This is a genomic window from Polaromonas potterensis (genome assembly GCF_033446725.1).
GTDB lineage: Bacteria > Pseudomonadota > Gammaproteobacteria > Burkholderiales > Burkholderiaceae_C > Polaromonas.
The window spans coordinates 282,321-339,991 of record NZ_JAWQLX010000003.1; the positions used below are offsets into that span (position 1 = coordinate 282,321).

52 protein-coding genes and 2 pseudogenes (2 of these 54 cut by a window edge) are annotated in these 57,671 nt (G+C 61.2%); 26 read left to right on the top strand and 28 right to left on the bottom strand.

Features of this window, described 5'->3' with window-relative positions:
• Positions 1-1,043, bottom strand: the 5' portion of a protein-coding gene (locus R6254_RS07360; RefSeq protein ID WP_318405612.1) for an ABC transporter substrate-binding protein. The gene continues 541 nt to the left of window position 1, outside the view; 1,043 of the gene's 1,584 nt are visible here — the first part of the coding sequence; its start codon is at positions 1,041-1,043; its stop codon lies off the left edge, out of view.
• Between the two features lie 152 nt (positions 1,044-1,195).
• Positions 1,196-1,864: a helix-turn-helix transcriptional regulator gene (locus tag R6254_RS07365; protein ID WP_318405614.1), complete on the bottom strand. Its 669-nt coding sequence runs from the start codon at positions 1,862-1,864 to the stop codon at positions 1,196-1,198.
• A 174-nt stretch (positions 1,865-2,038) separates the two neighbouring features.
• Between R6254_RS07365 and R6254_RS07370 the strand changes: the two genes are divergently transcribed.
• Both R6254_RS07370 and R6254_RS07375 read left to right on the top strand, forming a co-directional pair.
• On the top strand, positions 2,039-3,256 hold the full coding sequence (locus R6254_RS07370) for a sensor histidine kinase (protein WP_318405615.1): 1,218 nt from the start codon (positions 2,039-2,041) through the stop codon (positions 3,254-3,256).
• Positions 3,257-3,277: 21 nt separating this feature from the next.
• Entirely contained in the window at positions 3,278-4,255 is a 978-nt protein-coding gene (locus R6254_RS07375) for a DNA-binding transcriptional response regulator (RefSeq protein ID WP_318405616.1), read from the top strand.
• Between the two features lie 19 nt (positions 4,256-4,274).
• Here the strand turns inward: R6254_RS07375 and cqsA are convergent, their stop codons facing one another.
• The 4 genes and pseudogenes from cqsA to R6254_RS07395 form a co-directional block, all read right to left on the bottom strand.
• The gene (cqsA, locus tag R6254_RS07380) at positions 4,275-5,540 is read right to left on the bottom strand and encodes an alpha-hydroxyketone-type quorum-sensing autoinducer synthase (protein WP_318405618.1); all 1,266 of its coding nucleotides are present in this window, start codon (positions 5,538-5,540) and stop codon (positions 4,275-4,277) included.
• 150 nt (positions 5,541-5,690) lie between these two features.
• Positions 5,691-7,001 carry an acetylornithine deacetylase/succinyl-diaminopimelate desuccinylase family protein gene (locus R6254_RS07385; protein WP_318405619.1) on the bottom strand — a complete coding sequence of 437 codons (1,311 nt, stop codon included), beginning with the start codon at positions 6,999-7,001 and terminating at the stop codon, positions 5,691-5,693.
• 221 nt (positions 7,002-7,222) lie between these two features.
• On the bottom strand, positions 7,223-7,663 hold the full coding sequence (locus tag R6254_RS07390) for a rhodanese-like domain-containing protein (protein ID WP_318406079.1): 441 nt from the start codon (positions 7,661-7,663) through the stop codon (positions 7,223-7,225).
• Positions 7,664-7,837: 174 nt separating this feature from the next.
• Positions 7,838-8,338, bottom strand: a pseudogene (locus R6254_RS07395) (MBL fold metallo-hydrolase); the annotation flags it as partial.
• A gap of 74 nt (positions 8,339-8,412) precedes the next feature.
• On the opposite strand from R6254_RS07395, the gene R6254_RS07400 reads away from it, so the two are divergent.
• The 7 genes from R6254_RS07400 (at position 8,413) to icmF (ending at position 17,535) form a co-directional block, all read left to right on the top strand.
• Positions 8,413-8,823, top strand: coding sequence for a YeeE/YedE family protein (locus tag R6254_RS07400; RefSeq protein ID WP_318405621.1), 411 nt, complete (start codon positions 8,413-8,415; stop codon positions 8,821-8,823).
• 16 nt (positions 8,824-8,839) lie between these two features.
• Positions 8,840-9,304: a DUF6691 family protein gene (locus R6254_RS07405; protein WP_318405623.1), complete on the top strand. Its 465-nt coding sequence runs from the start codon at positions 8,840-8,842 to the stop codon at positions 9,302-9,304.
• 165 nt (positions 9,305-9,469) lie between these two features.
• Complete coding sequence (locus R6254_RS07410; protein ID WP_318405624.1) at positions 9,470-10,588, top strand: TRAP transporter substrate-binding protein; 1,119 nt, start codon at positions 9,470-9,472, stop codon at positions 10,586-10,588.
• A 93-nt stretch (positions 10,589-10,681) separates the two neighbouring features.
• On the top strand, positions 10,682-11,308 hold the full coding sequence (locus R6254_RS07415; RefSeq protein ID WP_318405625.1) for a TRAP transporter small permease subunit: 627 nt from the start codon (positions 10,682-10,684) through the stop codon (positions 11,306-11,308).
• Positions 11,309-11,311: 3 nt separating this feature from the next.
• Entirely contained in the window at positions 11,312-13,249 is a 1,938-nt protein-coding gene (locus R6254_RS07420) for a TRAP transporter large permease subunit (protein WP_318405627.1), read from the top strand.
• Positions 13,250-13,377: 128 nt separating this feature from the next.
• Positions 13,378-14,217 (top strand): PPK2 family polyphosphate kinase, encoded by an 840-nt coding sequence (locus R6254_RS07425; RefSeq protein ID WP_318405628.1) that lies wholly within the window; start codon positions 13,378-13,380, stop codon positions 14,215-14,217.
• Positions 14,218-14,241: 24 nt separating this feature from the next.
• The gene (gene icmF, locus R6254_RS07430; RefSeq protein WP_318405630.1) at positions 14,242-17,535 is read left to right on the top strand and encodes a fused isobutyryl-CoA mutase/GTPase IcmF; all 3,294 of its coding nucleotides are present in this window, start codon (positions 14,242-14,244) and stop codon (positions 17,533-17,535) included.
• A gap of 172 nt (positions 17,536-17,707) precedes the next feature.
• On the opposite strand, the gene R6254_RS07435 is transcribed toward icmF, so the two are convergent.
• The 4 genes and pseudogenes from R6254_RS07435 to R6254_RS07450 all read right to left on the bottom strand — a co-directional run bounded on the left by R6254_RS07435 (position 17,708) and on the right by R6254_RS07450 (position 20,963).
• A complete protein-coding gene (locus tag R6254_RS07435) occupies positions 17,708-18,130 on the bottom strand; it encodes a hypothetical protein (RefSeq protein ID WP_318406098.1) in 423 nt (140 codons plus the stop codon).
• Positions 18,131-18,134: 4 nt separating this feature from the next.
• Positions 18,135-18,347: pseudogene (locus tag R6254_RS07440) on the bottom strand (IS3 family transposase); the annotation flags it as partial.
• Positions 18,348-18,632: 285 nt separating this feature from the next.
• Positions 18,633-19,859, bottom strand: a complete 1,227-nt coding sequence (locus R6254_RS07445) for an alpha/beta hydrolase (protein WP_318405632.1) — start codon at positions 19,857-19,859, stop codon at positions 18,633-18,635.
• A 141-nt stretch (positions 19,860-20,000) separates the two neighbouring features.
• Complete coding sequence (locus tag R6254_RS07450) at positions 20,001-20,963, bottom strand: Bug family tripartite tricarboxylate transporter substrate binding protein (protein WP_318405634.1); 963 nt, start codon at positions 20,961-20,963, stop codon at positions 20,001-20,003.
• 142 nt (positions 20,964-21,105) lie between these two features.
• Between R6254_RS07450 and R6254_RS07455 the strand changes: the two genes are divergently transcribed.
• From R6254_RS07455 to R6254_RS07480, 6 genes are all read left to right on the top strand, one after another.
• The gene (locus R6254_RS07455) at positions 21,106-21,786 is read left to right on the top strand and encodes a GntR family transcriptional regulator (protein WP_318405635.1); all 681 of its coding nucleotides are present in this window, start codon (positions 21,106-21,108) and stop codon (positions 21,784-21,786) included.
• 109 nt (positions 21,787-21,895) lie between these two features.
• The gene (locus R6254_RS07460; RefSeq protein WP_318405637.1) at positions 21,896-22,984 is read left to right on the top strand and encodes a TauD/TfdA family dioxygenase; all 1,089 of its coding nucleotides are present in this window, start codon (positions 21,896-21,898) and stop codon (positions 22,982-22,984) included.
• 5 nt (positions 22,985-22,989) lie between these two features.
• Complete coding sequence (locus R6254_RS07465) at positions 22,990-24,381, top strand: MmgE/PrpD family protein (protein ID WP_318405639.1); 1,392 nt, start codon at positions 22,990-22,992, stop codon at positions 24,379-24,381.
• On the top strand, positions 24,378-25,769 hold the full coding sequence (locus R6254_RS07470; RefSeq protein ID WP_318405641.1) for an acyclic terpene utilization AtuA family protein: 1,392 nt from the start codon (positions 24,378-24,380) through the stop codon (positions 25,767-25,769). The genes R6254_RS07465 and R6254_RS07470 overlap by 4 nt, the downstream gene beginning before the upstream one ends.
• A complete protein-coding gene (locus R6254_RS07475) occupies positions 25,762-26,070 on the top strand; it encodes a DUF4387 domain-containing protein (protein WP_318405642.1) in 309 nt (102 codons plus the stop codon). Before R6254_RS07470 ends, R6254_RS07475 begins: the two co-directional genes overlap by 8 nt.
• A 39-nt stretch (positions 26,071-26,109) precedes the next feature.
• The gene (locus R6254_RS07480) at positions 26,110-27,105 is read left to right on the top strand and encodes a Bug family tripartite tricarboxylate transporter substrate binding protein (protein ID WP_318405644.1); all 996 of its coding nucleotides are present in this window, start codon (positions 26,110-26,112) and stop codon (positions 27,103-27,105) included.
• A gap of 614 nt (positions 27,106-27,719) precedes the next feature.
• Here the strand turns inward: R6254_RS07480 and R6254_RS07485 are convergent.
• Positions 27,720-27,884 carry a hypothetical protein gene (locus tag R6254_RS07485; RefSeq protein ID WP_318405646.1) on the bottom strand — a complete coding sequence of 55 codons (165 nt, stop codon included), beginning with the start codon at positions 27,882-27,884 and terminating at the stop codon, positions 27,720-27,722.
• 182 nt (positions 27,885-28,066) lie between these two features.
• On the opposite strand from R6254_RS07485, the gene R6254_RS07490 reads away from it, so the two are divergent.
• Positions 28,067-29,263 (top strand): serine hydrolase domain-containing protein, encoded by a 1,197-nt coding sequence (locus R6254_RS07490; RefSeq protein ID WP_318405648.1) that lies wholly within the window; start codon positions 28,067-28,069, stop codon positions 29,261-29,263.
• A gap of 34 nt (positions 29,264-29,297) precedes the next feature.
• Here the strand turns inward: R6254_RS07490 and R6254_RS07495 are convergent, their stop codons facing one another.
• Both R6254_RS07495 and R6254_RS07500 read right to left on the bottom strand, forming a co-directional pair.
• Entirely contained in the window at positions 29,298-30,266 is a 969-nt protein-coding gene (locus R6254_RS07495) for a Bug family tripartite tricarboxylate transporter substrate binding protein (RefSeq protein WP_318405650.1), read from the bottom strand.
• Between the two features lie 104 nt (positions 30,267-30,370).
• Entirely contained in the window at positions 30,371-31,435 is a 1,065-nt protein-coding gene (locus R6254_RS07500) for a DUF6352 family protein (RefSeq protein WP_318405651.1), read from the bottom strand.
• Positions 31,436-31,640: 205 nt separating this feature from the next.
• Here R6254_RS07500 and R6254_RS07505 point away from each other — a divergent pair, with 205 nt between their 5' ends.
• Complete coding sequence (locus tag R6254_RS07505) at positions 31,641-32,237, top strand: hypothetical protein (RefSeq protein ID WP_318405652.1); 597 nt, start codon at positions 31,641-31,643, stop codon at positions 32,235-32,237.
• Here the strand turns inward: R6254_RS07505 and R6254_RS07510 are convergent.
• Positions 32,234-33,166 (bottom strand): LysR substrate-binding domain-containing protein, encoded by a 933-nt coding sequence (locus R6254_RS07510; protein ID WP_318405653.1) that lies wholly within the window; start codon positions 33,164-33,166, stop codon positions 32,234-32,236. The two genes, R6254_RS07505 and R6254_RS07510, sit on opposite strands and share 4 nt — an antisense overlap.
• 172 nt (positions 33,167-33,338) lie before the next feature.
• Between R6254_RS07510 and R6254_RS07515 the strand changes: the two genes are divergently transcribed.
• From R6254_RS07515 to R6254_RS07525, 3 genes are read left to right on the top strand one after another with little or no spacing between them, the layout of a single operon-like run.
• A complete protein-coding gene (locus R6254_RS07515) occupies positions 33,339-34,529 on the top strand; it encodes an acyl-CoA dehydrogenase (RefSeq protein WP_318405654.1) in 1,191 nt (396 codons plus the stop codon).
• A gap of 5 nt (positions 34,530-34,534) precedes the next feature.
• On the top strand, positions 34,535-35,746 hold the full coding sequence (locus R6254_RS07520) for a CaiB/BaiF CoA transferase family protein (RefSeq protein WP_318405655.1): 1,212 nt from the start codon (positions 34,535-34,537) through the stop codon (positions 35,744-35,746).
• Positions 35,747-35,793: 47 nt separating this feature from the next.
• Entirely contained in the window at positions 35,794-37,224 is a 1,431-nt protein-coding gene (locus tag R6254_RS07525; RefSeq protein ID WP_318405657.1) for an aldehyde dehydrogenase family protein, read from the top strand.
• A gap of 18 nt (positions 37,225-37,242) precedes the next feature.
• Here R6254_RS07525 and R6254_RS07530 read toward each other — a convergent pair whose 3' ends face one another.
• The 12 genes from R6254_RS07530 to R6254_RS07585 form a co-directional block, all read right to left on the bottom strand.
• A complete protein-coding gene (locus R6254_RS07530; protein ID WP_318405658.1) occupies positions 37,243-40,887 on the bottom strand; it encodes a molybdopterin cofactor-binding domain-containing protein in 3,645 nt (1,214 codons plus the stop codon).
• Positions 40,884-41,381 (bottom strand): (2Fe-2S)-binding protein, encoded by a 498-nt coding sequence (locus R6254_RS07535; RefSeq protein WP_318405660.1) that lies wholly within the window; start codon positions 41,379-41,381, stop codon positions 40,884-40,886. The genes R6254_RS07530 and R6254_RS07535 overlap by 4 nt, the downstream gene beginning before the upstream one ends.
• Positions 41,378-42,529, bottom strand: coding sequence for an ABC transporter substrate-binding protein (locus tag R6254_RS07540; RefSeq protein ID WP_318405662.1), 1,152 nt, complete (start codon positions 42,527-42,529; stop codon positions 41,378-41,380). The genes R6254_RS07535 and R6254_RS07540 overlap by 4 nt, the downstream gene beginning before the upstream one ends.
• A gap of 95 nt (positions 42,530-42,624) precedes the next feature.
• Positions 42,625-43,353: a bifunctional nicotinamidase/pyrazinamidase gene (gene pncA / locus R6254_RS07545; protein WP_318405664.1), complete on the bottom strand. Its 729-nt coding sequence runs from the start codon at positions 43,351-43,353 to the stop codon at positions 42,625-42,627.
• A gap of 48 nt (positions 43,354-43,401) precedes the next feature.
• The gene (locus tag R6254_RS07550) at positions 43,402-44,133 is read right to left on the bottom strand and encodes an ABC transporter ATP-binding protein (protein WP_318405666.1); all 732 of its coding nucleotides are present in this window, start codon (positions 44,131-44,133) and stop codon (positions 43,402-43,404) included.
• Positions 44,130-44,966 carry an ABC transporter ATP-binding protein gene (locus tag R6254_RS07555; protein ID WP_318405667.1) on the bottom strand — a complete coding sequence of 279 codons (837 nt, stop codon included), beginning with the start codon at positions 44,964-44,966 and terminating at the stop codon, positions 44,130-44,132. The genes R6254_RS07550 and R6254_RS07555 overlap by 4 nt, the downstream gene beginning before the upstream one ends.
• Before the next feature lie 62 nt (positions 44,967-45,028).
• On the bottom strand, positions 45,029-46,945 hold the full coding sequence (locus R6254_RS07560) for an ABC transporter permease (RefSeq protein WP_318405669.1): 1,917 nt from the start codon (positions 46,943-46,945) through the stop codon (positions 45,029-45,031).
• A gap of 71 nt (positions 46,946-47,016) precedes the next feature.
• The gene (locus tag R6254_RS07565) at positions 47,017-48,216 is read right to left on the bottom strand and encodes an ABC transporter substrate-binding protein (protein WP_412103136.1); all 1,200 of its coding nucleotides are present in this window, start codon (positions 48,214-48,216) and stop codon (positions 47,017-47,019) included.
• 51 nt (positions 48,217-48,267) lie between these two features.
• Entirely contained in the window at positions 48,268-48,852 is a 585-nt protein-coding gene (locus R6254_RS07570) for an amino acid synthesis family protein (protein WP_318405670.1), read from the bottom strand.
• A 40-nt stretch (positions 48,853-48,892) separates the two neighbouring features.
• A complete protein-coding gene (locus R6254_RS07575; protein ID WP_318405672.1) occupies positions 48,893-49,534 on the bottom strand; it encodes an amino acid synthesis family protein in 642 nt (213 codons plus the stop codon).
• Between the two features lie 22 nt (positions 49,535-49,556).
• A complete protein-coding gene (locus R6254_RS07580) occupies positions 49,557-50,465 on the bottom strand; it encodes a UPF0280 family protein (RefSeq protein ID WP_318405674.1) in 909 nt (302 codons plus the stop codon).
• Positions 50,466-50,476: 11 nt separating this feature from the next.
• Positions 50,477-52,120, bottom strand: coding sequence for a 6-hydroxynicotinate reductase (locus R6254_RS07585; protein ID WP_318405676.1), 1,644 nt, complete (start codon positions 52,118-52,120; stop codon positions 50,477-50,479).
• Positions 52,121-52,384: 264 nt separating this feature from the next.
• On the opposite strand from R6254_RS07585, the gene fdxA reads away from it, so the two are divergent.
• From fdxA to R6254_RS07610, 5 genes are all read left to right on the top strand, one after another.
• Positions 52,385-52,714 (top strand): ferredoxin FdxA, encoded by a 330-nt coding sequence (gene fdxA, locus R6254_RS07590; RefSeq protein WP_318405677.1) that lies wholly within the window; start codon positions 52,385-52,387, stop codon positions 52,712-52,714.
• A gap of 35 nt (positions 52,715-52,749) precedes the next feature.
• Complete coding sequence (locus R6254_RS07595) at positions 52,750-53,523, top strand: ferredoxin--NADP reductase (RefSeq protein WP_318405679.1); 774 nt, start codon at positions 52,750-52,752, stop codon at positions 53,521-53,523.
• Positions 53,524-53,828: 305 nt separating this feature from the next.
• Complete coding sequence (locus R6254_RS07600) at positions 53,829-54,518, top strand: TetR/AcrR family transcriptional regulator (RefSeq protein ID WP_318405681.1); 690 nt, start codon at positions 53,829-53,831, stop codon at positions 54,516-54,518.
• A 72-nt stretch (positions 54,519-54,590) separates the two neighbouring features.
• A complete protein-coding gene (locus tag R6254_RS07605) occupies positions 54,591-55,787 on the top strand; it encodes an amidohydrolase family protein (RefSeq protein WP_318405683.1) in 1,197 nt (398 codons plus the stop codon).
• 49 nt (positions 55,788-55,836) lie between these two features.
• The gene (locus tag R6254_RS07610; RefSeq protein WP_318405685.1) at positions 55,837-56,442 is read left to right on the top strand and encodes a 3'-5' exonuclease; all 606 of its coding nucleotides are present in this window, start codon (positions 55,837-55,839) and stop codon (positions 56,440-56,442) included.
• A gap of 4 nt (positions 56,443-56,446) precedes the next feature.
• On the opposite strand, the gene R6254_RS07615 is transcribed toward R6254_RS07610, so the two are convergent.
• Complete coding sequence (locus tag R6254_RS07615) at positions 56,447-56,692, bottom strand: hypothetical protein (protein ID WP_318405687.1); 246 nt, start codon at positions 56,690-56,692, stop codon at positions 56,447-56,449.
• A 56-nt stretch (positions 56,693-56,748) separates the two neighbouring features.
• Entirely contained in the window at positions 56,749-57,099 is a 351-nt protein-coding gene (locus R6254_RS07620; protein ID WP_318405688.1) for a DUF6172 family protein, read from the bottom strand.
• Positions 57,100-57,264: 165 nt separating this feature from the next.
• Here R6254_RS07620 and R6254_RS07625 point away from each other — a divergent pair, with 165 nt between their 5' ends.
• On the top strand, positions 57,265-57,671 hold the 5' end (the start) of the coding sequence (locus R6254_RS07625) for a DEAD/DEAH box helicase (RefSeq protein ID WP_318405689.1). 832 nt of this gene lie beyond the right edge of the window; the window shows 407 of its 1,239 coding nt (coding positions 1-407); its start codon is at positions 57,265-57,267; the stop codon falls past the right edge of the window.

The window sequence follows — 57,671 nt, forward strand, 5'->3', positions numbered from 1 at the left end:
CCGGTGAAAATGCCGGCGTTGTCGCTGGCATACGGTGTGCCACAAGGAAAAATGCTCTTGCAGAACTTGTACATGCCGGGCGCACCCACCTGCGTTTTCAAAAACGCCTCCTGGCCCATGGCGACCATCGCCGCTTGCCGGATTTTCACATTGTCAAACGGCACATGCAGGTGGTTGAAACGGAAAATGAATTGCAGGCCGTCCGGCTGGGCGTCCACAATCTTGATATCCTTGGCGGCCTTGAGCGAGGCATATTGCTCAAAAGCCGGCTGCTCGATGATGTCGACCTCCCCGGCAATCAGCGCATTGAACTGGGTCTGCGGATCACGGATGATGATCCACTCGACCCGGTCCAGATACACGTTTTTGCCGCCTGTCGTGCCATTCGGTGCCTCGGCGCGTGGTTTGTATTTGTCGTTCTTGACATAGACCAGCTTCTCGCCCGGCTTGTAGTCGGCGGTGACAAACTTGTAGGGGCCGGAGCCGATGTTTTCCTTGATCTGCTCGCTGCCCGGTGTGGCCGCAATGCGGGCGGGCATGATGAAAGGCACGTTCGACGAGGGCTTGCCAAGCGCTTCCAGCATCACGCCAAAAGGCTGCTTGAACTTGATGACAAACGTCTTGGCATTGGGCGTTTCATAACTGTCCAGGCTCTTGGCCATGACGCCGCCAAAACTGTCGCGGCTGGCCCAGCGTTTGAGCGATGCCACCACGTCTTCGCTGGTCACAGGTTTGCCGTCGTGAAACTCCAGGCCGTCGCGCAAGGTGAAGGTCCAGACCTTGTTGTCCTTGGACGCGCTGTAGCTGTCCACCATCTGCGGCTTGACCTTGCCTTCGAGGTCGGTGCCGAACAGCGTGTCGTAAATCATATAGCCGTGGTTGCGTGTCACAAACGCCGTGGTCCAGATCGGGTCCAGGATCGTGATGTTCGAGTGCGGCACGATCTTCAGCGTTTTTGTCTGCGCCTGGGCCGCCAGAGGCAGCAGCAGACCTGTGATCAGGGCCGCCGAGCTGGCCAGGGCAAAAAGGGAACGACGTTTCATGACAAATTTCCTTCAAGACAGAAGTTGGAAAATTCGGACAGGACGCACAGACTAGCCTCGTAATGTAACCATATGCAAGGCGCAACTTTCAAGCCATCTCATTAAACACCATGCACGCCCACCGCCCTGTCAGGGGCTGCACGGGCAAGCCTTCAGATCACACCCAGCCAGCAGGCACGCTGGATCGCCGACATCTTGTTGTCCACCTTGAGCTTGGCCATGGCGTTGGCCATGTGGTAATTCACCGTGCGTTCGGTGCACAACAGACGCTCGGCGGTCTGGCGTGCCGTCAGGCCCTCAAAAGCCAGGATCAGACATTCCCCCTCACGCGGACTCAAGGGGCTACTGGCTGCGGCCATGGTGCGTTTGAACAGCGGCCAGATATTAAGGGCCGACCAGACCAGAGCGGCGGCTTCGGCGCGGTCGTGAAACTGGCGCGGGCTGAACATGAAACACTCGAACGCACGGCCCGACGGCAAGGGGAACTCGACCCGCACGACGCTCTGAAAGCCGTGCGCCAGCCACAACAGGCGCCAGCGGCCGCCGCTGGCACCGTCTGAATTGGCAATATGCTGCCAGGCCACCAGCGGCGCGTCCGACTCCCGCCAGGGCGCCCCAAAGTCCAGGCTGTCGGCCAGCGCCGAAGCGGCGTCCAGAAAGCGCGGTGGGTGCACGGCCGCCACCATGCGGTCTTGCCGCTGGCCAAACGGATCGGGGCCCAGCACCACCACGGCTTCCACCGAAAAGTCGCGCAGCGCGGATATCCAGTCGCCCAACATGCCGTCGAGTGCAACACTGTCAAAGTTGACAGGTAGGCGCACCGTCAGTTTCCCCCCAGAACGGTGACAATGTGCGGAGATATGTTCCAAGATTTATTCATGACGTCCGGGTGGCCTGCGAGGATCAAACGATGGATTCATGCGCTGTGGCGTCTTCCCGGGACGTGGAGCCGGCTGCTGGCGCGAATCAGGGTGGAACTGTTTCAGGAACAGCTGGTGCCTATTTTGCACCCCTCGCCCTGGCGTTTGCGCTGCCTGGGCCTGTTCACCCTGGTCGGCCACCCGCTCTTTGGCTGGATCTGGGGCCAATGGTTGCCGCAGCCTTATGAAAACCCCGGGCTGCGCGCCGTGCTGGGCGCGCTGGGCTTGCTGCTGATCTCCAACAGCATCACCCGCGACCCGTCGAGCAAACTGTCCGCCCGTATTTTCAGCCTGGTGTTCTGGATCCAGCTGCCGCTGTTTTTTAGCTGGATGTATTTCTGCAACAACGGCAACACGGTCTGGCTGACCAGCTTTTGCGCCATGGTGCTGATTTATTACCACGTGACCGATTGGCGTGTCGCCACCCTGGGCACGGTCAGCGGCGTGATGCTGGCCGGCGCGCTGTTCCAGTGGGTCGGACCCGCCGTGCCCCCCATGAGCGAGCAGCAGCTCGCCATCAACGCCGTGGTGATTGCCTTCAGTTGGGCCAGCGCCCTGCTGCTGGGGCTGTCGTCGGCCAACCTGCGGCGCGACCACCTCCAGCACACGCTGACCACCATTGGCATCATGGCCCACGAATTGCGCACGCCGCTGGCCACCATGTCGCTGATTGGTGATGCCGTGCGCAACGAAACCCGCCAGCCCCGGGAGGCGGTCGATGCGCAGCGGCTGGAGCAACTGGTGGTGCGCTTGCATGCCCTGGTGCGCAACATGAACCAGCAAATTGACACCCAGATTGCCAATGCGCGCCTGCAGCGCCTGCCTATCCACAAGGAAGCCGTCATGGCCTCCGAATTGCTGCGCGGCGTGATCAAGGACTACCCCTACCGCAACTCGCGCGAGCGGGAAAGTGTGGTGCTGGTGTTGCGCAAGGATTTTTCTTTCGAGTCGTCCTACAGGCTGTTCGCGCAAGTCATCAACAACCTGTTGAAAAATGCCTTTCATTCGCTGGCAGCCGGCAGTACGGCCCCCAAAACAGGCGACTTGCGCATTGAAATCGGCGTGCTCAACGGTTCCGGGCGTATAGTCATCACGGACCAGGGCAGCGGGATTGCCGCGGAACTGCAGGCGCGTATTTTCGAGCCGTTTTTCTCGACCGACCGGGGGACCGGTCATGGCCTGGGACTGGCTTTTTGCCGGCAAGTGGTGCAAAGCGCCCGCGGCACCATTCGCGTCAAGTCTGAGCCTGGCCGCGGCGCTATATTTATCATTGAACTTCCGGTTCTCAGGTAACTCAACCCACATCCGCAACCCATGAGTTTCCCCCTGTTCCATCGCCCCGGCGCGATAGTTTTTCTTGACGATGATCCTGGCTACCTTGAAATGTTGGCCATGGTCTTGCCACGTCAGTGGCACGTCAAGCTTTACCTGCGGCCGCAGGCCTGCATCAACGAACTGCAGCAGGAGCCCCCGCTGTGGGAGGCTGATGCCTGGGCCCAGCAGGAGATGATCGACAACTGGCGGGCCGGCAGCCCGCTGATCCCGCAAATCCTGCAGTACTGGGCCACCCATACCGAACGTTATGCCTTGACCCAGGTCTGCGTCTTCGATTACGCCATGCCCGGCATGGACGGCCTGCAGGCGCTGACCGAACTGACAGACTGGCCAGGCGGCCGGATATTGCTGACCGGGCAAGCCGACGAACATGTGGCCGTCAGCGCCTTCAACCGGGGGCTGATCGACCAGTTCATCGCCAAACAGACGCCGGATATCTCGCAACACCTGATTGCCGTCGTGCAGCGCATGCTGGACCGGCCGCAGCTGCGCCACACGCAGACCTGGCGTGCCGCGCTGACGCAGCCGCAGCATGCCCTGCTGCAAGTGCCTTCGGTGGCCCGGCAACTTACCGGCCTGGCCGGCAGCCACTGGGTCGAACATGTGGTGATCGGGCAGCCCTTCGGCATCCTGGGCATGGATGCGGAAGGCCGCGTCAGCTGGCTGCAACTGGAATCCGCCGCGGGCCTGGCGGAACTGGCGGAGCTGGCTGAATCCCAGGGCCTGAGTGCCACCGCGGCCGCCGACATCCGCCACGGCCGTCATCTCGTGGACCTGGAGCTTCAGCAAGCCCTGGGGCAATCCGGTCCGCCCCGGCTCACGCCCGCGTTTTCCATTGGCCACGAAGGCACGCTGCTGGCGGCGTTGTTTCCGGTCGAACTGGCGAGCCGCCCGCGCGGATGGACGGGTTACAGCCAGTGGCTTAAGAAGCACAGCCATCGCACGGTGCAGGACTAGCCATCGCCGGACTTCCCCCTTAATGAGCAGCCGCTTCCGCCGCACGTGCACGTTTGGCAATCGGCCAGTCCCAGGGTTTGACCAGCGGTGCCACCTCGCGCGCCACCGCCTCCACGTGGCAAAGTTCCGCATCCGTCAGGGCCGCATGTAACGTCAGGCGCACCATGGCGCGGTTGCGGCTGGTGGCCGGTGCGCAAAAGACCGCGCCAAAAACCCCGCGGCCTTCCAGATGGTCGCGTAACACCATGGTGTCGGGTTCGGTGCCAGCCTCCAGCGAGATGATCTGCTCCGTGCCCTGGTGAATCGGGTAACCCATGTCGGACAGACTCGTGCGCAGGCGCAGAGTGTGGGCACGCAGACGCTGCCGCTGCTCGTCGCGGTTGCGGATCACGCTCAGGGTGGCATCCAGGCCGGCGATTTCATGCGTCAGCAGGCAGGAACTGAAAATGTTCGGATAGCTGGAACTCAGGATGTAATAACGCAGGTCCGCCGGGGCGGTGAAAAAACCGCCGCGCCCGGCAAAAGCCTTGGCCAGGCTGGCCGTGATGAAGTGCACCCGATCGGTCAGGCCAAGCTCCGCACAGAGGCCGGCGCCGCCCGGCCCATGGGTACCCAGGGAATGCGACTCGTCCACCAGAATCATGCAGCCGTGGCGCTCGGCCACCTCCACGATTTCGCGCAGCGGACACAGGGCGCCCGTGGTGCTGTAGACCGAGTCAACCACCACCACGCCGGGGCCATGGCGCGACAACACCCGGTCCAGGTGGGCCGGGTCGTTGTGGCGAAACGGGTGGGCCGGGGCGCGGGCCGCGTGTGCCCCCTCCCACAAAGACGTGTGCGCCAGCGTGTCCAGGTACACCGGGGTTTGTGCATCGGCAATTGCCTGCAGCAGACCGACATTGGCGGAATAGCCGGACTGGCAGACAAAGCCGTCCTCCTTGCCAACCCACTGCGCCAGGTTTTTTTCCAGCGAACGGGCCGGGTGTTCGCCATGGACAAACACGCCGGACTGGATCACGAATTCGTTGTCATTGCGCAGGGCCGCCACCTGGGCGCCAACGATGTCCGGGTGGCCGGTCACGCTGAGGTAGTCGTTGCCGTCCAGGCGCACCGCGTTCGAGCCGGCGGTTTTACCGTGCAGGACAAATTTTCCGCCCCACTGGTCCTGCCAGCGCGGGGTGAAGTCGCGGGCAATACGCTGCTTCAAATGGGCGGAGAGCCCGGGGTTGATGGCGGATTTGGTGACCGCAGAAAGGGGGGAACGCTCAAGAATTTCAGTATGCATGGTGGTTACCTTGTGAAAAAGTAACACCATTGAAAATGAAATTAACAAATTTGAGTTGGCACCCCCTGTCAACATTAACAGGGGTTAAACGCCAAAAAATGCGATTAAGTGGTAGCGATTGATAAAACCAATACCTTTGTATTAATCAACTCATGGGGTGTGTTGCCCTTTTGTCAGGCTCAGCGCCGCCAGCGCCATGATTTTGGCGCTGTCCACCAGTTCCTGGATGCCCACGTATTCGTCGGGCTGATGAGCCAGATCCAGAATGCCGGGGCCGTAGGCAATACAGGCATCCAGCTTGCCGGTGCGCACGATGTGTTTCTGGTCGTAAGTGCCGGGGCTGGAGATATAACTGGCTTCGCGGCCCAAGACGCGGGCAATCGCGCGGGCGGTGGCCAGCACCACGGGCGCATCCCTGGGCGTGGCCGTGGGCACAAAACTCATGATGTCCTTGATGCCGTAATTGAAGCCGGGCCGGCTGCGTTTGAGTTCTTCAAGCATGGCCACGATTTCAGCCTTCACCGCTTCCAGGTTTTCTTCAGCGATAAAACGGCGATCCAGTACGGCGCGGCAGGAATGCGCAACAACGGGCGAGGGCAGATCACCGGTTGGCCGCCCCAGTGCGTCCAGCGAAAACAATTGTTCGACCTGGCCGCCATGCAAGCTGTTGATGTTGAGCGTGCTGACACGCGCGCCTGGCGGCTCCACCGGCTCAGCCGTGTGGCGCTGCGACAGGCGCGGCTGCAGCTGGGTTTCCAGCAAGTGAATAAAAGCGCTCATGTGGTTGATGGCGCTGTCGCCCAAAAAAGGCATGGAGCCGTGGGCGATCCGGCCCAGGGTTTCGACCTCGCCCCACCAGACGCCGCGGTGGCCCAGGCAGATGCGGTCCACACCCAGCGGCTCGGGAATGATCACGTGGTGTACCCGCGGTTTCGTGAAATAACCGCGTTCTGCCAGGTAACCGACACCGGCGAACCCACCCGATTCTTCATCCACCGTGCCCGAGATTTCCAGCGCACCGGGAAAGGGCAGGCCTTCTTCCAGAATGGCTTCGCAGGCAATCACGCTGGCGGCCAGCCCGCCTTTCATGTCGCAGGTACCGCGGCCATAGACTTTGCCGTCTTTGACCTCGGCGCCAAAGGGATCGGTGGTCCAGCCGGAGCCGGCTTCCACCACATCGATGTGGCTGTTGAAGTGAACACACTCGCCGGCCGAGGCGCCTTCGTAACGCGCCACCACATTGACCCGCGGATGGGAGTTGCGGTCCCCCGGCGCACCTTCGGCACGAATGTATTCGACGGCAAAACCGCGTTTTCGAAGCCGCTCACCCAGCAGACGGGCACAGGCCTCGTAAGCATCACCAGGCGGGTTGACGGTAGGGATGCGCACCAGGGCTTGGGTGAGCGCCACGACCTCGTCGCGCTTCGATTCAATGCGTTTGAGCAGGCTGTCATTGTTCATGCCGGCCAGTTTATGTGAACCGTGTCGCGCTGTCTCGTTGTCTGTTTCCATCGCTGGACCGCTTCAAGATGAACAGCCCCTCGGAGGTTTGCGAAACATACGCAGTTGCAAGCGCGGGAATTCCCCACCAAACGGGGCCACGGATCCGGCTTAGCCGGGCCGCCGGCGCAGCGGCCCCCTAGGGGGGCAGAGAGCTACACGAAGTGAGCGAATGTGGGGGCCTAATTCTGGCGCCAGGGCAGGCCGCGATACCGCCAGCCGCCGCGTGCGCCGCGATGCGCCTCTGCGTCCGGGTCACCTTCAAAACCTTCAAGAATGTTGTAGGCCTCCAGCCCCAACTCGGTGGCGCGTTTGGCTGCCGCGATCGAACGCACGCCGCTGCGGCACAAGAGCACGGCCTTTTTGCCGGTCGGCACGGCGGCCTGCAGGCCGGCGTCGAATACCGGGTTCAGGGCCATGCCTGGCCATTGCTTCCAGGCCAGTGCCACGGCACCGGGCACAAAGCCGACCCATTCGCGTTCGGCGTCAGTGCGTACATCAATCAAGACCGCTTCGCCAGCTTGCCACCACTGACAGGCCAGTTGGGCCGAGACATTGCCGGCGTAACCCGCTGCGGGCTGCGGCCCATCCCCGCCGCCGGCATCGTGGCGCCTGGCCACCATGCCCGAGCGCTGATTGGCGGGCAGCGCTTCGTCCATGCGCGCAGGCCGGGGCAGGTTGAGCTGGGCCATCGTGGCCACAAACTCGGCCAGGCTTTTGCCGGCGATGCGTGCATTGCCGGCTTTCTCGGCCGCGATCGTTGACTGGGTCCGGCCCTGGTAATCGTGTCCAGGCCAGACCACGGTGTCGCCCGGCAAGGTGAACAGGCGCTGCGTGATGCTTTTGTACAAAGCCTCAGCGCTGCCCGATTGAAAATCGGTGCGACCACAACCATTGATCAGCAAGGTATCACCGGTGAACAGATGGTGGCGCCAGAGATAACACACACTGCCGGCCGTATGCCCTGGCGTGTGTATCACCGTGATGTGCTCGCCGCCGAACTGCAAGACGTCGCCGTCCTTGAGCTGGCTGGCGGCCGTCGCAATGCCGCAGCCTTCCGGTGCCGCGGTCTGGGCGCCGGTGTGTTCGGCCAGTTGCCCGGCGCTGGTGATGTGGTCGGCGTGGGCATGGGTTTCCACGGTCCACAAGAGCGTCAAACCGTGCTCGCGCAAAACCGCGAGATCACGCTCGACCTGCTGGTCCACCGGGTCAATGATGAGAGCCTCACGTGTGGCGCTATCAAACAACACATAGGTGTAGGTGCTGGAGGCGGGATCAAAAAGCTGAATCGGGTTCATGGGGGTCTCCGGACGGGGGCAGACGTTATGCGGACAGGGATCAATAACAAGTTTAGAACGTTAAGGAGTCGTTCATGCATCCCTACCTGCAATCCCTCGTGGGCGGCCTGCTGATTGGGCTGGCCAGTTGGCTGTTGCTTGCGTCCTTGGGCCGCATCGCCGGCATCAGCGGCATTGTGTCCAGCCTGCTCAGCCGCGACCGCACGGATGTCGCCTGGCGCTGGGCCTTTCTCGCCGGTCTGGTGCTGGCCGGTGCGGCAACGGCCGCCTGGCTGCAGCCGCCGGCCACACCGCTGCGGCCTCTGCCGCTGCTGCTGGTCGCCGGCCTGCTCGTGGGTTTTGGCACCGTGCTGGGTTCCGGCTGCACCAGCGGCCATGGCGTTTGCGGCCTGGGCCGCCGTTCGCTGCGCTCGCTGGTGGCGACCCTGACCTTCATGGGCGCCGGAGTCGCTACGGTTTTTATAGCTGCTTACGCATACAGATAAAGGGCTGGAGGCCAAAATGATCAAAAGAATGTTGCTGGCCCTGGCGTCGGGTGCATTGTTTGCCGCGGGGCTGGTGGTTTCCGGCATGACGCAGCCGGCCAAGGTGATGGGGTTTCTGAATGTGGCGGGTATCTTTGACCCCGTTCGTTTCGGTCCCTGGGACCCCAGCCTCGCGTTTGTGATGGGCGGCGCGCTGCTGATCATGCTGCTGGCCTTTGCCCTCACGCCGCCCACCCGTCAACACCCTGGCCGCAAGCCCTGGTTGGCCGATAAATTTGAACTGCCCACACGCCGCGACATCGACAGCAAGCTGTTGTTGGGGGCGGCGCTGTTCGGTGTCGGCTGGGGGCTGGTGGGTTATTGCCCGGGACCGGCGCTCGCCTCGCTGCTGATCGGCGGTCTGGACGCCGGGCTATTTGTTCTGGCGATGCTCGCCGGCATGGCCTTGGCGCGGCGCTGGACACAACGCCCAGTGGCTTGAAGCTTGACAGGAAACTGACAACAGAACGCTGGCCCAGGCCGGATGAACCGTTTCACCGCAATTAAGTGCAATTGCCTCTGCCCGGTTGGTAAAAACCCTCTTACATGCAAGACGTCAATGACAAAAGATAGCTTGCTAACGTTTTTTAACAACAGGAGACAAGCCATGACCGATATCAAAACCCCGCGCCGTCGCAGCCTGCTCAAGGGGGCCGCCATGGCCGCCGGTGCCGGCGCCATGTCGGCGCCCATGCTGGCCACGGCGCAGACCACCACCTCGCTGCGCTTCCAGAGCACCTGGCCCGCCAAGGACATCTTCCACGAATACGCCAACGACTTTGCCAAGAAGGTCAACGACATGGCCGGCGGCAAGCTCAAGATTGAAGTGCTGCCTGCAGGCGCCGTGGTGCCGGCCTTCCAGTTGCTGGAAGCCGTCAACAAGGGCACGCTGGATGGCGGTCACGGCGTGGTGGCCTATCACTACGGCAAAAACTCGGCGTTGGCCCTGTGGGGTTCCGGCCCCGGCTACGGCATGGACGCCAACATGGTGCTGGCCTGGCACAACTACGGCGGCGGCAAGGCCTTGCTGGACGAAATCTACAAAACCATCAACATGGACGTGGTGTCCTACCTGTACGGCCCCATGACCACCCAGCCCCTGGGCTGGTTCAAGAAACCGATCGCCAAAGTCGAAGACATGAAAGGCCTGAAGTTCCGCACCGTTGGCCTGGCGGTGGACATGTTCACTGTGATGGGCACCGCCGTGAACCCGCTGCCGGGCGGCGAGATTGTGCCGGCGCTGGACCGGGGCCTGATCGACGCCGCCGAGTTCAACAACGCCTCGAGCGATCGTGTCTTGGGCTTCCCCGATGTGGTGAAAAACTGCATGTTGCAAAGCTTCCACCAAAGCGGCGAGCAGTTCGAAATCCTGTTCAACAAGGGCAAATACAACGCCTTGCCGCAAGAGCTGCGCTCCATCATCGACTACGCCGTGCAGGCCGCCAGCGCCGACATGAGCTGGAAGGCCATCGACCGCAATTCGCAGGACTACGAAGCCATGAAGAAACAGGGCATCAAGTTCTACAAAACGCCGGATGCGGTGCTGCGCGCCCAGCTGGCGGCGTGGGACACCACGATTGCCAAAAAGGCGGCGGAAAATCCAGTGTTCAAGAAAGTGCTCGACTCCCAGAAGGCCTTTGCGCAGCGCGCCGGCCAGTGGCACAACGACTACACCGTGGATTTCAAGATGGCCTACAACCACTATTTCAGCAAGAAAAAAGCCTGATCCCGGTATTCCCTTGAAGACGCCAGCCATCCGGTCTCTCTGGATGGCTGGTTTTGTTTTGTGCCGCTCCACCCTGGGCCAACGAGTATTTTCATGAACGTTCAACAAATTATTCACACGGCTGACCACATCAGCACCTGGGTTGGCAAGGCTGCGGCCTGGCTGATTGTGGTGTTGATGCTTCTGGTTTGCGCCGAGGTTTTCAAACGCTACGCGCTCAACGCACCAACAGCCTGGATTTATGACGCCAACAACATGTTGTACGGCACCTTGTTCATGCTGGGCGGGGCCTACACCCTGGCGCATGACGGCCATGTGCGCGGCGACTTCTTTTACGGCACCATGAAACCGCGCACGCAGGCGACATTGGACTTTGTGCTTTACCTGGTGTTTTTCATCCCCGGCATCGCGGCGCTCACCTGGGCCGGATGGACCTACTTCCAGGACTCCGTGGCCATCCACGAACAAACCTTCAACGCCGACCCGATTCCGGTCTACCCCTTCAAGTTCATCATCCCGCTGGCGGGCGGTATCGTGTTGATGCAGGGCCTTGCAGAAATGCTGCGTTGCCTCGTGTGTATTCGGACCGGCGTCTGGACGCCGCGCCTGAAGGACGCTCAAGAATCCGACGTGGTCGCGCAGCAGCTCGCCGGCAGTGAATACGTCGATGAAGAGGCGAAAAAATTGGCCATTGAAAAATCCCAAGGGATGAAGGGATAAATCATGAGCAATGCAGCACTTGGCATGACCATGCTTTGCCTCATCGTGGTGGTCATCATGATGGGTTTTCCGACGGCCTTCACCCTCATGGGGCTGGGCATGTTGTTCGGCTATGTCGCGTTTTACGATCCCGCCGCACCGTGGTTGGACAACCGGATTTTCGATCTGATGGTGCAACGCGCTTTTGGCGCCATGACCAACGAAACACTTTTATCGATACCGCTTTTTGTGTTGATGGGTTATGTGATGGAACGCGGTGCGCTGGTGGACAAGATGTTCCACAGCGTTCAACTCGCATTTCGCAGCGTGCCCGGCTCGCTGGCCGTCACCACGCTGATCATCTGCACCTTCTGGGGTATTGCCAGCGGCCTGGTGGGCGCCGTGGTGGTGTTGATGGGGGTGATCGCGATGCGGCCCATGCTCAACGCCGGTTACGACACGCGGCTGGCCGCCGGCGTGATCACGGCTGGTGGCACGCTGGGCATCCTGATCCCGCCGTCGGTGATGATCATTGTCTACGCCGCGGTCGCCGGCCAGTCGGTGGTCAAGCTGTATGCCGCGGCCATGTTCCCCGGCTTCTTCCTGGCACTGCTGTACCTGATCTACATCATCGGCTGGGTGCTGATCAATCCGAAAATCGCGCCCAAACTGCCGCCCGAGCAACAACAGGTGCCGGTGCCGCCCTGGGTGGCCCATGTGTCCAACGTGTATTCGCGTCGCATGTTGCCCGCCCTGGCGGCGGCCGCCGCAGCGCCGGGCAAGGCGCTGCGCGGCGCTGCAGAAGGTGTGACCATCACGCGTGGCCTGCTGGTCAAAAGCCTGGGGCTGTCGTTGGTGCCACTGGCGCTGACCGCTGCCTTGCTGGGTGCCGCCTGGTGGTATGTGGTCATCCATTCCCAGGAAGACAACAACGCCAATACCGCCCAGGTGACACAAACCGCCAAAACCGGCGTGGAGACCCCCGCATCGCCTGGGGCCGGCGGCGTGCAGGAAGCCCCAGCCGCCGGTACTTTGCAAGAGCCGCCGGCCGAAGGCAGTCTCAGTGAGCCCCCGACCGAGGACGGCCTGCAAGCCCCGCCAGGCTCCAGCGATGTGAAAGAGCCAGCCTCAGGCAGCCAGGGCGAGCCGGCGATGGAACAGTTTGGCGACCCGTCGGCCCAAGGGCCACAAACAGCGGCCGTGCCGCCCGCGTTTTACACCGGCTTCTGGATCGCCTGCGCCATCAGCCTGCTGCTGCTGGGCTGGTACTACTGGCGTTTTGATGCCGAGCAGTTCGAGATCCTGCGCATGTTGGTGTCCTCGGTGATGCCGCTGGCGCTGCTGACCCTGATCGTGCTGGCCGTCATCCTGTTTGGCATCACCACGGCCACCGAGTCGGCGGCGGTGGGTGCGGCCGGCGCCTTTTTGATGGCATGGCACGCACGCACGCTGAACTTCCAGCGTATCAAGGAAGCCGTGTTCCTGACCGCCAAAACCACCTCCATGGTGTGTTGGCTGTTTGTCGGCTCGGCGCTGTTCTCGGCCGTGTTCGCCCTGTTGGGCGGCCAGCGTGTGGTGGAAGAATGGGTGTTGTCCATGGATTTGTCGCCGCTGCAGTTTCTGCTGCTGTCGCAAGCCATCATCTTCATCCTTGGCTGGCCGCTGGAGTGGACCGAAATCATCGTTATTTTTGTGCCCATCTTTTTGCCGTTGCTGCAGCATTTTCAGATCGACCCCATCTTGTGGGGTGTGCTGGTCTTCGTCAACTTGCAGGCGGCCTTCCTGTCACCGCCGGTGGCCATGTCGGCCTTCTATCTGAAAGGGGTGTCGCCGGCACATGTCACGATCAACCAGATCTTCGCGGGCATGATGCCTTACATGCTGATCGTGATCCTCTGCATGGTGTTCATGTACATCTGGCCAGGCATGACGCTGTGGCTGCCGCAGTACCTTTACGGTTGACCGGCCGGACAAGGAATGCTGTTTTGACGGTTACAGGGGCGCGCAAGCGCCCCTTTTTTGTTGGGAACGCGGTAATATTGACGTTTACGTAAACGTCAACTCAACTTCATCACCCCGCTGAGGTCTTCATGGCAAAAAAGAACCCTCCCAGCCCGGCACTGACCGACTGGCAGCCCGCAGGAAAACGCGCGGCGGCTTTTTCTTTGTCCAAGCTGGACCCGGGCGCCAAACCCTGGTCGTCCGGCGACAAGGAAAAGGACAAGGCCGCGGTGGAGGCTTTGGCGCTGGAGCTCGATACGCTGCAAGACCTGTTTTATGCCGACCGGCGCTTCAAGCTGCTGGTGGTGCTGCAAGGCACGGACACCTCGGGCAAAGACGGCACGATACGCGGCGTCTTCAGCCGCACCAGCCCACTGGGTGTCCACACCGTTGGCTGGAAAGCACCCACGGAAGAAGAACGTGCGCACGACTACCTGTGGCGCATTCATCGGACCATGCCCGGCGCCGGCGAGATCATGGTTTTTAACCGCAGCCACTACGAAGACGTGCTGGTGCCCGTGGTCAACCAATGGATCACGCCCGAGGAGACCGCGCAGCGTTATCAGCACATCAACGACTTTGAACGCCTGCTCAGTGAGACTGGCACCGTCATTCTCAAATTCATGCTGCACATCAGCTTTGAAGAACAACGTGAGCGCCTGCAAGAGCGGGTCAATGACCCGACCAAACACTGGAAATTCAGCCTGGACGACCTGACAGTGCGCAAGCAATGGGCCGACTACCAGAAGGCTTATGACGCCTTGCTGCGCGCCACCAGCACAGCACAGGCGCCCTGGATCATCGTGCCCGCCAATTCCAAAACGCACCGCAACCTGATGATTGCCAGCGTCGTGCAGGACACCCTGAAAAAGCTCAAACTGCGTTATCCGCCCAGCGATCCCGGGCTCCAGAACCTGACGATCCCTTAAAGCCTTCCCGAGAAAGACCACGCCATGACCGACCTGTCCGCCGAATACAAGGCCCTTGCCAGCTACCGCCCCACGCACAAGGTGCGTTTTGTCACCGCCGCCAGCTTGTTTGACGGGCACGACGCCGCCATCAACATCATGCGGCGCATCCTGCAAGGCATGGGCGCCGAGGTGATTCACCTGGGCCACAACCGCAGTGTCGATGAAGTCGTCTCGGCCGCGCTACAGGAAGATGTGCAAGGCATTGCCATCAGCTCCTACCAAGGCGGCCATGTCGAATATTTCAAATACATGGTGGACTTGCTCAAAAGCCGTGGCGGCGAACACATCCAGGTATTTGGCGGCGGCGGCGGCGTGATCGTTCCGCCGGAAATCCGCGAGCTGCAAGCTTATGGCGTGACGCGTATCTACAGCCCCGAAGATGGCCAGAAAATGGGCCTGGCCGGCATGATAGGCGAGATGGTCATGCGTTGCGACCAGGACATGACAGGTTTTGCGCCCAAAGACCTCCAGGCCATCACGGGCCATGGCGAACTGGCCTGGCGGGCGTTGGCTCAACTCATCACCGCGCTTGAAAACGACAAAGCCAAGCCGGCCCTGGTCGAGGCTCTGCGGACGCAGGCGGCCAGCAAAAAAATACCGGTGCTGGGTATCACTGGCACCGGCGGCGCCGGCAAGTCGTCGCTCACCGACGAGTTGATCCGTCGCCTGCGGCTGGACCAGAACGACCAGTTGCGTGTCGCCATCATCAGCATCGACCCGTCGCGCCGCAAGAGCGGTGGCGCCTTGCTCGGCGACCGTATCCGCATGAATGCGATCAACCCGTGGAGCCAGGGCCAACGCGTCTTCATGCGCTCGCTCGCGACGCGCGAGTTCGGCAGCGAAATCAGCAAGGCCTTGCCCGAGGTGATTGCGGCCTGCAAAGTGGCCGGCTTCGATCTGATCGTGGTCGAGACCTCCGGTATCGGCCAGGGTGACGCCGCCATCGTGCCGCATGTGGATGTGCCCATGTATGTGATGACGCCCGAGTTCGGCGCCGCCAGCCAGCTGGAAAAAATCGACATGCTGGACTTTGCCGAGTTTGTCGCCATCAACAAGTTTGACCGCAAGGGCTCGCTGGACGCCTTGCGTGATGTTTCCAAACAGGTGCAACGCAACAAGGAAGCCTGGACCACCCCGGCCGACAACATGCCGGTGTTCGGCACCATGGCCGCGCGTTTTAACGACGATGGTGTCACCGCGCTGTACCAGGCGCTCAAACCGCGTCTGGCGGTGCTAGGCCTCACGCTGGGTGACGGCGCCTTGCCGCTGGTGGATGTGCGCCACAGCACCAACCAGACCCCCGTGGTGCCCGCAGCGCGCACGCGTTACCTGGCGGAGATCAGCGACACCGTCCGTGGCTACAAAAAACGCGCTAAAGCCCAAGCGCAACTGGCGCGTGAAGTGCAGCAACTCAAGGCCGCCGCCGCCATGCTCAAGATCGACAAACCAGACCGAGCGCCTGCTGCCGAAGCCGCACTCGACCTGGCCGGCCACCGCAAGGCGCGCATGGACGGTGACGCCCGGGCGCTGCTGGCCCAATGGCCGGACATGCAGGCCGCTTATGCCGGCGACGAATACGTGGTGAAAATCCGCGACAAGGAAATCCGCACCGCGCTGATCACCAAGTCCCTGTCAGGCACACCCATCCGCAAGGTGGCCTTGCCGCAATACGAAGACCACGGCGAAATCCTCAAGTGGCTGATGCTGGACAACGTGCCCGGCAGCTACCCCTACACCGCCGGCACCTTCGCCTTCAAGCGCGAAGGCGAAGACCCGACTCGCATGTTTGCCGGCGAAGGTGACCCCTTCCGCACCAACACCCGCTTCAAGCTGCTCAGCGAAGGCATGGCCGCCAAACGCCTGTCCACCGCCTTCGACTCGGTCACGCTGTATGGCAACGACCCCGATCTGCGACCAGACATTTACGGCAAGGTCGGCAACTCCGGCGTGTCGATTGCCACGCTGGACGACATGAAGGTCTTGTACGACGGTTTTGACTTGTGCAACCCGTCCACCTCGGTGTCCATGACCATCAACGGCCCGGCGCCGTCCATCCTGGCCATGTTCATGAACACGGCCATCGACCAGAACCTGGACAAGTTCAAAAAAGACAACGGGCGTGAGCCGACAGCGACAGAAGCCGCGAAAATCCGCGAATGGGTGCAGGAAAACGTGCGCGGCACGGTCCAGGCCGACATCTTGAAGGAAGACCAGGGCCAGAACACCTGCATCTTCTCGACCGAGTTCAGCCTCAAGGTCATGGGCGACATCGCGCAGTATTTTGTGCACAACCGGGTTCGCAACTTCTACAGCGTCTCCATCAGCGGTTACCACATCGCCGAAGCCGGCGCCAACCCGATCAGCCAGCTGGCCTTCACGCTGTCCAACGGTTTCACCTTTGTCGAAGCCTACCTGGCGCGCGGCATGCACATCGACGACTTCGCGCCCAACCTGAGCTTTTTCTTCAGCAACGGCATGGACCCGGAATACACGGTGATGGGCCGCGTGGCGCGCCGCATCTGGGCCGTGGCCATGAAGGAAAAATACGGCGCCAATGAACGCAGCCAGAAGCTGAAATACCACATCCAGACTTCAGGCCGCAGCCTGCATGCGCAAGAAATTCAGTTCAACGACATCCGCACCACCTTGCAGGCCTTGATTGCGATTTACGACAACTGCAACAGCCTACATACCAATGCGTTTGACGAAGCCATCACCACGCCGACCGAGGAATCGGTGCGCCGCGCCATGGCGATCCAGCTCATCATCAACCGTGAGTGGGGCCTGGCCAAAAACGAAAACCCGTCACAAGGCGCTTTCATCATCGAGGAACTGACCGAACTGCTGGAAGAAGCCGTGCTGGCCGAGTTTGAACGTATCGCCGAGCGCGGCGGCGTGCTGGGCGCGATGGAAACCGGCTACCAGCGCGGCCGCATCCAGGACGAGTCCATGCATTACGAAATGCTCAAACACACCGGCGAGCTGCCCATCATCGGCGTCAACACCTTCCGCAACCCGCACGGTGACGCCGTGCAGGACAAGCTGGAGCTGGCGCGCTCCACCGACGAAGAAAAACAAAACCAGCTCAAGCGCCTGCACGACTTCCAGCAACGCCACGCCAACGAATCACCGGCCATGCTCAAACGCCTGCAGCAAGCCGTGATCGCCAATGCCAATGTGTTTGAAGTGCTGATGGATGCGGTGCGCGTCTGCTCGCTCGGGCAAATCACCAACGCGCTGTTCGAGGTCGGCGGGCAGTACCGGCGCAATATGTAGGTTCGGCCGCTTTCTTGCTACTTAACCCATAGTTTGGCCAAAAGACTGCCGTTAACCTCATTTAATTCTCGGCCAATCTATGCCTCATTTCGTTCTTGAACGAATGGGACCAAAAAGATCAGCGTAAAAAAAGCCCAACTGGCGATCAGTTGGGCTTTTTGTTTTTCAGAGGCTAGCGGTGAGGGCTCTTCACCAAGAGGGGTTTGAGGTCATCGTAGGCTTTATGAAACGTCTGGTTGTTAATCCCAATGCCTAAACTCTTGGACATGGCAGCCCTCGAAGTAAGTTGCCGGTTTTGTTTTGCGAACTTGATTTTTTCTGCCAACCGCACTTTGATATCCGAATACTCTCGGTCACGTTCCATCAATTTTCTGCTCGCCGCGGCTAGACGAAGTCGGTATATCGTTTTTCCGAGTTTGAGACAAAACTGCTTTTCACAAAGTCCCATTTCTCGCGCTAGCGTGTGAGGTGGCTTGGCGTCCCCAGACTCGATGGCAGCAATAACCTGTTTCTCGATGTCATCCCAATCGTAGAACTTGCGCCTGACGCCGGCAGGAAGACTTACCGTTCCAGCTTGGATCTTGCTGCCCGACACGCCGGTGCTGGACGGCCACTTTCTTCTGTTCGGCCGAGTACTTCGATCTCGAACGCACATAGCCCACCGGAAAATCGCGACCTTGTTCGTATTCTCGATGCCAGCTCTTGAGCGCATTCTTTGTTGGGTAACCCAATTGCCGAATGGTCGCGCCAGTGCGTTTCCCGAGTTTTATGTAGAGCCTAACCGCTCGAATGCGATCTTCGTACGAGTACATGAACTACCTCCAAGTAGTCCAAGTTTTTGCCCGCACCCCCGGGGTGCCGATATTGATTGACCATGCGCCATCGGCCTGTAGCCCGCGAGCAGCCTTGATCTTCTTGGATTGATGGGTGATCAATGATTTTTAGCACCCCTGTGCGCAAGAATGTTAACGCCAATCACGCAAGAGGCGCGGGCAGATGGGGTGCCGCGCTTCAGCGCCGACTCCGAGGATTCGCAGTGAGGCCGACGGGGACTCCGTGCCAATCAAGCCCAAGTCTTGAGCCCACGCCAACATCGCTTAACGCGCGGTTCGCAGAAGCCACCTTTCATAGAAGTCTGCAATCTCAAAGCTGTTCAACTCGATCATCTGCATATGTCCATTCCCTTTGATTCCCACCGATGCGAGATTAATCCAGGTGTTCTGAACTCCAGCCTGCTTCAAGAAGGCAGAAGTGCAATGATCGTACTGAGCGTGATAGGACGCCTCGCCGGTCGAAATAAGAATGGGAATACCGAGGTTGGGCAACATACGTGCTGGCTCTTTTTGGAGCCAGCAACTTTGTAGTCCCGGAATTGGTGACGCTACCTTGGTTAAACCCAAGTTCACTGCTCCCTGAACCGCAGGCAAGAAAGTCAGGCACTCGTCGGTTAGTCCACATGGGCTGCCAGGAGCTGAATCACCCCGCAAACTGGAGTTACCTGTTGGTTCGACGGCTATGACTGCCTTAATCTTCCCTGGATTGGCTTGCGGAACCATCCAGCTAATGGGCCCCGTCATTGAATGCGTTATCAAGATGGCCGGCCCGATTTTCTTAAGTAATTGGCCAATTGCTTCAGTGGTCAACGAGAGCGCTTGCTTGTACTCAGGCATATTCGCAACCTGTGAAGCCATGAATTGGTCGAAGGCTTCGTTACCCGGCTTGCCACTTCCCCTCCCTCCTGGCCATTGCGTGTGCAAGGAAGCTTCTGGCCAAGTGAGTGGCTGCGTCAACTCGGGACCTGCAAACAACGATTGAACTCGAGCAGACTGCGGTGACTTGGCCTGAGCGCCATAAGCTTCGGGGAAGTAACCGGACTTGCCGCGACCGGGTTGGTCAATCACATACACCGGCCAACCCTTGCTGGCGAAGTACCAAGCCCAACCTGGCCGACCATCAGGCGTGCCGAGGTAGTTCGCACCCGTCTGTTCGCTGCCGTGGACCATGATGATGGGCCACTTGCCGTCGCGTCCTGGCTGATAGCCTTGGGGAATCTGATAAAAGACGTACGCTTGATCCGTCATGCCCTGGGCCGGGCCATTCTTGTATTTGCCACCGACAAACAAGACGCCTTGCTTTGCGATGGATGCAACGCCAGCAACAGCTTCCCCGCGGGGCGCGTTTATGGTGCCGCACCCGGCGACACCAATTGCGAAGGCGGCACTGACCGTTACTCGCATAGCTCGCGGTACGAACCCAGTTGTCGCGAATGCGTTATGGCACGGGACGAGGGCACGCTTCAGCGAACCGAATAATGTATGGGTCATGTCTGGAATTAAGTAATTTGGGTGCCAGCGCGCTGCGTTTGAATGTGCGTTGCCAGCTTGATTTTTGACTCGGGCCGTCCTCTTCTTTCAACCCTTCCGTACTCGCTGATCCGCGCTGCAGCGCGGATCATGCGAAGCGCGTCACTGAGGCTTGACTTTGGCGGCCTTAACGATGAGCTTAAGTCGATCGAGTTCACTGACAATGACATCCCTGAATTGCTTCGGCGTCCCACCCACGGGTGTGAGCATTGCCGCGCTGAATTTTGACTCTACCTCTGGATCCTGGAGTACAACGTTCAGATCCGCGTTCAATTTTTGGATGACGGCAGGCGGCACATTCTTTGACGCCACCAACCCATGCCACAGCGAGGACGAGAAGGGGACGCCGCTTTCTAAAAGAGTGGGCACGTCAGGAAGGCCCGGCAAACGTTTCGGCGACGTGACAGCAAGCATTCGGATCTTGCTTCCCTTTGCCAATGCACTTGCGCCAGTCACGCCCGCAAACATCATGTCGATCTGCCCGCCCGCCAAATCTGCCACCGCACCACTAGTGCCTTTGTAGGGAATGTGATTGAGAGATATTCCCGTCACCAGAGCAAAGTTCTCGTTTGAGAGATGGCCCAGACTTCCAATGCCCGCGGATCCGAAATTCACGTTTCCTGGCGACTTGCGCGCTTGGTCCAACAGCTCTGCGACTGAGTTGTACTTAAGGTTTGCGACGAGAACGCTTGGCTGGCTGCTGAACTGAATCACCGGTTGGATGGCGGCAACAGGATCAGAATTTGGCTTTGTGACAGCCGCGTTCGCAGCGTAGGCACCAGAAATGACGAGCAAGGTATAGCCATCTGCTGGCTCTTTCAGCGCTTTTTCAGCACCCAGATTTCCACCAGCTCCCGGATAGTTATCCACGATGACCGTGTAACCGCGTAGCGCGGCGAGCTTAGTAGCGATCTGGCGCGCGACGATGTCCGATTCGCCTCCGGCTGCGAAAGGCACTACAAAGTGAATCGGTCTTGAGGGGTAGGCACCCTGCGCGAAGGCGACTGAGGATAAGAACGATGTGGCTGCTGCGAACATGGCCAAGCTGCGGCGGAAGTGATTCAAGGGTTGTCTCCGGTTGTTCTACGCTATTCAGCAACACGCGCGGGACGCGGTGCAAGGAATCCGGAGTATCGGCGATGTACTTTCGTTACGCAAGTGGTATACCAACTGGACACTATGGGAATTTTGTCCTATACTGCAAAACATGAATGCAAAAACGACAGTTGAGCTGCCCACAAATGACGCTGAGCCGGTAGCGGCGCTTTCCGAGTTAGCCCATAAAGCAATGATGGGAATGCTTATGAGCGGTGAACTGGCGCCGAACGAGGTGGTGACTGAAAGACAGATTGCCCTTCAGCTTGGTATTTCGCGAACGCCGCTGCGGGAGGCCGTCAGGCGCCTTGAAGGCGAAAGGTTCCTTGAGCGTCAGCGCAGTGGTGCATTGGTGGTTCGCGCGATGCCGGTCGAGGAATACATGCACATTCTCAACGTTCGGCGCATGCTTGAAGGTGAAGCTGCGCGCCTCGCGGCCGGCCGGGTACCGGTGGCGCAACTCAAACATCTTAAGACCCGCATCGGACAGGCATTGAAGCTGCCCGAGGATGTTGTCACGCCGGAATTCGCGGCCAGCGACCGGGATCTTCATGCGTTGATCGCACAGGCTTCAGGCAATCCGGTGCTGCAACAAATGATCGACGACCTCAAGACGCGCACGTCGATGTTCAAGTTTGGCCGCCTTCCCTCCCGCCGAAAGAGTGTTTGTGCGGAGCATCTGGAGATCATCGAGGCACTGATAGCGTGCGATGGACAACGCGCGCAGAAGGCCATGCAGGATCACGTAGATCAGGTTCGACTCACGATCCTGGCGCGTTTAGGTGGTCAGTAGACAGGCCGCATAACCCTTTCACTTCGCGCGACGCGGTGCCCAGCAGGGGCGGTGTCGGCTTGGCCCTGCGCCACGCACTATTTGTTTAACGATTCCAGGAGAGATGATCATGACAGTTGCCCCCCCCGTAACCAAGCCTCAGGCAGCCGCGGACGCATACCACGGCAAGTCCAACTGGCTCGCAGCCGACATGGCCGACACGCGCGAATGGATCATCCAGCTCTCGCCCGAAAAAATCGCCGACCTTGATCACGCTCTACAGGAGGCGAAGAACGCGGGCATCTCCATCGATAAGCTCACGAAACAAAACTTTCCGCTCACGGTGTTCGACAAGATCGTTCCCGAAATCCAGGACCGACTCGAAAACGGGCGCGGCATTGTCGTTTTGCGGGGACTGCCTGCTCAGAAGTACTCCCGCGATGACCTTCGCCTTCTGTACTGGGGCATGGGGCTGTATCTCGGCACGGCCGTATCGCAAAGCAGCAAGGGTGACTTGCTTGGCGACGTGCGCAATTTCGGCCAAGACGTCAACAGCGCAACTGGCCGCGGCTATATGTCCAAGCAGGGCCTGGGCTTTCATACCGACACAGCCGACGTGGTGGCGCTGATCGTGATGCGCACCGCCAAGAGCGGCGGACGATCCATGATCTGCAGTTCGGTGGCAATCCGCAATGAGATCGCAGCCACACGTCCGGATCTGCTTGATGTCCTCTATCAGCCCTTCTATTGGAGCTGGAAGGGCCAGGAGGCGCCGGGCGAAATGTCCTACTACCAGCAACCCATTTACTCCGAGCACGACGGCAAGTTTGCGTGCCGACACATCGCCACCCACATCCTGGCAGCTCACGAGAACTTCAAGGAGCTTGGACCTCTGCCTGAAAAGCAGTTGGAAGCCATCAAATTAGTGAACAAGCTGGCCAACGACGAGCGCTTCCACTTCGGCATGATGTTCGAGCCCGGCGACATCCAGCTGCTGAACAACCACGTGACCTACCATGCGCGTACGGAATTCGAGGACTACCCCGAAGACGACCGCAAGCGCCACCTCCTGCGCATGTGGCTCTCGATGCCGAACACTCGTGGGCTCAGCCCTCAGATGGCGCCTATCTACCAAGACCAACGCCCCGGCGTTGTGCGCGGTGGATTCCCGTCTCGTACAGGCAAATACAGCTTCGAAACCGTGCAAGCCCAGGATTGAAGATGATGGACGCTACTCAAACTATTGCGTTCAGACTGGCCGACCATCTTCAGTCGATCACCATTGACAGCATCTCTTCTCAAGCAAAGCGCATCGCCATCAGCGGCATCATCGACACGATCGGAGTGACTTTGCTGGGTGCGACAGAACCGGTGGTCAGCGTGTTGCAGCGGGCACTCGCCGGCGACGTCACCTCTGGCAATGCGCTTGTTTTTGGCGGGACTCGCCGCGCGGGCGTGCTCGAAGCAGCGTTCATCAACGGCACGGCATCTCATGCGGCGGACTACGACGACATGGCCCACGCCATGGGAGGTCATCCGTCTGTCACTCTGGTGCCCGTCATCTTCGCTTTGGGCGAAGCGCTAGGGTCTAAAGGCGATCAAGTGCTCGAGGCGTATATCGTCGGTTTTGAGGCTGAATGCCGCATCGGCCGTGTCGTCAATCCCGACCACTACGAGCGCGGATGGCATCCCACCTCAACATTGGGCGTGTTCGGTGCCGCAGCCGCCGGCGCCAGGCTGCTTCGACTTGATGTAAACGGTACCGCGACCGCACTGGCAATTGCCGCTTCCCTCGCGGGAGGCATCAAGGCAAATTTTGGAACAATGACCAAGCCACTGCACGTAGGCCAATGCGTCCGCAACGGTCTGATGGCCGCCCAACTGGCCGCAAGCGGCTTTACCGGCAACCCAGCAGCGCTGGAGCACAAGCAGGGATATTTCGCGACATACGACGGATTGGCGAATGTGAACATCAACAGGCTCCTGCCGCAAACGGGCGACGGGCTTGAGGTTGAACAGGAATCTGTTGGCGTCAAGCAATTCCCCTGCTGTGGCAGCACGCACCCTGCTATCCGCGCCATGCTGTCCCTGCGGAGCCAAGGGTTGATACCAGCGGATGTCGAGAGTATCGAGATCATGACAAACCGCCGGCGCTTGCCTCACACGAACAACCCGTTCCCCCAATCGGCGCTGGGGGCCAAGTTCAGCATTCAATACGCCGCGGCGCGCGCTTTGGTAGATGGCCCCCCCCGCCTTCGCCACTTCGAGGGCGACACCTTTCTGGAGTCTGGAGTGCGCGAATTGCTAGATCGGACCTCAGTTTCCGCATACCCACCCACGACACAGTCGGCCGCTCATGAGGAAAACAACGAAATGGCGGCGGACATTACGGTCAAGAAGCGCGATGGCACCACGTTGACTGTTCACGCTCCGCATCAGCTCGGCAGGGGTGGGAAGGATCCGATGTCCGACGAGGAAATCCATGAGAAATACAGCGATTGCGCTGGTCGGCTGCTGCCGCAATCGCAGGTCGAAGATTCTTACGCTGCGCTGCAGCTTCTCGAAACATGCGGCAATGTGGCCAGAATCGCCAAACTTCTTGAGGTGCAGAAGTGACTGAACGACTTAAAGATACGATCAACGTACTGGTTCCGACAGGCGCGCTCGGCGCAGGTGTGCGCGAGTCTGACGTTGAAGCGGGCCTTGCTTCCGGAGCGCACGTCATTGCCTGCGACGCCGGTTCGACCGATAGCGGACCAGCGTACCTTGCTACAGGTACGCCCAAGTACTCCCGCAGCGCGGTGAAGACGGACCTGGCGATCTTGATGCGAGCACAGGCACGCTCGGGCTTGCCATTGCTGATCGGGTCGTGCGGTACGTCCGGTTGCGACGATGCTCTGAACTGGACCCGCGACATTGCTTTGGAAATCTGTCGCGAGCACAAGCTCCGCCCTCGCATCGCGCTGCTTTACTCCGAGCAACAACCGTCCTTGTTGCGAAACAAGGCAGCTGCTGGCCACGTCACGCCTCTGGCTCCGATGCACGGAAATGGCATTGAACTCTTCGGCCTGTGCGACCGCATAGTTGCCTTGATGGGCCCTGAGCCCTACATCGCGGCGCTGGAAGCTGGCGCAGACATTGTTCTCGGTGGGCGCACGACCGATACGGCCGTCCTTGCCGCGCTGCCGCTGGCACGCGGCGCCGGCGCAGGAGCGGCCTGGCATGCCGGGAAAATCGCCGAGTGCGGTGGGCTGTGCACGGTGAATTCCCGTGATGGCGGCGTGATGATCCGGGTCGGGAAGGACGCTTTTGAAGTCGAGCCCTTGAGCGCTGCCAACGCATGCACTCCGCGCACAGTATCTGCGCACATGCTCTACGAGAACAGTGACCCGTTCGAGCTGCATGAACCGGGCGGCGTCCTTGACGTCGCCGAAGCCCACTATGCAGAAGTGAACGAGAGAGTGGTGGTCGTGCGCGGGTCTCGCTTTATCAAGAAACCCTACACGATGAAACTTGAAGGAGCTTCTACCGGAGCGTATCAAACGATCATGTTGATCGGCATTCAGGATCGCGCCGTACTGGCCGAATTGGAGCGATTCCTGGCGCAAATGCATCAGCACCTAGTCAAGCGCGTTGTTGACACCATGGGAGAAGCTGCGGGTAGCTTCGACATCTCGTTGAGGCCGTATGGATGGAATGCCGTCTCCGGCCTGCCTATGCCGTCCAACAGTACTGTGCCCGTGGAGATAGGTCTTTTATTTGTTGCTACCGCACACACGCAGGCGCTGGCAACTCAGATCGCCAAGACGTGCAACCCGCTCTTCTTCCACATGCCGCTGAATCGGGACACTCCGCTGCCAAGCTACGCATTCCCCTTCTCGCCGGCCGATATCGAACGGGGCGCAGTTTACGAATTCATGCTCAATCACATTGTCCGTGTGGACGACCCGCTGGAATTGGTTCGAAGCGAGTTCGTCGAAATGGGGGAACTGCAACATGCCTAAAGTCAGCGAAATTTGCCGTCATGTTCGATCCAAGAACGCGGGACCGTTTTGGATAACTCTGGACCTTTCCTTTCCCGACCGCCCGGCTTTTGATCGCTATGCCAATGCGAATGAACTGCAAGCCGCGGCAATAGGAGCGCTTTTTCATGTCGAGGCGAGCCAGGTCAAGCGGTTTCTTGTTCCGGACTTGTCTGTCTTGAAGATTTCCTATCCACGACAGCGCCCGCAAGGCGGGCCGCACGAGCGTGACATGCACGGCGGCCAACAGTACATCCGGCTGCTGGATGTCGAATTGAGCTAAATACAACAAATGCCCATCGGGGCCGACAGGAGACAAATAATGAACACCATACTGGCCGCCCGGCAGCTTTCCTTTTGCGCGTTGACGCTTCTCGCCACGTGTGCCACGGCGACCCTCCAGGAGACTTCCAAACGCATGGCAGAGTCCTGGGCTCCCGACCGACCCGTGACCTTGGTCGTGCCGTACTCTGCGGGTGGCGGAACGGATGCCACGGCCCGGGCGATTTCCCGCCAACTGGCCATCTATTGGAAGCAGTCAGTCATCGTCGAAAATGTAGCGGGAGCCGATGGCTTAATCGGAACCCGCAAAGTAATCGACGCCAAGCCCGATGGCCTGACGCTGCTGCTCCAGGTGCCCACCATCCTGGTCACAAAGTATCAGCCCGGGTTCAAGCAGATCGACCCCGTCGCACGATTGGTACCGGTGACATCGGTGGCGGAAGCCCCATCGGTGATGGTCATTTCCCCAAGAACGGGCGCGAGCAACCTGTCTGAGTTGGTCAAGTATTGCAAAGCCCGATCAGAGCCGTGTTCGATCGGTGGGTCAGACACCCTTTCTCGCGTTGCGGCCAAACGCTTTATCGCGGCCACGGGTCTCACGGACATGATTTATGTCAACTATCGAGGCGCCAGCGCAGCGGTGACGGATGTGATCGCGCGCAACCTGACTTTGGCCTTTTCTGGACTGGCCTCCGCATCCGCGCACCAGAAGACCGGCACGCTGAAGATCCTGATGGTCAACGGCCCGAAGCGGGTCAAGGCGTTTCCCGAGATCCCTACGGCTACGGAATCTGGCGTTTCAGAACTGGAAGTCTTGACGTGGTACGGGATTTTTGCCCCAGAGGGAACGCCGTCGAAGGTGATCAACGGCGTGTCCAACGCAGTCAACGCCGTGGCTCGAGAGATTCCCGTTCAGCAGGCGATTTCCATGTCCGGCTCAGAGCCCGTCTTGGCAGGGCCTACAGCGTTTGCCGATCAGATCAAGAAGCAGCAGACCCTGTTCGACGATCTGGTGCGCCGCTATCCGGTTGATTGAGGGAGGGGCTTTACGCAGTCGCTGACGCTCAAAGGAGTAGCACCATACTTGGTCACTCATCCACGCAGAAATCTCCGTTGCCCTTTGGGTGAATCCCGCAGGCAGCGCGATGATTCCGCGTACAACATCAGAGGGTTGCCACTTCCAGTAATCGTGATTGAGAGGTAGGTATTGATTAAAGTCACCTTCCCGCTTTTGGGTCAAGTCACATGTGCATTGGCGGCTCTAGCTCGCTATATTTTCAATAGCTGCTTGCGCCAACCCCATATGGGCTAGAGGCCAATTTCTCTTATAAATTGGGCCTCCATCTTTTCAGCGCTCGCCATGCAGCGCCGTCCAGAACACGACCAGCCCCGAACAGAGTAGAAGTCCGTCGCGAAGATGCAGGAAGGTGGTGGTGGCGTCTGCCACAGCGAGTTGCCACAAGCGAATCCGGAAAGCAACCCGGGCGGACCGGGATCATGCAGAGGAAAAACAGACCTCGCGTGATGTCAATGACGCGTGGCGTCTGGCCCAACCGTCGCGCGGACAGCAAAAAGCCCCGGAGATCGGGGCCTTGTGCAAAGACACCCCCATCAGCTTGACGCGATGGGCGGGTGAACCGTCGAGAGGGCTTAGCCGCCCTTGTGCGGGCGCTTGCCCGGGTTTTTCTTGCTGCGCGTCCAGGTGCCACGCTCCAGGCTGATTTTCTGGCCACGGCCGGCGGTGCGGGTCATGCCTGCGGCAGGGATGGGTTTAGGGGCGCAAATGTCGGCTTCGACTCTGATTTTTTTCGGCATGAAGGACTCCGGTTCGGGTTAGTGAAACCCCTAATTAGGCCACAATCCGGCGCAGCCTTGCCGCGGGGGCCATGGACTGGAGCAAAAAACAGGGAAATTGGCAGATTGGAAGACCGAATGGCGCGGGGTTTTCGCTACTTTTTCGTCGATAGTCAGCCATAACCAGTTTTTTGAGCTCCGCCATGAAAAGACGCGCCCTCCTGCTGTCCGCCGCCGCCCTGCCCCTCTTGCCTGCCGCCGCGCAGGCCAGTGAAGCTTGGGGCCAAGCCCAGGATTACCCCGGCGGCTGGGGCAGCCCGCCCAACTGGGCCGGCCACAAAAGCTTGCGTGTGGGCAATTATTCGGGCGGCTACGAAAAAATGTTCCCGTGGCACAACATCGCCGCGCCGCTGCACGACAGCCCGCTCAGCGTCGACCTGCGCGACGATCTCAGCTACCGCTGGGGGCTTTTCAGTAAAACGGTGCCGGAGTACGTCAAGGGCTTGCCCGTCACCGGCCTGCTGATCGCGCGCCAGGGCGTGATCCTGGCCGAGCATCACCCATTTGATCGCCAGCCCCAGATGCGCCTGACCAGCTGGTCCATGGCCAAAAGCATCACCTCCCTGCTGCTGGGCATTTGCCTGGACCGCGGCCTGATCCGTTCGCTGGACGACACGGCGCAAAGTTATGTCGAGGAGCTCCAGGGCACGCTGCACGGCGGCATCACGCTGCGCAACCTGGCCAATATGTCCAGCGGCGCGGCCATCCTGCATGACCGCGACAACCCGCAGATTTACCCCAAGGCTTTTTTGCGTAAAAACAGCGACCTCGAACTGACGGTCAAGGACTGGAGCCTCAGCGAAGGTCCGCAGGGCACGCGCTACAACTACAACGAGTTGTGTCCGCTGACGGTCGGCATGGTGATACGCCGGGTCACCGGCAAAACACTCGCGGCGTTTTGCCAGGAGGCCTTGTGGCAGCCCATGGGCGCCGAAGCCGACGCGAGCTGGCTGACCGATTCAAAAGGCCGGGAGTACAACTGCATTGGCTTCGCGGCCCGGCTGCGCGACTGGGCCCGCCTGGGCCAGCTGGTGGCGCAAAACGGCGCGATGGACGGCCGGCAGGTGGTCAGCGCACGCTGGATCAACGAATGTGCGTCCTGGTCGGACAAGGATAGCCAGGTGCGCCATGGCACGGCCATGAACGGCATGGGCTACAAGTGTTTTTTCTGGCACCCGAAAGCCGACGGCTCGTGGATGATGATGAACGGCCACCACGGCCAGCGTGTGCTGATTGACCGCAAGACGCAGACGGTGATGGTGCAAACCGCCGTGGACAGTGAAGGGCCGTGGCAACGTGAGTTTTTTGAGCTGTTTGCGGCGGCGACGCGGCTAACTTAGTGAAGTTAAGCGCGCGCCAGCGACCGCTTAAGCCTTACTCAATCGTGGCGCCCGACGCCTGCACAATGCCCTTCCACTTTTGGTAGTCGGTCTTGAGCAGATTGGAGAACTGCTCGGCGCTCATGTTTTGAGTTTCGGCGCCCTGGGCCTGGATGGCGGCCTTCATCTCCGGCGTGGCCAGCAGTTTGTTGACCTCGGCATGCACGGTGGCAACGATGTCCTTGGGCGTGGCGGCCGGCATGAACAGGCCATACCAGGTGCTGACGTCAAAGTCCTTGTAGCCCAGCTCGGCCACGGTGGGCACGTCGGGCAGCGAGGTGCTGCGGCGGGCCGAGGTGACCGCCAGCGGGCGCAGCTTGCCGGCCTTGATCTGGCTCATGGCCGACGGCAGGGACGACACCATCAGGTCCACATTGCCGGCCAGAACGTCCATCAGGGCGGCGTTGGAGCCTTTGTAGGGAATGTGCCGGATCTTGATGTTGGCGGCGGTCTTGAAAATTTCACCGGCCAGGTGAATCGTCGTGCCGTTGCCGGGCGAGCCATAAGTGATGGTATCGGGCGCGGCCTTGGCGGCAGCCACCACATCGGCCAGCGACTTGAAACGCGAATTGGTGTTGGTGACAATCACCACCGGCGTATACGCCACATGCGCCACGGCCACCAGGTCTTTGGTCGGCTCGTAGCTGAGGTTTTTGTACAACCAGGGGGCGACCACCATATTGTCTTTCTGGCCCATCACCATGTCGTAACCCGCAGGCGCGGCGCGCACGGCTTCGGCAATACCGATGGTGCCGCCGGCACCCGCGCGGTTGTCGGCAATCACGGTCCACTTGCTGACCTCGGTGAGTTTGTTGGCCACCAGCCGCGACAGGATATCGGTGCCGCCGCCCGGTGGGAAAGGCACGATCATGCGGATCGGTTTGGCCGGGTAGGACTGGGCCTGCGCCGCACCCGCCGTCAATGCGAGGGCGAGCAACACAAAAGAAGAAAGCTGTCGAAACATGGATGGATCACCTGGAAGGTCCGCGCGCAGAGCGGAGGAACAATGAAGGAAGGGCGCACGGGCTAAACGCCTGGCAACCCGCATTTTATTCGCCGGGCTGCGGCTTACTGCCGGGCTGTGGCCAGCGGCAAATTCAGCAGCAGGTTCTGCGGCTTGAGTTTGACAACCTTGTCGGCCGTCATCATCAGGCCCAGGTAGACCGGTTTGCCCGCCACATCGGCGCGCATCTCCTGCGGGTTGGCAAAGTCCAGCCGGAACAAACTCAGCAGGCGCGACATGCGTTCGGCCTCAACCGGCCGGTCTTCGTACAAGTCGTTGAGCAACGCCGTGGCTTCCACGTCCAGCCCCACGTGCCAGCGCCAAGCCGGGTCGTCAATTTTTTGCAGCGGCCGGATGCTGACCGCAACACAGAGGAAATGTTGCACCCACTTTTCCAGCACGCGGGCCAGCGCGGTCAGGCCGGAGCGCGCACGGGTCATGGTGAGTACCAGGCCGTGGCTGAGGTCGTTGTGGACTTCGTGGGTCAGATCGAGCAAAAGGTGGTGTTTGTCGCTGGCTTGCCAGTAGTCGGGCGTATTGTGGTCAGTCAACACCTGCAGGTCTATGCTACGCAGCGGGGCTTTGGCTTCGGCCAGAAAACGCCCGAAGTCGCCCAGCCCGCCGGTCTCGTTCAACATGTCCATCACCTCCCGGTCGCCGGCCAGCACCTGCCCCTCCTGCGTGGAAAGGCGCTGGCTGCGAAACAAGAGTTCAGCGGCGCGTACCTCGTAAGCGTCGCTCACGTCGTCCAGCAGATGGCGCAGGATGGCCTGGGCCAGCAGATCAATGAACAGCGGCGGAATGGTGATGGCACCGCTGCGAAACAAGCCGAGGTAATAAGCCTCCAACGTGCCGGCGGCCAGCAAGCCGTCGCGAAAATGCAGGAACAGGCGGTAACTGTCGCGTGCATCGCCGTCCGCAATAGCCTGCAGCTCGGCATCCGCCACGACATGCGAAGGCTCAGCCCGCAACGCGGCATGCAAAGCCTGTTCGGCGGCGCAGGATTCGGGCAGCAAGGCCAGCTCGGGGCGGTCCAGGAACAGGCGCAGGTAGTTGTCGGTGGGCAGCAACCAGCCCCGCGTGTTGCGCTGGAGCTGGCTGTAGCCGCTGGAAGGCCAGAAGTTTTGCATGGACGCCATCGTCGCATATTGTGCAGCGTTGCCCATTCGCTACAAAATCAATAGCTGCTTGCGCCCGTCGGATAAGGGCTAGAGCCCTATTTTTCATATAAAACAGCCTGTACACGGCTTTAAAACACCTGTAGCGACAAGGTCGGCGCGCCTTTGTCCCGCTTTGCGTAAAGTAGAGTCACGCCCATGCGCCGCTGGAGCCCCCATGAACCACACGATGAACTTTCCCCTCTGTTTACGCCCCCTGCCGGCGCTGCTGGCCACCAGCCTGCTGATGCTGGCCGGCCAGCCCGTCTGGGCACAGTTCCCCACCACGAGCAGCCGGACCGAAATTTGGAGCGGCTCAGGCGCAGCGCCGGACCGCGACGCCATCGATAGGGACAACTGGCAATGGCAGCGCGAGCAGCAGATACGCCAGCAGCGTGAGTTGACGCGCCAGCAGGACGAACAAATCCGGCAAAGCCAGGAGTCGCTCGGCCAGCGCGCCCTGCGCGAACAGGCGCAACGTAACGGCAGCTACGTGCCTGACGGCCCCGGGCTCAGCGACCAGGAACTGGCCTGGCGCGAACAGCAGCAACTGCGACGCGCACAAATTCAGCAACAGCGCGAACTGACGCGCCAGGACGATTGGCGGCAACGGCAAAGCGAGGAGTCGCTGGGCCAGCGCGCCTTGCGCGAGCAGGCGCAAAACCGCCGGGACCAGGGCCGCGCCGCGGTGCAGGACAACCGCCAGTTCAACCCCACCACCCCCATGCAGGGCAACAGCCCGCCGCCCCGGCCGCCACGCCCAGGCCGGGATTAGGCCGCCTGCGGCACACGGGCCACCGTCCCCTGCGTCTCGCGGTAACGCGTCGCCTCCTCCTCCAGCCAGGCCCGAAACAGCGCCAGCACGGGGTTGTCCGACTTTTGCTCGGGGTAGATCAGGTAATAGCGCCGGTCGCTGGAAAACTCGTGCGGAATCAGCTGGACCAGGCGGCCTTGCTGCAAATCGTCTTCGATCAGGAAGCGCGGGATCAGGGCCAGGCCCTGCCCATGGATGGCGGCCTCGGTGGTGATGGAAAACAGCTCCATGCGGGCGCCGGCCAGGTCCTTGTCGACCGAAAGGCCCAGCGACGCAAACCATTGGCGCCAGGCATACGGCCGGGTGCTCATCTGCAGCAGCGGCAGGTCGGCAAAGTCCGTGGCCTTCAGCGTGCGGCGGGGTTTGACCAGCGCCGGGCTGCCCACGGCCACGATACTTTCGTCCATCAGAAAGCAGGATTCGGTGCCGGGCCAGCCCGCCTCCACGGCACAAATCGCCGCATCCAGGGCCGTATCGGCAAACAAAAAGGGCCGCGTGCGAGACGACAGGTGGACCGTGATGTCGGGGTGGCGGCGGTGAAAAGCACCCAGGCGTGGCACCAGCCATTTGGCGGCAAAGGTCGGCAAAACGCCCAGCTCCAGCGCGCCGCCGGCGCCGCCCCTGGCCATCATCTGCAAGGTGTCGCGCTCGACATCGTCCAGACGGGCGCGCACGTTGCGGGCGTAGTTGGCGCCGGCTTCGGTCAGCAAGACACCCCGTTTGGTGCGCCTGAACAGCTTGACACTCAGGAAATCTTCCAGGCCGGCGATCTGCCGGCAAACCGCGCTTTGTGTTACTGAATGTTCCTCCGCCGCCTGGGTGAAACTCTGGTGGCGCGCGGCCGATTCAAACAGTGCCAGGGCCGTGGTCGAGGGAATTTTGCGTCGCATGGGGCTGGGCCTTCCGATCTTGGAGTTCTATTTTCGCACAAACATGTTCCAAATAATGGCTTGCGCCCAGGCTTCAGCTCGTCGTATGCTCTGGAAATCTTGTGATTCCCACTAGGCCTGAGTTGCGATTTTCGCACACAGTGCCTTCCCCACACCCCCTGGAGATTTCCCCATGAGCCCTTCCCCGAAAAAAGCCAGCTTCCACTGGGCCGACCCCTTGTTGCTGGACCAGCAACTGAGCGACGAAGAACGCATGGTGCGCGACTCCGCACGCAGTTATTGCCAGGAGCGCCTGGTGCCACGCGTGCTCGAAGCCTTTCGCCATGAACGCACCGACGTCGCCATCTTTCGCGAGATGGGCGAGTTGGGCCTGCTGGGCGCGACCATTCCCGAAGCCTACGGCGGCGCCGGCCTGAACTACGTGTGTTACGGCCTGGTCGCACGTGAAGTGGAACGTGTCGACTCCGGTTACCGCTCCATGATGAGTGTGCAGTCCTCGCTGGTCATGGTGCCTATCAATGAGTTCGGCAGCGAAGCGCAAAAACAAAAATACCTGCCCAAGTTGGCCACCGGTGAATGGATTGGCTGTTTCGGCCTGACCGAACCCAACCACGGTTCCGACCCCGGCAGCATGATCACCCGCGCCCGCAAGGTGGCCGGCGGCTACGCGCTGACTGGTAGCAAGATGTGGATCACCAACAGCCCGATCGCCGACGTGTTCCTGGTCTGGGCCAAGGACGACGAAGGCGCGATCCGCGGCTTTATCCTGGACAAAGGCAGCAAGGGCCTGAGCGCCCCGGCCATCCACAGCAAGGTCGGCCTGCGTGCATCGGTCACCGGCGAAATTGTCATGGACGCGGTGTTTTGCCCCGAAGAAAACGCCTTCCCCGAAGTACGCGGCCTCAAAGGCCCGTTCACCTGCCTGAATTCCGCGCGTTACGGCATCGCCTGGGGTGCCCTGGGTGCGGCCGAGGACTGCTTCGAAAAAGCGCGTCAATACACGCTGGACCGCAAACAGTTCGGCCGCCCCCTGGCCGCCAACCAGCTGATCCAGAAAAAACTCGCCGACATGGAAACCGAAATCGCGCTCGGCCTGCAGGGTTGCCTGCGCCTGGGCCGCATGAAGGACGAAGGCACGGCCGCGGTCGAAATCACCTCCATCATGAAACGCAATTCCTGCGGCAAGGCGCTGGATATCGCCCGCATGGCGCGTGACATGCTGGGTGGCAACGGCATCAGCGACGAGTTCGGTGTGGCACGCCACCTGGTCAACCTGGAAGTGGTCAACACCTACGAAGGCACGCACGATGTGCACGCGCTGATCATAGGCCGCGCCATCACCGGCATCGCTGCTTTCTCCTGAAGCCGATGAACACTCCTGCTGTTCGCCCGCCGCCGCTGACCGGTATTCGGGTGCTGGATTTGTCGCGTGTGCTGGCCGGACCCTGGGCCGGCCAGATGCTGGCCGACCTGGGCGCCGATGTGGTCAAGGTCGAAAAACCCGGGAGCGGTGACGACACACGTTCCTGGGGACCGCCCTACCTGAAAGACGCCTCGGGCCGGGACACCAGCGAAGCCACGTATTTTCTGTGCGCCAACCGCAACAAACGTTCGGTCGCCATCGACATCGCCACGCCCGAGGGGCAGGCGCAGATTCGCGCGCTGGCGCAACAGGCCGACGTGGTGTTGGAGAACTTCAAGCTGGGCGGGCTCAAGCGATACGGGTTGGACTACGCGAGTCTTCAAACCAGCAACCCGCGCCTGGTGTATTGCTCCATCACCGGTTTCGGCCAAACCGGTCCGTACGCGGCGCGTGCGGGTTACGACTTTCTGATCCAGGGCATGGGCGGCCTGATGAGTGTGACCGGCCGACCCGACGGCGAGGCCGGTGCCGGCCCGCAAAAAGTCGGCGTTGCGCTGACCGACATCATGACCGGTCTCTACGCGACGATTGCCGTGCAAGCCGCTTTGGCCGAACGCGAAAAATCCGGCCTGGGCCAGCACATTGATCTGGCCTTGCTCGACGTGCAAATCGCCTGCCTGGCCAACCAGGCCTCCAATTACCTGGCCGGTGAACTGGTGCCACGCCGCATGGGCAATGCCCATCCAAACATCGTGCCTTACCAGGACTTTCCGACAGCCGATGGCGACATCATCCTGGCGGTGGGCAACGACAGCCAGTTCGCGAAGTTCTGCACGGTGGCCGGCCACCCCGAATGGTCGGCCGACGCGCGTTTTTCAAGCAACGCCCAGCGTGTGGCCAACCGCGCCGTGCTGGTGCCGCTGCTGCGCCAGGCGACGGTGATGCGCAGCTCCGCCGACTGGATCGCAGCGCTGGAAGCGGCCGGCGTGCCTTGCGGGCCTATCAACCGCATCGACGAGGTGTTTGCCGACCCGCAGGTACGAGCGCGTGGCCTGCACATCACCCTGGACCATCCGCTGGCCGGCAGCGTGCCGCTGGTGGCCAACCCGATCCGCCTCTCCGGCTCGCCGGTCAGCTACCGCTCACCGCCACCCACCCTGGGCCAACACACGGACGAAGTGCTGGCGCAATGGCTGGGTACCGTGCCCGCGCTTTGACATTCCTCCTCAGCCCAGGCTGACGTTTTTCAACAGGACTCTGCAGCATGAAACGCAACTACATTGCCGGCGAATGGGTGGCCGGGACCAGCGCCAAACCCAACATCAACCCCTCGGACACGAGTGATGTGCTGGACGACTACGCCCACGCCGACGTGTTGCAGACCGAAACCGCGATTGCCGCCGCACGCCAGGCCTTTCCCGCCTGGTCCACAGGTTCGATCGAGCTGCGCGCCGCGGCCCTGGAAAAGATCGCCGCCGAACTGCTGCTGCGCAAGGACGAGTTGGGCAACCTGCTGGCGCGCGAAGAAGGCAAGTCGCTGCCCGAGGCGATTGGCGAGGTCGCCCGCGCCGGACAGATCTTCCGTTTTTTCGCCGGCGAGGTTTTGCGCCAGAGCGGCGAACGCCTGCCCTCGGTACGGCCCGGCCTGTATGTTGAAGTCACACGTGAACCGCTGGGGGTGATAGGCATCATCACACCCTGGAACTTTCCGATTGCCATTCCGGCCTGGAAAATCGCGCCGGCATTGGCCTACGGCAATTGTGTGGTCTTCAAACCGGCCGACCTCGTGCCGGGTTCGGCCTGGGCGCTGGCCGAGATCATCAGCCGGGCCGGACTGCCCGAGGGTGTGTTCAACCTGGTCATGGGTCCCGGCAGCCGGGTCGGCCAGACGCTGATCAACCATCCCGACATCGATGCCATCACCTTCACCGGTTCCGCTGGCGTGGGCCGCCAGGTGATGAGTGCAGCCACCAGCCGTCTGGCCAAGGTGCAACTGGAAATGGGTGGAAAAAATCCACTCATCGTGCTGGCCGACGCCGACCTGCAAACTGCCGTGAATTGTGCGGTTCAGGGTTCTTATTATTCGACCGGGCAACGCTGCACCGCGTCCAGCCGGCTCATCGTCGAACGCGCCATCCTGCCGCAATTTGTGGACGCCTTGACGACGCAACTGCGCGCCTTGCGTGTGGGTGACGCGAGAAAACCGGACACCGACATCGGGCCGGTGGTGGATGCGTCCCAGCTGGCGCAAGATTTGTCTTATGTGCAGATCGGCCAGCAGGAAGGCGCACGCCTGGTCCACGGCGGTGTTGCGCTACAGCGCGAGACCCACGGCTTTTATTTTGAGCCTGCGCTTTTTGTCGATACCGACGCATCCATGCGTATCGCCCGTGAAGAAATTTTTGGCCCGGTGGCTTGTGTGATCGCCGCAGAAAATTACGAGCACGCCCTGACGCTGGCCAACGACACGGAGTTCGGTCTGTCGGCCGGCTTGTGCACCACCTCGCTGAAACACGCAACCCACTTCAAACGTTTTGCCCAGGCCGGCATGGTCATGGTCAATGCACCCACGGCGGGCGTGGACTACCACGTGCCGTTTGGTGGCCGCAAGGGCTCCAGCTACGGACCGCGCGAGCAAGGCCGTTACGCCGCGGAATTTTTCACCATCGTCAAAACCGCTTACACGGCCAGTTAGGGCACCCGCCTGGCGGACTTAATGTTCATCGGCGGCATCGCGCAGGCGCGAAATGCTTCCTTTTAAGTCGCGCCACGCCGGCTCGCCCGGCGCATAACGGCTACGCATGTAGTTAGCCAATAACTCGATCTGTCCATCGTTCAGGCTGTCGCGGAAGGCCGGCATAAAACCGATGTCGGTAGTCGCTGGCGCACGAATGCCACCCAGGATCACACGAATCAAATTGTCGGGTTGCTCGCTGTGCAGATTGCTGTTGAGCGCCAGCGGCGTATTCACGCCCAACAGGCGTGGCCCGTCACCGTCGTGGTGGCAGGACGCACAAGCGCCGTTGAACAGGCGCTGGCCCGGTCCCGGCAGTCCGGTGAAAGACTGCTGCGCGGACAGCACCACTTGCCTCGCGCGATCGGCGCTTTCAGCCTCGGACACCGGCTCGTTGTACGACGCAAGATAAGTGGCCATGGCTCGGATATCCACGTCGGGCAAGGCGCCCAACTCCTTGACCACCGGTGCCATGGGACCTGCGGCCATGCCGTGTTGCGGCGAGTGACCTTTGCGCAGATAGCTATACAGTGCGTCGCGGGTCCAGGGCACGGGCGAGCGCGAAAGCGCGGTCAGCGCGGGCGCTTCCCAGCCGTCCACCATGGCACCGCTCAAAAAGGCTTTGCCGCCGCGCTCGGCACCCAAGGCGTTGCGTGGCGTGTGGCAGGCGCCGCAATGGCCCAGGCCATTGACCAGGTAGGCGCCGCGGTTCCATTCAACGGTCTGGGTCGGGTTGACTTGGTAAGGCGTGGGGTCGTGAAACATCGCGTTCCAGGCAGCCATCAGTGGCCGCACGCTGTAGGGAAAGGCCAGTTTCGTCGCCGGGAGTTCCGAGCGCACGGCGGGCTGGGCCATCAGGTAGGCGTACAGCGCGGTCAGGTCCTCGTCGCTGGTTTTGGCAAAAGCCGTGTAGGGAAAAGCCGGGTACAGGTGGTGGCCGTCGCGCGAAATACCTTCACGCATGGCGCGCTGAAAAGCACTGAAAGACCATAAACCGATGCCGGTGGCGACATCGGGCGTGAGGTTGGTGCTCACTATCTTGCCAAAAGGCGTTTCCATGGCCCGTCCACCCGCGTTGGGGACACCACCCGGGGCGGTATGGCAAACCACACAATCCCCCACGGCAGCGAGCTGGCGGCCGCGCTCCAGCGTGGCCGCCGTGTAAATCGACGCACCGCCCTGCAACACGGGGGCAATTGCCGGCCGCCAACCCAACAGGGCCGCCGCCAGGCCAAACACGCCGGTCAGCAAGGCGCCGGTTCGGGACCAGCGGCCCAGGCCTCGTGGCCAGAGCGCGTTTTCAGGCAGCCGGGCCGGTGGCCGCTCGGGTACCGGCAAACGCGCCACGTCCTGTTCCGGCACCGGGTTGAGTGCCGCCCGCACCACCTCCGGTGTGAACGGCGGCTGGCGAAAACGCACACCCGTGGCATCAAAAATCGCATTGGCGATGGCCGCCGTGCCGGGCACGGACGAAGACTCGCCCGCGCCCAGCGGTGGCTCGCCGGGGCGCGCCATGGTCACCACTTCGATCACTGGCACATCCCGGAAACTCAGGATGGGGTAACTGCCCCACTCCAGGCTGGACACGGTATTGGTTTGCGGGTTCAGTTGAACCTGCTCGGTCAAGGCACGGCTGGTGGTCTGCACCACATTGCCGTGGATCTGGTGCTGGACACCCGCTGGATTGATCAGGGTGCCGGCGTCATGCCCCACCACCACACGTTTGACATGCACCTCGCCGGTTTTCCGGTTGACCTCCACATCAGCCACCCAGGCTGCCCAAGCGGCGCCGTAGCCTGGCCATTTGCTGTGCATATAACGTGCGTAAGCCACACCCTGTCCATGCACGATGTCCGTGGGCTCGCCCGCTTGCGGGCGCTGCTGTTGCGGACCGGTATGCACCTGCCAGCCGGCGCGGTCTGCGGTGGTCCGAACCAGTTCGGCGGCCCGCGGCTCCGTCAGGTAACGCAGGCGAAACTCCACCGGATCTACCCCCGCCGCCGTGGCCAGCTCATCGATGTAGGACTCGTGTGCAAATGAATTGGGCAGCGCCGAGACGCCACGCAGCCAGGAGGCGCGCAACATGGGCGCCATGTCGTTGACAGCGACTCGCAGGTTTTTGTAGTCGTAGGGCGGGCGGGCCGTGCGGTCGCCCATTTCGTAGGCTTGTGCCAGCGGTTCAATAGTGCGGGTGAGCAGCAAGGCCAGCATGGGCGCGCCGTTGGATGGATACGAGGTCTGGAAGTCATAGGCCGCAACCGAACCGTCAGCGTTCAGGCCGCCCTGGATTTCCATGAGTTGCGCCGCGCCCTTGGGCTCCCAGGCATGCTCCTGCTCGCGTGTCAGTTGCACACGCACAGGGGCCCCGACCGCACGCGACAACAAGGCTGCGTCGGCAGCCACATCGTCGGCGCAATTGCGCCCATAACAACCAGCGGCTTCCATGCGAATCACGTCGATATCGACATCGGCCAGCCCGATCAGGCGTGACAGGTCGGCGCGCAACACATGCGGGTTCTGGCTTCCGGCCCACACCGTCATGTGGCCGGCGCGCCAGTCGGCCACTGCACACGAGGGTCCGATGGAGCCGTGCATCTGGTAAGGCCAGACATAGTGGCGCGCCATGGGCTGCGCCGCATCCGCCAGCGCGGCATCGACATCTCCTTCGTCAATCAGCTTGCGCTGCGTCGACGGGTTGGCGCGTATGGCCTGCGCCAGGTTGTCCAGATTGGTCAGCCCCGGCCAGGGTTTCCACAAGACGCGCAACTCACGCAGCGCCTGCTCGGCGTCCTCCTCGCGGTCCGCGACAATGCCGACAAAGTCGCGAATCACGACCACGGCACGTATGCCCGGGATATGTGCAATGGATGACTCGTCCACAGCCTCCAGCGTGTTGCCGATGAAGTCGCCGTGGTCCGCACCGGCATATGGTGGCCGCACCACACGGCCATGCAACATGCCCGGCACCCGCATGTCGTGCACAAAGGTCAACTCACCGGTTGCCTTGGCCGGAATGTCCACACGGGCGGTGCTGGTCCCGACAATCCGATGTTCTTCCGGGGCCTTGAGCGGCGTACCCAGCGCCAGGGAAAGCGCCACCTGTTGTTGTGCCAGCAAAGGCCCATACGCGATGGAGCGGGCTTCGTCACCCTTCACGCTGACAATGCCATCACGCACACCCAGCAAGGCCACGTCCACTTGCAGGTGCACGGCGGCACGGGCCAGCAACCAGGCGCGAGCCTGCGCCGCCGCCGCCCGCAACGGCACCGAATGAATCTGTATCGACGCGCTGGCAATCGTGGCCCCCTGGTTGGGTGCGCGCGTGGTGTCGCCAAGAACCATGTTGACGCGATCCAGTGCCACATCCAGCTCCTCGGCCACGATCTGGCTCAGCGCCGTGCGTATACCGGTGCCCAAGTCCACGTGGCCATTGAGGGCCGTCACGCTGCCGTCGTCCCACACGGCAATCAGGATTTCAACGCCCTCCTGCGGATTGCCGCTCACCAGCGCAGGCTGGCCTTTGAGCGGCGGCGGCGCGGGCGGCGGCTCGCGGGTCACAAGTAACACCCCCATCGCCGCATGAAAGTCGACCCGTGTGAGCGGTGTGTCCGCGCGGCGGCTCATGGCTGGCTCCCAGGAGAACGGGCTTGCCGCATCAACACCGCCGCACGCTGCACGGCCTTCACAATTTCGAGGTGGGTGCCGCAGCGGCACAGGTTGCCCGACAACTCGCGGCGTATCTCGCCCTCGTCCGGATCGGGGTTGCGCGCCAGCAGCGCCGTGGTCATCATGATCATGCCGCTCAGGCAATAGCCGCACTGGGCGGCCTGCTCGTCAATAAATGCTTGTTGAACCGGGTGCAGCGCCGCGCGTGATCCCAGGCCTTCCAGCGTGGTGATTCTCCGGCCGGCGACACCGCCAGCCGGGATCACGCAGGCGCGAGCTGCAACGCCATCCACCAGCACGGTGCAGGCGCCACATTCGCCCAGGCCACAGCCGTATTTGGGACTATTGAGTTCCAGGTCGTTGCGCAACACGCCCAGCAAGGACGCCTGCGCGGACACGGCCAGCGTGTGGTCCACCTGGTTGACGTGGAGGGTCACAACCTGGGATGTCATCGGATCAGGCCGCCGCTTGCGGTGTACATCTCGAGCTCCACAAAGTTGGAGCCGTTGTGGTTTTTCGGGCCATAGTCCACCCGGAAGTCGCCCAGATCCAGACTGCCAAATCCTTCCAGTGCCGCGACAAAGTTCTCGCGGCTCAGTTGGCGCCCGGCGCGGCGCAAACCTTCGACAAAAGCCTTGGCCGCAATATAGCCTTCCAGCACGGTGTAGTTGTCGCCAGTCCCCGCCGATGCGCCCAGTGCCTTGCGGTATTCCTTGACGATGGCGTAACGCTCCAGGGTCGGCGACGGCACAATGCTGGCCGTAATAACACCGCGCAAGGCGCCGTTCAAACGCGTGGCCGAGGCCTTGGCATCGGCCAGGCCCACCGAAATGGTGTAAAGCGGCACACCCAGGCCGGCGGCACGCACGTCCCGGATCAGGACTTCCGACATCGTGCCGGCCATGATCATGATGATGACGTTGGCCGAGGCCTGCTTGATCTGCGCCGCGATGTCCTTGGCACTGCTCGCCTCAATCGCCATGGGAATGGTTTTGACGACCTGCAGCTTTTCAGCCTTGGTGAGCTCAAGCAAGGTGTCCAGATTGGATTTGCCGAACACACTGTCCTGGTAAACCACCGCCACCTTGTCATTGCCCACCACAGCCAGTTGCTGGGTGATACGCGCCAGCTCGGCCTTGTAGCTGGCGCGCACGTGAAAGAGATAACGGCTGTGTTTGAGCCGAATCGAGGTGGTCCCCACCAGCGGCGCAAACAGCGGGACTTTTGCTTCCTCGATAATCGGCAGGGCCGCGATCAGGTTGGCCGTGGCCACGTAACCGATCAGCGCAAACACCTGGTCTTTTTCGATCAAACGCCGGGTGTTCTCGACCGTGCGTTTGGGATCGTAGGCATCGTCCAGCGCTGTCAGCGTCAGCTTGCGCCCATGCACGCCACCGGCCTTATTGACCTGCTCAAAATAAAGCTCGATGCCGCGCCGGTAGTTGTTGCCGGTCGCCGCGACCGGTCCGCTGAATACCGCCGTCTGCCCGATGGAAATGGCCGCCTCGGTGACGCCGGTCTCGGCTTGGACCGGGCATACGGTGGCCAGGGCCAACATCCACACCGCACAAGTCCACCCGCGCGCTCGCAACGTGTTCATACATTTTTCCATCTGTTGTTCGGCCCTGGTTACGCGGTAAATTCGCAACGCATCCAAAGGCTTTTAGGGGCGCCGGCATTTACCGGCGTCGCGACTCAGGCCAGGTCGCTGGACTGAATCCGCTTGACGCCACTGGCCGCCATCTTTTTCCAGGCCGCCGCCAGCGATCCGTTCAAATCGATTGCGCGTGTGGCGTCTTCGATCACATACACCTCGAAGCCGGCCTTGCGTGCATCCAGCGCCGTCCAGGCCACGCAGAAGTCAGTCGCCAGCCCGGTCACAAACACACGTTTGATGCCACGCTGTTTCAGATAACCACCCAGGCCGGTTGGGGTCTTGCCATCCGCCTCGGTAAAAGCCGAATAGCTGTCGACCTCCTGGTGGTAACCCTTGCGCACGATGACCTGCGCGGTGGGCACCTGCAAGTCCTTGTGCAAGGCCGCGTCCTCGGTGCCTTGCACACAATGGTCGGGCCACAAGACCTGATTGCCATAAGGCATTTTTTGAATCTCAAAAGGCTTCTTGCCGGCGTGTGCGCTGGCAAACGAAGCATGGCCCTTGGTGTGCCAGTCCTGCGTCACCACGATGTTCTCAAAGGCTGTGGCGAGTTTATTGATCACCGGCACCACCTCTTCGCCGCCTTTCACCGGCAAGGTGCCGCCGGTCACGAAACAGTTCTGCACATCGACCACAATCAGCGCGCTTTTGGCATCGGGCTTGACCTTGATCGCGGCAAAGGCAAGGCTGCCTGCCGCGCCGGCGGCCGCGAGCAAACCGGCACTGGACAGGGCTTTCAACAAGGTTCTGCGGTGGGCTGGATGCATGATGCGATCTCCTGACAGTAGGTGAAATAACGACGACAAAAAGGCGTACTACACACTGAGGTAAGCGCGCCGGACTTCTTCGCTGGCTGACAGCTCGGCCATCGATCCCTCGTAACGGATCTGCCCTTTTTCAAGCACATAGGCCCGATCCGACACCAACTCTGCAAAATGCATATTCTGTTCGGACAGCAGAATGCTCACGCCCTGGGCCTTGAGTTCCAGAATCATCTGCGCCATCTGCTCCACAATCACCGGCGCCACGCCTTCGGACGGCTCGTCGAGCAGCACCAGGTAAGGGTTGCCCATCAAGGTGCGCGCCACCGTCAGCATTTGCTGCTCACCGCCACTCATGCGGCCACCGGGCCTATCCGGCATTTCCCCCAGATTGGGGAACAACTTGAACAGGCGCTCCGGCGTCCAGACCGGTGCCGCGACGCCGTCCGACCAGTGCCGCGCGGGCTGCCTGCCGACTTCGAGGTTCTCCATCACCGTGAGGTCGGTGAACACGCGCCTGTCCTCGGGCACAAAACCCAGGCCCAGGCGCGCCGCCACATGCGGCTCACTTTTGGAAATATCTTGCCCCAAAAAATGCACGGCACCGCGGCGCTTGGAAAGCATGCCGATCAAGGTCTTGAGCGTTGTCGATTTACCCGCCCCATTGCGACCCATGAGGGCCACCACCTCGCCTCGCCGCACCTGCAGGTCCACGTCGTAAAGAATCTGGGCCGCGCCATACCAGGCCGCGAGGCCTTTGGCGTCCAGCAGAAGTTCCGCGCTCATGCTGCATCCCCGGTGGAGGCCGCGACGGCAGCCGCTTTCTGCGCGATCTTCTCAAAAGTCTTGCCACTGCCGAAGTACACCTCCTGCACCTTGGGATGGTCGCGAATCTCCAGGGGTTTGCCCTGGGCGATGAGCCGGCCACGCGCCAGCACGATCATGCGGTCGGCATAGGCAAACACCACGTCCATGCTGTGTTCGGTGAACAGCACGGCCATGCCGCGGTCAATCACAAGTTGTTTGGTCAGTGCCATCAGCGAGTTGCGCTCCTTGGGGGCCATGCCGGCCGTGGGTTCATCCATCAACAGCAGTTTCGGGCTGTTGGCCATCGCAATGGCGAGTTCGACACGTTTGACGTCGCCATATGCGAGCTCGCTGCAGGGCCGCTCGGCCTGGGATTTCATGCCGACCTGCTCCAGCAGCGCCAGCGCGTCCTCACGTTTGTAATCGGCGGCACGGCGCCACATAGCAAACAGCTTGCCGTCATGCGAGAGTAAGGCCATCTGCACGTTTTCAATCACGGTCAGCGAGGCGAAGGTCTCGGCAATTTGAAAAGTACGGCCTACGCCCAGGCGCCAGATGGCGCGCGGTTTACGCCCCACCAGTTCCTGCCCATCAAGCAGGATGGAGCCCTGGTCGGCCGCCAACTGGCCATTGACCATGTTGAAGGTGGTGGACTTGCCGGCGCCGTTTGGACCTATCAGCGCCAGCAGTTCGCCAGCCGCCAGATCAAAGCTGATGCCGTCCACGGCTTTCACGCCACCGAAAGATTTGCCCAGGTTGTTGACCTGAAGCAAGGGTGCCAGACCCTGGCGGTGCGTGCCGACCTCTGGCATGGATGTTTCCTGACTACCTGCCGGATTGGTATTCATTTGGCCAGAGTAGGCCACAACTGTCGTCATGCTTTCACCTCATTTTTTTTCGCTCCGGAGATTTTTCCGCGCAGCCGCTCAAACAGCTGTTTGGCAAAGCCGGCCACCCCCTGAGGAAACAACAACACCAGCAGCAAAATGATGGCGCCCAACATTGCACGCCAGTAGTCGGTGTTGCGCGCCACGGTGTCGTGCAACCAAGTGAAGGTCACCGCGCCCACCACCGGACCCGCCAAGGTCTGGATGCCACCCAGCAGCACCATCACCAGGCCATCCACCGACTTGCCGACACTCAGGCTCTCGGGCGAAATGCTGCCCTTGGAAAAGGCATACAGCGATCCGGCCAGGCCCGCGGCGGCGCCGGCGATGACAAACGCCGTCCACTGCATACGTTTGACGTCAATGCCTATGGCATCGGCCCGCAATGCCGAGTCGCGCCCAGCGCGCAATGTGTAGCCAAAAGGCGAGAACAACACGCGGCGCAACCACAGGATGGTGGCAATCACCAGGACCAGGGTCAGCCAGTAATACATGCGTTTGTCCGACAGCCATTCGGAAGGCCAGACCCCGGTGAGCCCATTGCTGCCACCAGTGAAAGAATCCCACTGGTAGGTGATGGCCCAGGTGATCTGTGCAAACGCGAGTGTCAGCATCGCCAGGTACACCCCCGACAGCCGCACTGCAAACCAGCCGTAGATAAAAGCGCCAGCGGCCGCCACCAGTGGTGCGACCACCAGTGCCAGCTCCATGGGCATGCCGATGGAACGCACCAGCAAGGCAGCGCCATAAGCCCCCAAACCAAAGTAGGCTGCGTGTCCGAAGGAATGCATGCCGGCCGGGCCCATGATGAAGTGCAGGCTGGCCGCAAACAGTGCTGCAATCAGCAGGTCAATCATCAAGACCGTGGTGTAAGGCGAGCCTGCGGTGAACAAAGGCATGGCCGCCAGCACCAGCCCCAGCACGGCCGCCGCGATGACATAGGTCCGACTGCTTTTGCGCAGCGGTTCCTCCTGCATGCCAACATAACGGCTGGGTGCTTGTGGCCGGCCAAACAGGCCCCACGGACGCCAGACCAGCACAATGGCCATGACCAGGAAATCAGCCACCAGCGTGAGTTTGGAAAACGAAATGCTGTAGCCGAAAATTTCGACCACGCCCAACCAGATACAAATCGCCTTGATCTCGGCAATCAGCAAGGCCGCGGCATACGCGCCCGGGATAGACCCCATGCCACCGACCACCACGACCACAAAAGCCGAACCGATGGTGTTGAGGTCCATCTCCAGCGTGGCCGGTTCGCGCGGCAATTGCAAGGCGCCGCCCAGGCCGGCCAGCATGGCGCCCAACGCAAACACGGCGGTAAACAACCAAGCCTGGTTCACACCCAGCGCACTGACCATTTCACGGTCTTGTGTGGCGGCACGCACCAGCGTGCCCCAGCGCGTGCGCGTCAGCAGCAGCCACAGCAGACCCAGCACCACCGGACCCACCACGATCAGAAACAGGTCGTAACTCGGAAACTGGCGACCCAGAATCTCGACCGAGCCCGACAGACCGGGGGCACGGGGACCCAGCAGTTCGTCGGGGCCCCAAAGATAAAGTACAGCGTCCTTGATGACCAGCACCAGCGCAAAAGTCGCCAGCAACTGAAACAACTCGGGGGCCTTGTAGATGCGGCGCAAAAGCACCACCTCTATCAGCGCCCCCAGAATACCGACGGCCACCGCGGCCAGCAGCAAGGCGGGCCAGAAACCCAGGCCTCCGCCCAGTCGATCGACCAGCGTGTAAGCGATGTAGATGCCGACCATGAAAAAAGAACCATGCGCGAAATTGACAATCCGCGTGACGCCAAAGATCAGGGACAGACCGGCTGCCACAAAAAACAGCGACGAAGCGCCGGCCAGCCCGTTAAGCAACTGGACGATGAAGCCTGAAAAACTCATTCAATAATCCTCTGGAGCCGATTGGCCGCACCGCGCCACTCAAGCAGCGCAGTGCGGTAAGGGCTGGTTGCTCAGTCCGCGGCGCGGGATTTCTTCACGTCGGCAGCGGAAGGCTGGAACTTGGCGCCATCGAAATAGGTGTAGTCCACCATCACGCCCTTGCCATTGTCATTTTTCGTCTTGCCGACGAAGGCGCCCATCGTGGACTGATGGTCCTCGGCCCGGTAGTTGATCTTGCCGAAGGGGGTCATGACTTCCAGGCCCTTGAAGGCGGCCACCAGCTTGGCGGAATCCGTGCTTTTGGCCTTGGCTGCGCCAGCGGCGATGGACTTGATGGCACTGTAGCCAACCACCGAACCGAGGCGTGGATAGTCCTTGAACTTGTCCTGATACGCTGTGAGGAAGGCCTTGTGTTCCGGCGTCTGGATGCCGTGCCAGGGGTAACCGGTCACGATCCAGCCGTTGGGGGTCTCATCCTTGAGTGGATCGAGGTACTCGGGTTCACCGGTCAATACGCTGACCACGTCGCGCCCTTTGAACAAGCCGCGCGTATTGCCTTCGCGAACAAACTTCGAGAGGTCGGCACCGAACAAGACGTTGAAAATTGCGTCCGGCTTGGCATCGGCCAGGGCCTGCACCACGCTGCCGGCATCCACCTTGCCGAGTGGCGGCGCCTGTTCGGCCACGAACTCGACATCAGGCTGCGCCGCCTTGAGCAGTTGCTTGAAAGCGGCCACGGCCGACTGGCCATATTCGTAGTTGGGGTAAACCACCGCCCAGCGTTTTTTCTTCAGCTTGACGGCCTCGGGAACCAGCATCGCGGCCTGCATATAGGTCCCGGGGCGCAAGCGGAAGGTGTACTGATTGCCACCCTGCCAGGTCATCTTGTCGGTCAGAGGCTCGCCGGCCAGGAAGAAAAACTTTTTCTGCTTGGCGAAGTCGGCCACGGCCAAACCGGTGTTCGACAGGAAGGTGCCGGTCAGCACGTCGATCTTTTCACGTGAAATCAGTTCTTCGGCCACACGCACGGCATCGCCGGGGTTGGCATTGTCGTCGCGCGTGATCAGCTCGAGCTTTTTGCCATTGACGCCACCGGCGGCGTTGATTTCTTCAACCGCGAGTTCCATGCCTTTTTTGTAGGGTTCGAGAAAAGCGGGCTGGGCCTTGTAGCTGTTGACCTCGCCAATCTTGATCACCCCTTGGGCATGCGCTGTCACCAGCGAAGCCATGAGCCCCAGGTAGGTCATCGTGCTCAGAACTTTGAATTGCATCTTCATAAAAACTCCTGTCGTGGATCGGATTGAGCGGGATGGGTTCGGTGTTTACCGTAGCCCGTCTTCGCCCTTGATGTCGTGGATCTGCAGTCCGCCCACGCGCGGTAGTGGCCGGCCACTGTCTGTAACGACGACAGCAACCACAATTTCATTGGCACGAGGCGCATCGGCCACACGCGCTTCCATCGCATCGAAGTGGCTGCGCACAAAAGCCGCATCCTTGTGCCCCAGCGGCACGTCAATCGCGGTGCCCAGACCACCGCGTTTTTTGCTGGATGGCACCAGGGCCGCCCCTTTTTCAACCGCCAGGCGCAGCGGCGCACCCAGCTTGGGATGCAGGATGGCGGCGGCATGCTCCAGTTCCCCGGCCTCACCCACAATCGCCGCCTTGCCATAACTGTGCGCCTGGCCAGGCTCAATTCCCAGAGCTTCCACGCACTTCTGCCCCAATAGAGCGCCCAACTCTTCACCGATAGCGATCAACTCGTCGAGGTTTTCCTGGTACACGCCGGCAAACGGGTTGGCGATCACGGCCATGGCGAGCGCCTTGCGGGTTGGCGGATTCACCGCGCGGCCCATTTCAACACGGGTCTCATCGACCTGAACAATGATTTTGCGAATTTTGGCTGTCATGATTTTTTCCTTGAATGGGGTCGTTCTATGCCGTGCCGGATCAGCGCAAGCCGTCCCACTTGCTGATGGCGCTGGCGGCCAGGCCACCCACACGCGCATGAATGCGCGGGCCGGTACTCATGGCCAGAATGAAAACAATTTCATCCGCCAGGGGTGCACCGGGCACACGCACCTCGATGGCGTCGAAATGGCTGCGAACATATACGGCATTGACGTGGGTCATGGGCACATCCAGCGTGGCGCCGGGCCCCCCCACTTTTTTGGTCGAAGGCACGATGGCCAAGCCATTGCCAGGTTGCCCGTTTTTTTCTTCGGCTTGGCCTTTGGCGTAGGCATTGGCGTCGCCTTTCCAGCCCAAGAGTTCGCGCATGGCATAACCACCGGGCACATGCCAGAGTGCGCCATGCTCCAACTCACCAGCCGCCCCCACGATCGCTCCTTTGCCATAACCCTCAATGCGCTCAGCGGGCACACCCATCGCGGCCCGCAGGCGCTGCGCCATGTCAAGGCCGACGGGTTGCAGCGCCTCCATCATCGGCAGAATGTCGGCTTCGTAACGACCCGCATACGGATTCGTGAGCACAACCCCAATCGCACCACGCAGCAGCGGGGTGGCGGCGACAGGACCAAACTCGTGCTGAATTTGCTCCACGTGCGTAAAAATGCGTCGTATTTCAATCATCGCTTTGAGTCCATCCGTTTCATTAAGCAAATACCGAACCAAGCTGCTGATGGGCACGCCGGTTTTCCAATGTTTTCGTGGTCGGGTCACCGGTGGTCACGATCTGATTCTGGCAAACCAGCGCGGCCGACCAGATCAAGCCGGCAGCACGCAGGGTCTGCGCGCGCTTGAGTCCCGCACGCAAGGCTTGCTGCACCCGGTCCGGCGCCAGTGGCGGCACATCTACGGTCACGAGCATAGACCCCAGATCGGTGTCGTCCTTCAGTTCGCAGGCCGGCCGGCGGACAATACCTGCATCATCCAAGTCCACGGCATTGGCAATCACGGTCGCCGCGGCATCGGCTTCGGAAGCCGTGCGTGCCAAGACCGTGACGCTGTCGGCGATTCCCAGCGAAAAACTCCGTCCGCGCCACCCGCTGGTGGCGACACCGCGAACCGGCAACACGCTGGAGACGTCAAACTGGCCGTCCGTCAAAATGCCATCCCGAATTTCATCCAGGCCCAGACGCGCAATATCCGCGTAAAGGCCGATCCGCACCGATTGCGAGGATGCCAGATGCAAGGCGATGTCGCCGCCATTGTTGACCCAGGCCCGCGTCACACCGCTACGGTCGTAACAGGCGATCAGCTCCTGGGCCACCGCACCGGCCACCGCCGCCATCGGGGTGATAAAGCTGCGTTGATAAGGCTGGCAGGCTTGCCACATGCGCCTGGCAATCAGCCCTTGGACCGGACAGTCGCCCTGCACCGGGCGCCGCAGGGCGGTGAGTTCCTGCACCAGCTCATCCAGAATGCCGGTGAAACGTTGCCATGCCGCAGCATGCGCCGCGTCCACGGATGCCGGACTGCCATGGGCGCCAATCACAATGTCCATGGGCCCCTGCTGGAAATGCCAGCGGCCATCGGGCAGTGGCGTGCGTTGGGCAAACATGCTTGCTCCGATCAACCCAACAAGGGCGGACGCGCCAGTGGCCAGGGATTGGCCGGGGGAAGCTGAACCCACGCCAGTGCCGAGGGTGCACCTTCGTTGTGCCAGGCTCCCCGTTGCAGTGCATCCTCCAGCGTGCGCACGTAGTCCATGTGACCACCGAGGGCACGGTAGTCGTCCAGCTTCATGCTGAACTCAATCGGCGCCACGATGGCCGGTGTAGGTACGGTTCCAAAGCTGTTGTCGGGCATACGCATGACATCGGCCATCACGGTGATGCCGCCCCCCGGCCACACATAAGCCGGTGCGCCGCCGCAGGTGACATTCACCAGGGCCTCCTTGATGGCACGGGTCAGAAGCACCGGATTTTCCGTGACTCCGGCACGCAAGCTGCCGCCGGCGCCGCCGAGAAAAAGCACGGTGGACAGGGAGGGTTCGCAGTTCTCGCCAATCCGCTCCACGATGCGACGCACCTCTGCGGGCATTTCCTGCTCCACAGGACAAAGCGCTTCATCCAGCACATACCAGCTCGCATGTTCGCCGGTGGTTGAGGTCATCAACAGGCGCAAGCCCGGCCAGGCGGTGGCCGCATCCCAGCTTTCAATGATGGACAAAGGGTCGGCAATGTCGGTGCCGCCCCAGCCGGTGCCGGGGTTGGCCACCTGGAAATAACGGCCTGGCGTGGATTTTCGCCCGCGCATCTTGATGCCAGACGCGCGCATGTCCAGACAGCGGCCGGCCTGGTGCTCGGTCAACACACCGGTGATGTGGTCATCCACCACCACAACCTCGTCCAGCTTGCCGAACAACTGCTTCGCAAAAATGCCGATGGTGGCCGAACCGCAACCGACACGCATGCGTTTTTCTTCTACCCCGTTGACAATCGGCGCGCGGCCGGCCTGGATCAGGATTTGGGAGCCGCCGTCAATCGTGAACTCCACGGCCTGCTTGTTGCCCATCGCCTTCATCATCTCCACTGTCACGCGACCTTCTTTTTTGCTGCCGCCGGTCAGGTGATGCACGCCGCCCAGTGACAACATCTGGGAGCCGTACTCCGCCGTTGTCACATGGCCAACCACTTCACCCTTGCAGCGAACATTGGCCTGCTCGGCGCCAAGAAAACGGTCGGTGTCTATCTTGACCTTGAAGCTGCAGTAACTGAATATGCCTTCCGTGACCACGGTAACCATATCAACGCCGGCGGCTTTCGACGACACGATGAAAGGCGCCGGCTTGTAGTCCGGGTAAGTCGTCGACGACCCGACACCGGTAATAAACACCTCGTCAGCCAACAACAAATCCCCACTCCACGACGCTGGCGCTGCGGGCGCCGGCGCAGCTTCGGGCGAGAGGGCCTGAGCGGCAGGATCATCCACCGCCACGCGGCCGGCAAAAGCAACCACAGAAGCGTCCTGGCCAGCCAGGGTGCGGCGCAACAACAACACGGGATCGACCCGCACCAGGGTGCCGCCGCGATTGGCATACCGGTCACAAGCGCCGCTGCGGCCATCCGAAATCTGGCACAACACGGGGCAGGCATTGCACTCGATTTTTTCGCTGTTCATGCGCTCATTGCGCGGCCGGGCTTTCTCCAGCACCTGGGGCGGCTCCGGCGTATCCATGCCGGGCAAGCCATCTGTCTTTGTATGTTCGGTCATCGTCGTCGCCTTCTTGTGGCCATCCATCCGCTCGCGTCTTTGATGTAGCGCACACTTAATTTATGTGTTGCGTTTGCTACATTTCAAATCAATGTAGCGCATACAGATTTCCGACGCAATGGTGTTTGCGAGCCGTTTTCCTGAAATCATAAAAAAATGTTGTACTCACTACATTTAAATGTTGTGTCCACTACATTAATGTGGCACATTGGCAGCCATGGATGACTCGACTATCAGCTCGGCCCGTGCCGCCAAGGAGCATTTATGACCCACGTTGTCACGGACCCCTGCATCAAATGCAAATACACGGATTGCGTCGATGTCTGTCCGGTAGACTGCTTCAAGGAAGGGCCAGACTTTCTGGTGATTGATCCTGACGAATGTATTGATTGTGCCGTCTGCATCCCGGAATGCCCGGTCAATGCCATTTACGCGGACACGGACACACCCGATCAGTTTCAGCCCTTCCTGGAAATCAACGCACGCCTTGCCAAAGACTGGCCCACTATTTCCAAACGCATCGCGCCCTTGCCCAGCGCGGAGCAATGGAAAGACAAAACCGGTAAGCTGGCGAGCCTAGACCCCGTCAACTGAAGACTTCAACCCCTCTCCTACATCCGTCCATCACCATGAGCGCTTTCAACGAAGAAACTGTCCTGTCCGTCCACCACTGGACCAACAAGCTGTTCACGTTCACCACTACCCGCGACCAGTCCTTGCGCTTCAGCAACGGCCACTTCACCATGATTGGCCTGCGGGTCAATGACAAACCGCTGCTTCGTGCCTACAGCATCGTGAGCCCGAATCACGAGGAACACCTCGAGTTTCTCAGCATCAAGGTGGCAGACGGCCCCTTGACCTCGCGCCTGCAGCACATGAAAGTCGGCGACAAGATCATCGTGGGGCGCAAACCCACCGGCACGCTGGTGATTGACTACCTGCTGCCGGGCAAGCGGCTCTACCTGCTGTCCACTGGCACCGGCCTGGCGCCTTTCATGAGCATCATCCGCGACCCGGAGACCTACGAGCGTTTTGAACAAGTCGTCCTGGTGCATGGCGTGCGTCAGGCTGACGAGCTGGCCTACCATGACCTGGTGGTCGACCACCTGCCGCAGCACGAATTCCTCGGCGAGCTGATCTCCAAACAGCTGCTGTATTACCCCACGGTGACCCGGGAAACTTACCGCAACATGGGCCGCGTCACCGACCTCATGGAAAGCGGCAAGATGTTTGCCGACCTGAACTTGCCGACACTGGACCCGGCCCATGACCGCGTCATGATTTGCGGCAGCCCGGGCATGCTCAAGGATTTGAAACACCTGCTTGAAAAAACCGGCTTCAAGGAAGGCAACACCTCCAAACCCGGCGACTTCGTCATTGAGCGTGCTTTTGCCGAGCAATGAAAAAGGATATCGCCCCCACGCTTGTCGCTTCGCGTACTGCGCTGCCCCCCGAGGGGGCTGAACTTGCTCGGGGCGGCCCTTCGCGGCGTTCGATGACCCCCACGCTTGTCGCTTCGCGTACTGCGCTGCCCCCCGAGGGGGCTGAACTTGCTCGGGGCGGCCCTTCGTGGCGTTCGATGACCCCCACGCTTGTCGCCTCGCGTCGTTCGCGATCCGCCGAGGAGGCTGAGTTTCCTGGCGTGGCACGGCAAAACATGGCCCACTGAAAACTCACCAGACTGCGACCGGAAATTCACCCCCCAGCCATGACAGCCAAGACCAGCACAGCCCGTTCACCCGTCCCAAAGCGTGCACCTGCAAAACGGCCCGGGGTGCGGGAGCAGGCGGCGCAAACCACACGCGACAACATCCTGCGCGCGGCCACCAAGGTATTCGCCCGTTACGGCTACGAGGGCGGTAGCGTCGAAAAAATCTCACAGACCGCGAAATCTTTCGACCGGATGATTTATTACTACTTCGGCAGCAAGGAAGGCCTGTTCATCGAGGTTCTCGAAGACATGTACCGCCGCATGAACGATGCGGAGCTGGCTCTGCAACTCGACATCGAGCAACCCGTGGCGTCGCTCACGGAAGTCATCAACTTTGTGGTCTCCTACTACAGCAAAAACCCCGAGTTCATCACGCTGCTCAACACGGAAAACCTGCACCGCGGTAAACACATCGTCAAGTCGGCACGCGCCCGGGAATATTCATCTCCGGCGATTGCCATCATCCGGCAACTGCTGGAAAGTGGTGTCACCAAAGGTGTTTTTCGCGCCGATGTTTCCGCGCGCAATGTCTACCTGCTGATTGCCGCGACCGGTTATTTCTACATCTCCAACCGACACACCTTGTCAGCCTTCCTGGGCGAAGACCTGCAGGCCCCGCAAGCCCTGGCCGAATGGCAGGCCTTCATCATCAGCACTGTGTTGCGCACCGTCATGACCACGCCCTGAACGTCGCGACCACGCTGGCCTGTACGGACGCGTCAGCGTTATCCCCTCACCTTCAACAAAAAAGGACACCCCATGGCAGAAGCCGCCTCGACCGGAAAATCAGGAAAAGTCGTCATCACCAACATCGGCCTGCTCCTGTCCGGCGACATCGATCAGCCCATCCTGGACGCCGACACCATTGTGGTGAACGATGGCCTGATCGTGGCCGTCGGCAAAGCCAAGGATTGCGACACCGCCCATGCCGTGACCGTGATTGACGCCCACCAGACCTGCGTCGCGCCTGGCCTGATCGACAGCCATGTGCACCCGGTTTTTGGCGACTGGACACCGCGCCAGAACCAGATCGGCTGGATTGACTCCACCATGCACGGCGGCGTCACCACCATGATCTCGGCGGGCGAGGTGCACCTGCCCGGCCGGCCCAAGGACATCGTGGGCCTGAAGGCACTGGCCATCACGGCGCAGCGCGCGTTTGACAACTTCCGGCCCGGCGGCGTCAAGGTGCTGGCCGGTGCGCCCATCATTGAAAAAGGCATGGTCGAGCAGGACTTCAAGGAACTGGCCGAAGCCGGCGTGACCCTGCTCGGCGAAGTCGGCCTGGGATCGGTCAAGGCCGGTTACGAGGCCAAGGAAATGGTCGCCTGGGCGCGCAAATACGGCATCCAGAGCACCATCCACACCGGTGGTCCGTCGATTCCCGGCTCCGGCCTGATCGACAAGGACGTGGTGCTGGAAGCGGATGCCGATGTGATCGGCCACATCAACGGCGGCCACACCTCCTTGTCGGAAAACCACGTCTGCGAGTTGTGCGAAAAATCCTCACGGGCGATCGAAATCGTCCACAACGGCAACGAAAAAGTCGCGATTGCCGCAGCCCAGGCAGCCTTGCAGCTCAAATGCCCGCACCGCGTGATCCTGGGTACCGATGGCCCGGCCGGCTCCGGCGTGCAGCCGCTGGGCATGTTGCGGCTGATCTCGCTGCTGTCCAGCCTGGGCAACATCCCGGCCGAGTTGGCCTTTTGTTTTGCCACCGGCAACACCGCACGTATCCGCAATCTCAACTGCGGGCTGATCGAAGTCGGCCGCGATGCTGACTTTGTCTTCATGGACAGGGCCCAACACACGGCCGGCCGCGATCTGCTGGACAGCGTGCAGCGTGGCGATATTCCGGGCGTGGGCATGGTGATGATCGACGGCCTGGTGCGCTGCGGCCGCAGCCGCAACACGCCGCCGGCCACCACCATTCCCAGCGTGGTGACCCATGCTTGATGCCTTGGCCAAGCCAGGACCGTTGCCCCTGAAACCGGGGCGCTGAGGCATGCCACATCTCCACACGCCGACCAAGGAAGAAACGTCGGGGCTTGAGCCGCTGGACCGCTTGGCGCTCAACGACATTGTGGTCGTCTCCACACGGGAACAGGCCGAGCAAGCCCTGAAAGACCTGGCGCCCAGCAACGTGCTGGGTTTTGACACCGAGTCAAAACCGACGTTTTTCAAAGACCAGGTGTCCGAAGGGCCGCATGTGGTGCAGTTTTCCACGCTGCACAAGGCTTATGTTTTTCAGTTGCACGACGTGGGCTGCCGCGAGGCGGTCTCGGCCCTGCTGCAGTCACCCAGCATCACCAAGGTCGGTTTTGGCCTGGCCGGCGACCATCAGCAAATCCGGCGCACCCTGGGGGTGGAACCCCAGAATGTGCTGGACCTCAATGTGGTGTTCAGGAAAATGGGTTATGTCAAGGAGATCGGCGTGCGGGGCGCCGTCGCCGTGGTGTTCAAGCGGCGGTTTTTAAAGTCGAGAAAAGCCACCACCTCGAACTGGGCCAACCGCCAGTTGACGGAAAGCCAGATTGTTTATTCGGCCAATGACGCCTGGGCGGCGATCCAGGTCTTTCATACCCTCGGCTTGTCGCCGCAGCCCATTTGAACCCTTAGTCGGCGTCAAAGCGCTGCCGGAAGGCGGCGCAAAACTGCGGGCTGCCGCTGATCACCAGGGTCAAGGTCTGCCAGGATGCGGCGGCGGCATCCCCCTCGCTGGCCTCCTGCAGGTCCACATCCCACTCGCCGCCCTCGTCCAGCGGCGCCTGCTGGCCCGGAAAGGCGGCATGGGCCCAATCCAGCACCTGTGCGATTTCAGCGCGGACTGCGGCGACCTGTTCGGGCCGGACCGACGCCATGGCATCAAACGTCCCGCCGCCCTGCGGGTCCTCGCTGTAATCAAAGTCCAGGAAGTTCAGGGCGCGTCCTGCTCGTCCAGTTCGTCCTGGGCATCATCCGGCCGGCTAGCGGCCTCGCCGGCCGGCCTGGCTTGGCGGTGACCCGCCTTGGCCAGCAGTTCCAGGTAAAAGGCATCGCCGCCTTCTTTGGCGACCGCATCCACCAGGGTCATGATGGTGGCAAAGTGAACCACCTCGGCCTGGTCTTCGCTGCTGCCAAAGCGGCAGTCAAAGTCCCAATAGTCCACACCCTCGGGCAGGGGCACGCGACGCTGGCGTTTGACGTATTTGCGGATCTCGTGTTTGACGGCGTCCAGCACGCGGTCGCGGTTTTTACCTTCGATAGTGAGTTTGAATGTTTTTTTCATGGCTTCCCTTTAGTCGCTCGATGTTCAGTCCTGAAGCGGCTGATTCGCAAGCCTTCGATTATGCGGCCTCCCCCTCTTGCCCCGTCTTGGGCGCGGGGGCTTAAACTGGGTCTTTGCGACGGGCTCTTTTCCCTGTCCGCTGTCACCTTCACAAAGCCCTTGTTCATGCCATTTTCTTCCCTGGGTTTGTCCCCCGCCCTCCTGCGCGCTGTCAGCGCCAAGGCCTACCCGGCTCCCACGGCCATCCAAGCGGCGGCCATTCCGGCCGTGCTGCAAGGCCGTGATGTGTTGGGCGCGGCACAAACCGGCTCGGGCAAAACCGCCGCTTTTGCGCTGCCGCTGTTGCAACAGTTGCAACAAATCCCCAGTGAAAAGCCGCGCCGCGTGCGTGTCCTGGTCCTGGTGCCCACACGTGAGCTGGCGGCCCAGGTTGGCGAAGCCATTCGCAGCTTCTCGCAGCAGTTGCCGCAGGCCTTGAAGGTCGCGGTGGTGTTTGGCGGCGTGTCCATCAACCCGCAAATGATGAATCTGCGCGGCGGGGCCGACATCGTGGTCGCCACGCCCGGCCGCTT

Coding starts and splice junctions, on each gene's coding strand:
- R6254_RS07420 (WP_318405627.1), top strand. CDS start 11,312: ATGAGCAATGCAGCACTTGGCATGACCATGCTTTGCCTCATCGTGGTG.
- R6254_RS07540 (WP_318405662.1), bottom strand. CDS start 42,529: ATGAACACGTTGCGAGCGCGCGGGTGGACTTGTGCGGTGTGGATGTTG.
- R6254_RS07610 (WP_318405685.1), top strand. CDS start 55,837: ATGCCACATCTCCACACGCCGACCAAGGAAGAAACGTCGGGGCTTGAG.
- R6254_RS07595 (WP_318405679.1), top strand. CDS start 52,750: ATGAGCGCTTTCAACGAAGAAACTGTCCTGTCCGTCCACCACTGGACC.
- R6254_RS07405 (WP_318405623.1), top strand. CDS start 8,840: ATGATCAAAAGAATGTTGCTGGCCCTGGCGTCGGGTGCATTGTTTGCC.
- cqsA (WP_318405618.1), bottom strand. CDS start 5,540: ATGCATACTGAAATTCTTGAGCGTTCCCCCCTTTCTGCGGTCACCAAA.
- R6254_RS07555 (WP_318405667.1), bottom strand. CDS start 44,966: ATGCCAGAGGTCGGCACGCACCGCCAGGGTCTGGCACCCTTGCTTCAG.
- R6254_RS07425 (WP_318405628.1), top strand. CDS start 13,378: ATGGCAAAAAAGAACCCTCCCAGCCCGGCACTGACCGACTGGCAGCCC.
- icmF (WP_318405630.1), top strand. CDS start 14,242: ATGACCGACCTGTCCGCCGAATACAAGGCCCTTGCCAGCTACCGCCCC.
- R6254_RS07515 (WP_318405654.1), top strand. CDS start 33,339: ATGAGCCCTTCCCCGAAAAAAGCCAGCTTCCACTGGGCCGACCCCTTG.
- R6254_RS07480 (WP_318405644.1), top strand. CDS start 26,110: ATGAACACCATACTGGCCGCCCGGCAGCTTTCCTTTTGCGCGTTGACG.
- R6254_RS07520 (WP_318405655.1), top strand. CDS start 34,535: ATGAACACTCCTGCTGTTCGCCCGCCGCCGCTGACCGGTATTCGGGTG.
- R6254_RS07585 (WP_318405676.1), bottom strand. CDS start 52,120: ATGACCGAACATACAAAGACAGATGGCTTGCCCGGCATGGATACGCCG.
- R6254_RS07605 (WP_318405683.1), top strand. CDS start 54,591: ATGGCAGAAGCCGCCTCGACCGGAAAATCAGGAAAAGTCGTCATCACC.
- R6254_RS07410 (WP_318405624.1), top strand. CDS start 9,470: ATGACCGATATCAAAACCCCGCGCCGTCGCAGCCTGCTCAAGGGGGCC.
- R6254_RS07415 (WP_318405625.1), top strand. CDS start 10,682: ATGAACGTTCAACAAATTATTCACACGGCTGACCACATCAGCACCTGG.
- R6254_RS07465 (WP_318405639.1), top strand. CDS start 22,990: ATGGACGCTACTCAAACTATTGCGTTCAGACTGGCCGACCATCTTCAG.
- R6254_RS07445 (WP_318405632.1), bottom strand. CDS start 19,859: ATGACCCATACATTATTCGGTTCGCTGAAGCGTGCCCTCGTCCCGTGC.
- R6254_RS07510 (WP_318405653.1), bottom strand. CDS start 33,166: ATGCGACGCAAAATTCCCTCGACCACGGCCCTGGCACTGTTTGAATCG.
- R6254_RS07560 (WP_318405669.1), bottom strand. CDS start 46,945: ATGAGTTTTTCAGGCTTCATCGTCCAGTTGCTTAACGGGCTGGCCGGC.
- R6254_RS07580 (WP_318405674.1), bottom strand. CDS start 50,465: ATGTTTGCCCAACGCACGCCACTGCCCGATGGCCGCTGGCATTTCCAG.
- R6254_RS07525 (WP_318405657.1), top strand. CDS start 35,794: ATGAAACGCAACTACATTGCCGGCGAATGGGTGGCCGGGACCAGCGCC.
- R6254_RS07455 (WP_318405635.1), top strand. CDS start 21,106: ATGAATGCAAAAACGACAGTTGAGCTGCCCACAAATGACGCTGAGCCG.
- R6254_RS07535 (WP_318405660.1), bottom strand. CDS start 41,381: ATGACATCCCAGGTTGTGACCCTCCACGTCAACCAGGTGGACCACACG.
- R6254_RS07620 (WP_318405688.1), bottom strand. CDS start 57,099: ATGAAAAAAACATTCAAACTCACTATCGAAGGTAAAAACCGCGACCGC.
- R6254_RS07400 (WP_318405621.1), top strand. CDS start 8,413: ATGCATCCCTACCTGCAATCCCTCGTGGGCGGCCTGCTGATTGGGCTG.
- R6254_RS07495 (WP_318405650.1), bottom strand. CDS start 30,266: ATGTTTCGACAGCTTTCTTCTTTTGTGTTGCTCGCCCTCGCATTGACG.
- R6254_RS07550 (WP_318405666.1), bottom strand. CDS start 44,133: ATGAGCGCGGAACTTCTGCTGGACGCCAAAGGCCTCGCGGCCTGGTAT.
- R6254_RS07530 (WP_318405658.1), bottom strand. CDS start 40,887: ATGAGCCGCCGCGCGGACACACCGCTCACACGGGTCGACTTTCATGCG.
- R6254_RS07565 (WP_412103136.1), bottom strand. CDS start 48,216: ATGCAATTCAAAGTTCTGAGCACGATGACCTACCTGGGGCTCATGGCT.
- R6254_RS07570 (WP_318405670.1), bottom strand. CDS start 48,852: ATGACAGCCAAAATTCGCAAAATCATTGTTCAGGTCGATGAGACCCGT.
- R6254_RS07375 (WP_318405616.1), top strand. CDS start 3,278: ATGAGTTTCCCCCTGTTCCATCGCCCCGGCGCGATAGTTTTTCTTGAC.
- R6254_RS07575 (WP_318405672.1), bottom strand. CDS start 49,534: ATGATTGAAATACGACGCATTTTTACGCACGTGGAGCAAATTCAGCAC.
- R6254_RS07600 (WP_318405681.1), top strand. CDS start 53,829: ATGACAGCCAAGACCAGCACAGCCCGTTCACCCGTCCCAAAGCGTGCA.
- fdxA (WP_318405677.1), top strand. CDS start 52,385: ATGACCCACGTTGTCACGGACCCCTGCATCAAATGCAAATACACGGAT.
- pncA (WP_318405664.1), bottom strand. CDS start 43,353: ATGCATCCAGCCCACCGCAGAACCTTGTTGAAAGCCCTGTCCAGTGCC.
- R6254_RS07390 (WP_318406079.1), bottom strand. CDS start 7,663: ATGGTGGCCAGGCGCCACGATGCCGGCGGCGGGGATGGGCCGCAGCCC.
- R6254_RS07385 (WP_318405619.1), bottom strand. CDS start 7,001: ATGAACAATGACAGCCTGCTCAAACGCATTGAATCGAAGCGCGACGAG.
- R6254_RS07475 (WP_318405642.1), top strand. CDS start 25,762: ATGCCTAAAGTCAGCGAAATTTGCCGTCATGTTCGATCCAAGAACGCG.
- R6254_RS07460 (WP_318405637.1), top strand. CDS start 21,896: ATGACAGTTGCCCCCCCCGTAACCAAGCCTCAGGCAGCCGCGGACGCA.
- R6254_RS07500 (WP_318405651.1), bottom strand. CDS start 31,435: ATGCAAAACTTCTGGCCTTCCAGCGGCTACAGCCAGCTCCAGCGCAAC.
- R6254_RS07615 (WP_318405687.1), bottom strand. CDS start 56,692: ATGGCGTCGGTCCGGCCCGAACAGGTCGCCGCAGTCCGCGCTGAAATC.
- R6254_RS07505 (WP_318405652.1), top strand. CDS start 31,641: ATGAACCACACGATGAACTTTCCCCTCTGTTTACGCCCCCTGCCGGCG.
- R6254_RS07490 (WP_318405648.1), top strand. CDS start 28,067: ATGAAAAGACGCGCCCTCCTGCTGTCCGCCGCCGCCCTGCCCCTCTTG.
- R6254_RS07485 (WP_318405646.1), bottom strand. CDS start 27,884: ATGCCGAAAAAAATCAGAGTCGAAGCCGACATTTGCGCCCCTAAACCC.